The organism is Burkholderia sp. WSM2232 (genome assembly GCF_000472545.1).
Taxonomy (GTDB): Bacteria; Pseudomonadota; Gammaproteobacteria; order Burkholderiales; family Burkholderiaceae; genus Paraburkholderia.
In genome coordinates, this window is sequence record NZ_AWZV01000016.1 from 112,617 (window position 1) to 168,763 (window position 56,147).

At 64.9% G+C, this 56,147-nt stretch carries 48 protein-coding genes, 1 tRNA gene, 1 pseudogene and 1 riboswitch (1 of these 51 only partly in view); of the genes and pseudogenes, 28 read left to right on the plus strand and 22 right to left on the minus strand.

Annotated elements, in window-relative coordinates:
- Nucleotides 1-216: the 5' portion of a hypothetical protein gene (locus tag F757_RS35825; protein WP_156923651.1), read on the minus strand. 72 nt of this gene lie to the left of the window's left edge; the window shows 216 of its 288 coding nt (coding positions 1-216); it begins with the start codon at nucleotides 214-216; its stop codon lies off the left edge, out of view.
- A complete protein-coding gene (locus tag F757_RS0116570; RefSeq protein ID WP_027212361.1) occupies nucleotides 183-437 on the minus strand; it encodes a hypothetical protein in 255 nt (84 codons plus the stop codon). Before F757_RS0116570 ends, F757_RS35825 begins: the two co-directional genes overlap by 34 nt.
- A 426-nt stretch (nucleotides 438-863) precedes the next feature.
- Here F757_RS0116570 and F757_RS0116575 point away from each other — a divergent pair, with 426 nt between their 5' ends.
- Together F757_RS0116575 and F757_RS0116580 are read left to right on the plus strand one after the other, a co-directional pair.
- The gene (locus F757_RS0116575) at nucleotides 864-1,067 is read left to right on the plus strand and encodes a cold-shock protein (RefSeq protein ID WP_027212362.1); all 204 of its coding nucleotides are present in this window, start codon (nucleotides 864-866) and stop codon (nucleotides 1,065-1,067) included.
- A 295-nt stretch (nucleotides 1,068-1,362) separates the two neighbouring features.
- Nucleotides 1,363-2,514: an exonuclease domain-containing protein gene (locus F757_RS0116580; protein ID WP_027212363.1), complete on the plus strand. Its 1,152-nt coding sequence runs from the start codon at nucleotides 1,363-1,365 to the stop codon at nucleotides 2,512-2,514.
- 124 nt (nucleotides 2,515-2,638) lie between these two features.
- On the opposite strand, the gene F757_RS0116585 is transcribed toward F757_RS0116580, so the two are convergent.
- From F757_RS0116585 to pepN, 5 genes are all read right to left on the minus strand, one after another.
- Entirely contained in the window at nucleotides 2,639-3,235 is a 597-nt protein-coding gene (locus F757_RS0116585; protein WP_027212364.1) for a chorismate mutase, read from the minus strand.
- Nucleotides 3,236-3,522: 287 nt separating this feature from the next.
- Nucleotides 3,523-3,672, minus strand: coding sequence for a hypothetical protein (locus F757_RS36235; protein WP_027212365.1), 150 nt, complete (start codon nucleotides 3,670-3,672; stop codon nucleotides 3,523-3,525).
- Nucleotides 3,673-4,656: 984 nt separating this feature from the next.
- Nucleotides 4,657-4,732: transfer RNA gene (locus tag F757_RS0116600), tRNA-Thr, on the minus strand.
- Nucleotides 4,733-4,786: 54 nt separating this feature from the next.
- On the minus strand, nucleotides 4,787-5,803 hold the full coding sequence (locus F757_RS0116605; RefSeq protein WP_027212367.1) for a class 1 fructose-bisphosphatase: 1,017 nt from the start codon (nucleotides 5,801-5,803) through the stop codon (nucleotides 4,787-4,789).
- A 394-nt stretch (nucleotides 5,804-6,197) separates the two neighbouring features.
- The gene (pepN, locus tag F757_RS0116610; RefSeq protein WP_027212368.1) at nucleotides 6,198-8,906 is read right to left on the minus strand and encodes an aminopeptidase N; all 2,709 of its coding nucleotides are present in this window, start codon (nucleotides 8,904-8,906) and stop codon (nucleotides 6,198-6,200) included.
- A 250-nt stretch (nucleotides 8,907-9,156) separates the two neighbouring features.
- Between pepN and F757_RS0116615 the strand changes: the two genes are divergently transcribed.
- Entirely contained in the window at nucleotides 9,157-9,867 is a 711-nt protein-coding gene (locus F757_RS0116615) for a DUF4136 domain-containing protein (RefSeq protein ID WP_027212369.1), read from the plus strand.
- Between the two features lie 153 nt (nucleotides 9,868-10,020).
- Here F757_RS0116615 and F757_RS0116620 read toward each other — a convergent pair whose 3' ends face one another.
- Nucleotides 10,021-10,593: a TMEM165/GDT1 family protein gene (locus F757_RS0116620; protein ID WP_027212370.1), complete on the minus strand. Its 573-nt coding sequence runs from the start codon at nucleotides 10,591-10,593 to the stop codon at nucleotides 10,021-10,023.
- A gap of 8 nt (nucleotides 10,594-10,601) precedes the next feature.
- Nucleotides 10,602-10,821, minus strand: a riboswitch (yybP-ykoY riboswitch).
- A 553-nt stretch (nucleotides 10,822-11,374) separates the two neighbouring features.
- Here F757_RS0116620 and F757_RS0116625 point away from each other — a divergent pair.
- The 18 genes from F757_RS0116625 to F757_RS0116710 all read left to right on the plus strand — a co-directional run bounded on the left by F757_RS0116625 (nucleotide 11,375) and on the right by F757_RS0116710 (nucleotide 28,826).
- A complete protein-coding gene (locus F757_RS0116625) occupies nucleotides 11,375-12,307 on the plus strand; it encodes a beta-ketoacyl synthase chain length factor (RefSeq protein WP_027212371.1) in 933 nt (310 codons plus the stop codon).
- Nucleotides 12,291-13,085, plus strand: a complete 795-nt coding sequence (locus tag F757_RS0116630; RefSeq protein WP_027212372.1) for a lysophospholipid acyltransferase family protein — start codon at nucleotides 12,291-12,293, stop codon at nucleotides 13,083-13,085. The genes F757_RS0116625 and F757_RS0116630 overlap by 17 nt, the downstream gene beginning before the upstream one ends.
- Nucleotides 13,060-13,359 (plus strand): phosphopantetheine-binding protein, encoded by a 300-nt coding sequence (locus F757_RS0116635; protein ID WP_027212373.1) that lies wholly within the window; start codon nucleotides 13,060-13,062, stop codon nucleotides 13,357-13,359. The genes F757_RS0116630 and F757_RS0116635 overlap by 26 nt, the downstream gene beginning before the upstream one ends.
- Nucleotides 13,360-13,361: 2 nt before the next feature.
- The gene (locus F757_RS0116640) at nucleotides 13,362-13,613 is read left to right on the plus strand and encodes an acyl carrier protein (protein WP_027212374.1); all 252 of its coding nucleotides are present in this window, start codon (nucleotides 13,362-13,364) and stop codon (nucleotides 13,611-13,613) included.
- Nucleotides 13,613-14,275: a membrane protein gene (locus F757_RS0116645; RefSeq protein ID WP_027212375.1), complete on the plus strand. Its 663-nt coding sequence runs from the start codon at nucleotides 13,613-13,615 to the stop codon at nucleotides 14,273-14,275. The genes F757_RS0116640 and F757_RS0116645 overlap by 1 nt, the downstream gene beginning before the upstream one ends.
- Nucleotides 14,272-15,993, plus strand: coding sequence for an AMP-binding protein (locus F757_RS0116650; protein ID WP_027212376.1), 1,722 nt, complete (start codon nucleotides 14,272-14,274; stop codon nucleotides 15,991-15,993). The genes F757_RS0116645 and F757_RS0116650 overlap by 4 nt, the downstream gene beginning before the upstream one ends.
- Nucleotides 15,990-17,714, plus strand: coding sequence for a glycosyltransferase family 2 protein (locus F757_RS0116655; RefSeq protein ID WP_027212377.1), 1,725 nt, complete (start codon nucleotides 15,990-15,992; stop codon nucleotides 17,712-17,714). The genes F757_RS0116650 and F757_RS0116655 overlap by 4 nt, the downstream gene beginning before the upstream one ends.
- Nucleotides 17,701-19,311 (plus strand): HAL/PAL/TAL family ammonia-lyase, encoded by a 1,611-nt coding sequence (locus F757_RS0116660; protein WP_027212378.1) that lies wholly within the window; start codon nucleotides 17,701-17,703, stop codon nucleotides 19,309-19,311. The genes F757_RS0116655 and F757_RS0116660 overlap by 14 nt, the downstream gene beginning before the upstream one ends.
- A complete protein-coding gene (locus tag F757_RS0116665; RefSeq protein WP_027212379.1) occupies nucleotides 19,308-19,739 on the plus strand; it encodes an acyl-CoA thioesterase in 432 nt (143 codons plus the stop codon). The genes F757_RS0116660 and F757_RS0116665 overlap by 4 nt, the downstream gene beginning before the upstream one ends.
- Nucleotides 19,727-20,395 carry a LolA family protein gene (locus F757_RS0116670; protein ID WP_027212380.1) on the plus strand — a complete coding sequence of 223 codons (669 nt, stop codon included), beginning with the start codon at nucleotides 19,727-19,729 and terminating at the stop codon, nucleotides 20,393-20,395. Before F757_RS0116665 ends, F757_RS0116670 begins: the two co-directional genes overlap by 13 nt.
- Entirely contained in the window at nucleotides 20,395-22,884 is a 2,490-nt protein-coding gene (locus F757_RS0116675; RefSeq protein WP_027212381.1) for an MMPL family transporter, read from the plus strand. The genes F757_RS0116670 and F757_RS0116675 overlap by 1 nt, the downstream gene beginning before the upstream one ends.
- Nucleotides 22,881-24,065, plus strand: a complete 1,185-nt coding sequence (locus tag F757_RS0116680) for a beta-ketoacyl-[acyl-carrier-protein] synthase family protein (RefSeq protein ID WP_027212382.1) — start codon at nucleotides 22,881-22,883, stop codon at nucleotides 24,063-24,065. The genes F757_RS0116675 and F757_RS0116680 overlap by 4 nt, the downstream gene beginning before the upstream one ends.
- A gap of 5 nt (nucleotides 24,066-24,070) precedes the next feature.
- On the plus strand, nucleotides 24,071-24,556 hold the full coding sequence (locus F757_RS0116685) for a hotdog family protein (protein ID WP_027212383.1): 486 nt from the start codon (nucleotides 24,071-24,073) through the stop codon (nucleotides 24,554-24,556).
- Nucleotides 24,553-25,278 (plus strand): 3-ketoacyl-ACP reductase FabG2, encoded by a 726-nt coding sequence (locus F757_RS0116690; protein ID WP_027212384.1) that lies wholly within the window; start codon nucleotides 24,553-24,555, stop codon nucleotides 25,276-25,278. The genes F757_RS0116685 and F757_RS0116690 overlap by 4 nt, the downstream gene beginning before the upstream one ends.
- Nucleotides 25,278-26,504 carry a beta-ketoacyl-ACP synthase gene (locus F757_RS0116695; protein WP_027212385.1) on the plus strand — a complete coding sequence of 409 codons (1,227 nt, stop codon included), beginning with the start codon at nucleotides 25,278-25,280 and terminating at the stop codon, nucleotides 26,502-26,504. The genes F757_RS0116690 and F757_RS0116695 overlap by 1 nt, the downstream gene beginning before the upstream one ends.
- A complete protein-coding gene (locus F757_RS0116700; protein WP_027212386.1) occupies nucleotides 26,501-27,847 on the plus strand; it encodes a beta-ketoacyl-[acyl-carrier-protein] synthase family protein in 1,347 nt (448 codons plus the stop codon). The genes F757_RS0116695 and F757_RS0116700 overlap by 4 nt, the downstream gene beginning before the upstream one ends.
- A gap of 34 nt (nucleotides 27,848-27,881) precedes the next feature.
- A complete protein-coding gene (locus F757_RS0116705; protein ID WP_035466990.1) occupies nucleotides 27,882-28,316 on the plus strand; it encodes a signal peptidase in 435 nt (144 codons plus the stop codon).
- A 66-nt stretch (nucleotides 28,317-28,382) separates the two neighbouring features.
- Nucleotides 28,383-28,826: an excinuclease ABC subunit A gene (locus tag F757_RS0116710; protein WP_027212388.1), complete on the plus strand. Its 444-nt coding sequence runs from the start codon at nucleotides 28,383-28,385 to the stop codon at nucleotides 28,824-28,826.
- 299 nt (nucleotides 28,827-29,125) lie between these two features.
- Here the strand turns inward: F757_RS0116710 and F757_RS0116715 are convergent, their stop codons facing one another.
- On the minus strand, nucleotides 29,126-29,854 hold the full coding sequence (locus F757_RS0116715) for a class I SAM-dependent methyltransferase (RefSeq protein ID WP_027212389.1): 729 nt from the start codon (nucleotides 29,852-29,854) through the stop codon (nucleotides 29,126-29,128).
- A gap of 120 nt (nucleotides 29,855-29,974) precedes the next feature.
- Between F757_RS0116715 and F757_RS0116720 the strand changes: the two genes are divergently transcribed.
- Nucleotides 29,975-31,207, plus strand: a complete 1,233-nt coding sequence (locus tag F757_RS0116720; protein ID WP_027212390.1) for an NAD(P)/FAD-dependent oxidoreductase — start codon at nucleotides 29,975-29,977, stop codon at nucleotides 31,205-31,207.
- Nucleotides 31,208-31,225: 18 nt separating this feature from the next.
- Here the strand turns inward: F757_RS0116720 and guaD are convergent, their stop codons facing one another.
- From guaD to F757_RS0116770, 10 genes are all read right to left on the minus strand, one after another.
- Nucleotides 31,226-32,611 (minus strand): guanine deaminase, encoded by a 1,386-nt coding sequence (gene guaD, locus F757_RS0116725; protein WP_027212391.1) that lies wholly within the window; start codon nucleotides 32,609-32,611, stop codon nucleotides 31,226-31,228.
- A 102-nt stretch (nucleotides 32,612-32,713) separates the two neighbouring features.
- Nucleotides 32,714-33,721 carry an adenosine deaminase gene (locus tag F757_RS0116730; protein WP_442856647.1) on the minus strand — a complete coding sequence of 336 codons (1,008 nt, stop codon included), beginning with the start codon at nucleotides 33,719-33,721 and terminating at the stop codon, nucleotides 32,714-32,716.
- A 137-nt stretch (nucleotides 33,722-33,858) separates the two neighbouring features.
- Nucleotides 33,859-34,875: a xanthine dehydrogenase accessory protein XdhC gene (gene xdhC / locus F757_RS0116735; RefSeq protein WP_027212393.1), complete on the minus strand. Its 1,017-nt coding sequence runs from the start codon at nucleotides 34,873-34,875 to the stop codon at nucleotides 33,859-33,861.
- A 121-nt stretch (nucleotides 34,876-34,996) separates the two neighbouring features.
- A complete protein-coding gene (xdhB, locus tag F757_RS0116740) occupies nucleotides 34,997-37,471 on the minus strand; it encodes a xanthine dehydrogenase molybdopterin binding subunit (protein WP_027212394.1) in 2,475 nt (824 codons plus the stop codon).
- On the minus strand, nucleotides 37,471-39,015 hold the full coding sequence (gene xdhA / locus F757_RS0116745) for a xanthine dehydrogenase small subunit (protein ID WP_084530933.1): 1,545 nt from the start codon (nucleotides 39,013-39,015) through the stop codon (nucleotides 37,471-37,473). The genes xdhB and xdhA overlap by 1 nt, the downstream gene beginning before the upstream one ends.
- Before the next feature lie 438 nt (nucleotides 39,016-39,453).
- The gene (locus tag F757_RS0116750) at nucleotides 39,454-39,963 is read right to left on the minus strand and encodes a disulfide bond formation protein B (RefSeq protein WP_027212396.1); all 510 of its coding nucleotides are present in this window, start codon (nucleotides 39,961-39,963) and stop codon (nucleotides 39,454-39,456) included.
- 151 nt (nucleotides 39,964-40,114) lie between these two features.
- Nucleotides 40,115-41,494, minus strand: coding sequence for an amidase (locus tag F757_RS0116755; RefSeq protein ID WP_027212397.1), 1,380 nt, complete (start codon nucleotides 41,492-41,494; stop codon nucleotides 40,115-40,117).
- A gap of 145 nt (nucleotides 41,495-41,639) precedes the next feature.
- Nucleotides 41,640-42,320, minus strand: a complete 681-nt coding sequence (locus F757_RS0116760) for a GntR family transcriptional regulator (protein WP_027212398.1) — start codon at nucleotides 42,318-42,320, stop codon at nucleotides 41,640-41,642.
- A gap of 101 nt (nucleotides 42,321-42,421) precedes the next feature.
- Nucleotides 42,422-43,771: an MFS transporter gene (locus F757_RS0116765; protein WP_035467001.1), complete on the minus strand. Its 1,350-nt coding sequence runs from the start codon at nucleotides 43,769-43,771 to the stop codon at nucleotides 42,422-42,424.
- A 22-nt stretch (nucleotides 43,772-43,793) separates the two neighbouring features.
- On the minus strand, nucleotides 43,794-44,480 hold the full coding sequence (locus tag F757_RS0116770) for a DUF2848 domain-containing protein (protein ID WP_027212400.1): 687 nt from the start codon (nucleotides 44,478-44,480) through the stop codon (nucleotides 43,794-43,796).
- Nucleotides 44,481-44,654: 174 nt separating this feature from the next.
- On the opposite strand from F757_RS0116770, the gene F757_RS0116775 reads away from it, so the two are divergent.
- The 3 genes from F757_RS0116775 to F757_RS0116785 all read left to right on the plus strand — a co-directional run bounded on the left by F757_RS0116775 (nucleotide 44,655) and on the right by F757_RS0116785 (nucleotide 49,323).
- The gene (locus F757_RS0116775) at nucleotides 44,655-46,412 is read left to right on the plus strand and encodes a cation:proton antiporter (RefSeq protein WP_027212401.1); all 1,758 of its coding nucleotides are present in this window, start codon (nucleotides 44,655-44,657) and stop codon (nucleotides 46,410-46,412) included.
- Nucleotides 46,413-46,540: 128 nt separating this feature from the next.
- A complete protein-coding gene (locus F757_RS0116780) occupies nucleotides 46,541-48,178 on the plus strand; it encodes a gamma-glutamyl-gamma-aminobutyrate hydrolase family protein (protein ID WP_027212402.1) in 1,638 nt (545 codons plus the stop codon).
- A 392-nt stretch (nucleotides 48,179-48,570) separates the two neighbouring features.
- Nucleotides 48,571-49,323 (plus strand): DUF2968 domain-containing protein, encoded by a 753-nt coding sequence (locus F757_RS0116785; protein ID WP_027212403.1) that lies wholly within the window; start codon nucleotides 48,571-48,573, stop codon nucleotides 49,321-49,323.
- Between the two features lie 125 nt (nucleotides 49,324-49,448).
- Here the strand turns inward: F757_RS0116785 and F757_RS0116790 are convergent, their stop codons facing one another.
- A complete protein-coding gene (locus F757_RS0116790) occupies nucleotides 49,449-50,864 on the minus strand; it encodes a hypothetical protein (protein WP_027212404.1) in 1,416 nt (471 codons plus the stop codon).
- Between the two features lie 283 nt (nucleotides 50,865-51,147).
- Nucleotides 51,148-51,681 (minus strand): GNAT family N-acetyltransferase, encoded by a 534-nt coding sequence (locus F757_RS0116800; RefSeq protein ID WP_027212405.1) that lies wholly within the window; start codon nucleotides 51,679-51,681, stop codon nucleotides 51,148-51,150.
- A 310-nt stretch (nucleotides 51,682-51,991) separates the two neighbouring features.
- Here F757_RS0116800 and F757_RS0116805 point away from each other — a divergent pair, with 310 nt between their 5' ends.
- On the plus strand, nucleotides 51,992-53,293 hold the full coding sequence (locus F757_RS0116805) for an MFS transporter (RefSeq protein ID WP_027212406.1): 1,302 nt from the start codon (nucleotides 51,992-51,994) through the stop codon (nucleotides 53,291-53,293).
- A 23-nt stretch (nucleotides 53,294-53,316) separates the two neighbouring features.
- Here F757_RS0116805 and F757_RS0116810 read toward each other — a convergent pair whose 3' ends face one another.
- Nucleotides 53,317-55,164: a tetratricopeptide repeat protein gene (locus F757_RS0116810; protein ID WP_027212407.1), complete on the minus strand. Its 1,848-nt coding sequence runs from the start codon at nucleotides 55,162-55,164 to the stop codon at nucleotides 53,317-53,319.
- 120 nt (nucleotides 55,165-55,284) lie between these two features.
- On the opposite strand from F757_RS0116810, the gene F757_RS0116815 reads away from it, so the two are divergent.
- Together F757_RS0116815 and F757_RS36625 are read left to right on the plus strand one after the other, a co-directional pair.
- Complete coding sequence (locus tag F757_RS0116815) at nucleotides 55,285-55,644, plus strand: ArsR/SmtB family transcription factor (protein WP_035467002.1); 360 nt, start codon at nucleotides 55,285-55,287, stop codon at nucleotides 55,642-55,644.
- A pseudogene (locus tag F757_RS36625) lies at nucleotides 55,641-56,147 on the plus strand (cation diffusion facilitator family transporter); the annotation flags it as partial. The gene F757_RS0116815 and the pseudogene F757_RS36625, both read left to right, overlap by 4 nt.

The following is a 56,147-nucleotide window of genomic DNA, read 5'->3' on the forward strand; positions in this document are numbered from 1 at the left end:
GAGGATTGTTATTCGTGCAAACAATCGAATTGAGAATCCGGAGTTATACTGACAGTTCTGCTTTCCGAAGCGGACTTTTTCGTTGACGAAAAAGATCTCCAAACCTTTGTCAGCGCGACCTTCCAGTCGCGCTTTTTTTTCGTCCAGGGATTCAAGCGCCCTGCAGCGGGGCAGGGCGAAGATCAGTTGGCCGACGCGGCCCGGTTTGCGTTCCACCACTCGTTCGCGGTGGGGGCGCTCCAGTCTTCTATGACGTAGCGGCGAGCGTCCATGGGCGAGGAAAGCAGATTCTGCCAGTGATCGCCGTGCCAGACGACATCAAATTCGAGGGCGGACGTGTCAGAGCCGGCGCGCAAGGTGCCGGGCGTCTCCGATTGCGTTTGAGCAAAATGAGGAAGGAGGCCGGAGAGCAGGCGGCGGATATGGGGGAACTGCATGTCAATCTCCCGAGGCGCATTAACTGCTAATGCTGGTTCATGATGCGATTCGATAGTCTGGACAGGCAACCCGGATAAACACTTACCAAAGTCACAAACCGTTACAAATGTGCGCGGGTAGCTGGAAGTTTTTCCCGAATTCAATCAATTCTGCTGTTTTAGAAGTAGAATTGACTTGCGCAAAAGCACTGAAACGCCCGCCATTTCCGCCACCCGGCTAATTTTTCGCTTATTCAATTCCGTGCATAAGGCTGATTAAAAATTCACTTGACGGTGATTCGCCGCGCCCCTTATAACGACAAGGCTGATTTCAAGAGCCGCTCCGGGTGCGCAATGCCGAGGGATATTCCTTATGGATAAGCTGGCAAAAGATTGAGGCGTTGAGGGCATTGCCCGATTTGATAATTCGTTGAGGGAAACTGGAAAATGGAAACAGGTATCGTCAAATGGTTTAACGATGCTAAGGGCTTTGGCTTCATTACGTCGGACGCGGGCGGTGAAGATCTCTTTGCGCACTTTTCGGAAATTCGCACTGAAGGATTCAAGTCGCTGAAGGAAAACCAGCGCGTATCCTTCGACGTGAAGGCCGGCCCGAAGGGCAAGCAGGCTGCAAACATTCAGCCGCTCTAAGCTGCACATTGCGCTTGCACCTATGCGGGCGCACATGCGGCCCGAAGCCCTCGCGTTAATCGTGAGGGCTTTTTGTTTATTTCGCCGGATATTGATGCCTCCCGATTCGACACTGAGCCAGCTTTTGACCGTATCAGTGAACTTGCGCATTGGCGCTGCCGTTTGTTTCCCCGCAGACCGGTTGGCAAAAGCACCCGACGGCACATGCCAGTGATGTGGGCGTCGTATATGCGCGGTCCCTGGCCGTTAACTAGTGCATACTTGGCGCAAAGCCACGCGTCCAAGCATCCTCTTCATGTCTGAACTGTTTCTGGCCGAACCGGCCCTCGCTGAACCTATTGTCTTCGTCGATCTCGAGACCACCGGCGGCTCCACCAACGAACACCGCATTACCGAGGTGGGGGTCGTGGAAGTCGGGCCGACCGGCGTCACGCGCTGGAGCAGTCTCGTCGATCCGCAGCAACCTATCCCGTCGTTTATCCAGCAGCTCACCGGAATCACGAACGCCATGGTGCGTGGCGCGCCCACATTCGAGGCCATCGCACCGGAGCTTTTCGCGCGGCTCAACGGCAAGCTGTTCGTCGCGCATAACGCGAGCTTCGACCGGGGCTTTTTGCGCGGCGAATTCCGGCGCGTCGGCATTTCCTTCGACCCGGACGTGCTGTGCACGGTGCGCCTGTCGCGCGCGCTGTTTCCGTCCGAAAAACGCCACGGGCTCGATGCACTGGTCGAACGCCATTCGCTGGTGCCGTCTGACCGCCACCGTGCGCTCGCTGACGCCGATCTCATCTGGCAGTTCTGGCAGCGCCTGCACACTCTCGTGCCGCTGGACACGTTGCGCGCGCAGATCGAACGCATGACGCGCCGCTACCGGCTGGCGGGCGACATCACTGAAGATCTGCTTGAGACAGCGCCTGCCGGCTGCGGTGTTTATGCGTTCTATGGAGAAGGCGACTTACCGCTGTATGTCGGGCGAAGCGTGCGCGTGCGTCAGCGGCTGCGTGCGCATCTGACGGGCGAACGGCGCTCGTCGAAGGATATGCGGCTCGCGCAGCAGGTCAGGCGCGTCGAGTGGCGCGCGACCGGTGGCGAATTGGGTGCGATGCTCGCGGAGGCGCAGTGGATCGCGACGCTGCGCCCGGGGCACAATCGCGTGCCGCGCGTCACGAAGAGCGATCCCGTGGACGCCCCGTGGCCGTTCCAGGGGGCGGTAGTATTTGAAGAGCGCGAGGAAGCGTCGCAGGCGTGCGCTTTTCATGTCGTCGACCGGTGGCGTTACATCGGTCACGCGCCCTCATTGGCGCAGGCCATTGACCTTCATGCCTCGTGTGCGGTCAGCGGCTTCGAGCTGTCGACATATCGAATCCTGCAGAGCCATCTGGCGCGCGGTTTGCGGATGATGCCGCTGACTGTCGCGCGCGCCGAGCCTGTATTGGGCGTTGCCTGATTGCTTCATTCGTTCAGTCTGTTCGATGCGCATTGCCGCGCGCGGTCTGGAACTAGCGCCTTGGGCAAAACTGAACATGCTCTGCGGTTGATATCGTCCCGCTTCTCGCCCTGATTGCCGGCGCTCAGCCGGTCGCGCCGACGCCACCGCTTTCGCACACGTGTCCAAGCGCGCGAGAGAGCGCATTCGACCGCATAGAGTCGTAGCGCGTCAGCGATTTCCAGTTAGCCAGCGATTGCGCCACCCGCGACGGGCAGTCCGGAGCCGTCCGCAACGGCTGCACGCGGGCGAGGCCGGCAATGAGCGATTGCGTCAGGCGGTCCAGTTGAGGGCGCGTGCTCGTTGCCAGGTCCGGGGCCGGCTCTTGCGGCGGTTGGGTCGAACGCCAGTTCGCAAACAGCGCGTTTTGCATTTCCTTGCTCGCGTCTATCTGATCCTGAAAGAAGGCGCGCGCGAAAGCCGGATCCACGTCGGCAGCGGCCGCGCGCTTCTGAACATCGGCGAGTAGGGCTTCTTCGCGCGGCTTGTCAGTGATCGGCTGATGTTTCGCCCATTTCCAGCGGGCGACCGGCTCAGCCAGCGCAAGGCGTTGCGACACAAGGGCGATCAGATTGGTGAGCGCGGTGTCGTCGCCATCGGCAAGGGCAGGAGCGGGCGTGAAAACGGCGTAGGCAGAAAGCGCGAGCGCGCAGCGGGCGGCAAAGCGAAACAGACGAGTCATGGGCTGGGCGAAAGGGCTGGACGATGGCCGGGCGGCCACGCAGAAAGCAGAAGAATAGACGATCTGCAGCGCCGCGGGAGCCTTCGGCGCAGAGAGGATGCTGGAGGATTTCGGCGCAACGCAGTCAGATGCGCGACGTCGAGCACCGCGCACGGGCGCGCGTTGACGTCAGGCGGGGACAGGCCGTCTGGTTGAACCGCTGCAATGGAAGGTGATGTATAGCGCGCGAGCGACCATGCCCCTGCTGACAAACGCCGGGACAGCTACCGCCTTGCGCCACCGCACAATCACTTTGCGTCGCACGACTTACGTTGTTCGTCGAAGAAGGCGCGCACGTGCTCCGGCAGTTCCGCGCTTAAAAATTCGACGCCGACAGGTTCCGGATCCGGGCTAAAGACTTTATCCGGGGTCGGAATCTTCGGTGGTTTGGCATCCATGATCTTTCTCCTTTACAAACTCATTATCGGCCTCGGGCCCCCATTTGCACCAGCGCCCGCGAGGCATTGAAGCGTCTTTGTTGCTTTAACGGCACATCGCAACATTTCAGCAGAGTCTTCTGATTAAATTTATAGGTTCGCTGCTGCCGTCATTGTGTGGGCATGCGTACATTCCGCGCTTCAATTCCTCTTTCGATTCGCCCCGAGCGGCGCCTGGCGGGTCGTCGCGCTCTTGCCGCCGCAAGCAGGGATTCGTTCATTCCGGGTATTCCCCGATTAACTCCCGCTGGTGCGTTGCCGCGTCGGAACGGTTTTGTGGCTAAAAGTCGAACGTTCGTTAATTACCGATCGACTCAAAAGCAGAAGCCGCTTCGCTTATCCCTTTGTAAACGAGCGACGTGTCATGGCGTTGACGGTTAGCCGTAGTTTTTTAAGCGAGGCAAAAGAACCGTCGCCACATGGGCGAATGCGTCGCGCAGTATCGTCGCCGGCTCCGGTGCCAGCACTTTGCGACAAAAGCTCAGTTTTCGAGCCCCTTTTCGAAACCGCGACGGCGACTGCCATGATGCGAAGAGGCATTCACAGGTCTGAGTGCGTTGGCCAACGGACGCACCTCTGCCAATACGGAAGATGGTCATCTTCGCCTTCAGAGAGTTCGTCATGGAAAACGCTGTGTACTGGAATGGACGCCAGGTTGGAATCGAGTGCGACGGTCGGATCTCGTGGTTTTCGTCAGCGCCGCCGGAGGCGGTGGCTGCGTATGGCAACAAGCAACAAACGCAGGCGCAGCAGTGCGGTACCCCCGGCGATGATGTTCTCGCGCGTAACCTTGGCAGGGTTGCGCACTCGCGGTTCTAGGGGAAGAAATTCCCCGGGGTAGGCGGTAGCGGAGAGATGCTTCGAATTGCGATTAGAAAGTATCGATGCATCGATGGAAAGCAAAAAGCCCAGTCACGAGGACTGGGCTTTTTGCTTGATTCTTGATGGTGCCGGAAAGAGGAATCGAACCCCCGACCTTCGCATTACGAATGCGCTGCTCTACCGTCTGAGCTATTCCGGCATCAGGAGAAACGAGATTATAGGGAGTTCTTTATTGGCTTGGCAAGCCCCCAGCTTATTTTTTTATTTCGAGATGGTAGCGGGTCACGCGATCCACTTCGTTCTTGGACCCAAGGAACACCGCGACGCGCTCATGCAGGCTCTTCGGCTGAATGTCGAGAATGCGTTTTTCGCCATTGGTCGCCGCGCCGCCTGCCTGCTCGACAATAAATGCCATCGGGTTCGCTTCGTACATCAGGCGCAGCTTGCCGGGCTTCTCCGGCGTGCGTTTGTCCGCCGGGTACATGAAGATGCCGCCGCGATTCAGAATACGGTGCACGTCCGCCACCATCGAGGCGATCCAGCGCATATTGAAGTCGCTCTGACGCGGGCCTTCCTTACCTTGCTTCAGTTCACCAATGTATTGCTCGACAGGCGGATACCAGTGGCGTTCGTTCGACGCATTGATCGCGTACTCGCGCGTCTCCACAGGAATGCGCATATCGCTTTGCGTGAGCACCCACGAACCAAGTTCGCGATCGAGCGTGAAGCAGTTCACGCCGTTGCCGGTCGTCAACACGAGCACGGTTTGCGGTCCATACACCGCATAACCTGCGGCGACCTGCTGCGTGCCCGGTTGCAGGAACGACTGCTCGGTTGGCTGCTGGCCGTCCGGGCAGCGCAGCACTGAAAAGATCGTGCCGATCGACACGTTCACGTCGATGTTCGACGAGCCGTCGAGCGGATCGAACACGAGCAGATACTCACCCTTCGGATAGTTCGCCGGGATCGGGAAGAACTGCTCCATTTCCTCGGACGCCATGCCCGCGAGATTGCCGCCCCATTCGTTCGCTTCGAGCAGAATCTCGTTGGACAGAATGTCCAGCTTCTTCTGTACCTCGCCCTGAACATTCTCGCTGCCCGCGGTGCCGAGCGCATCGCCCAACGCGCCCTTGCTGACGTGATAGCTGATCGCCTTGCATGCGCGCGCGACGACTTCGATCAAAAGGCGCAGGTCGGCCGGCAGGTTGTTGGTTTCCCGCTGCTGCTCGATCAGGTACTTCGTAAGAGTGGTACGACGTTGCAAGGACATGCTGTACTCCAGGAGGCTTGAGGAATATCCCGATTTTAACCGCTCGGTGTGTCCGCTCCGTGCTTTTACGATCCGCACAGACATGAAACATGAGTGCGGCACGGTGACGAACCGGCGCAGGGCGCAAGCAACGGGCCATTGCCATGGAAATTCTCGCCGTAGCTTTGGCGCCGGATGATGTGACCATGCGAATCACACGACCCGTTGCGTTCAACGCAAACCGGCCAGTGAATCCGGTTACGAATGCGTTTACTTCCCGTCAGCAAACGGCACACGAACAGTCGGCCAAACGGCTGACGTCGACCTCAACAGCGCTGACCCGCCTCATAACCGGCAGGAAAAAAGCCGGCAACGCGTGCCGGCTTTTCCGAATCGAGCACCGCTCAAACCTGCGTCATGCGAGCGCCTTCTCGACGATTTCGCGCACGTCACGCGATTTGACCTGCGACGCCACTTTCTCGAGCGCCGCGCGCATGCCTTCGCGCAGCGTCGGCGTAAAGCGACGCCACAGCTCGAGCGAGCGGGCGAGGCGGGCGGCCACTTGCGGATTGATCGCGTCCAGCGCGATTACCTGGTCCGCCCAGAACGCATACCCCGAGCCGTCCTCGGCGTGGAATTGCGCCGGGTTCGCCGCGCAGAAGCTGAAAATCAGCGAGCGCGCGCGGTTCGGGTTTTTCAGATTGAAGGCCGGGTGCGTCATCAGCTTGCGCACGATGTCGATAACCGGACGCTGCGCACTGCCGCGCTGGGTGGCTTGCAAAGCGAACCACTTGTCGATGACGAGCGGCTCCTTTTCGAAGCGCCGGTAAAAGTCGTCGAGCGCGTGTTGGGCCTCGGCACTGGCTCCGTCGGCGGCCGCCGCTGCGTTCAGCAGCGCGGACAACGCAGCGGCGCGGTCCGTCATGTTGTCCGCGGCATCGTACTGCGCCGACGCAAGCCGCACGGCTTGCGCCGGATCGTCGAGTTCGGTGAGATAGGACAGCGCGAGGTTCTTCAGCGCACGATGGCCGGCTGCCGTCGGTGTGGCTTCGTACGGACCGGGCGTGCGGTGCTGCTCGTAGATGTTGAGCCATTCGCTCCTGAGTGCATTCGCAAGACGCTTGCGCACGAACTGCCGCGCGGCATGCACGGCGGCCGGATTCGATTCCGCCATCTGCTCGGCGAGATACGCTTCGGACGGCAGCATCAACGCAAGTTCGCGGAACGCCGGCGACAGCGATTCGTCCGTGAGCACGCGTGCGAACGCCGCGGTCACGGAGTCGTCCAGTTGCAGGTCGGCGCCGTTCGCGGCGCGTGCCGCGAGCGTCAGCAGCTCGCGCGTGGCAAGCCGTTGACCGGCCTCCCAGCGGTTGAACGGGTCGCTGTCGTGCGCGAGCAGAAAAGCGAGTTGTTCGGCCGAGTAATCGTATTCGACGATCACCGGCGCCGAGAAATTGCGCAGCAACGAGGGCAGCGGCGCCTCTGCTACGTTGACGAACGTGAAGGTCTGCTCAGTCTGCGTCAATTCGAGCACGCGCGTGGTCGAGCCCGACGCCTGTGCCTCGCCCTCCAGTTGCAGCGGCAGATCTTTACCGTCCTTGCCGATCAGGCCGATTGCGAACGGAATCAGCAGCGGTCCCTTCTGCGTTTCGCGCGCGGTGAGCGCGGCTTCGCCGTAGCCCTGCGCGAGCGTCACGCTGTAGCGCTGCGTGCCGGCGTCGTAAGCGGTGCGCACCGAGACGCGTGGCGTGCCCGCCTGGCTATACCAGCGCTCGAATTGCGCGAGATCGCGGCCATTGGCGTCGGCGAGCGCATGGCGAAAATCGTCGCAGGTGACGGCCTGGCCGTCATGACGCTTGAAGTACAGGTCCATGCCTTTGCGGAAACCCTCGCGGCCGAACAGCGTCTGGTACATGCGCACGACTTCGGCGCCTTTCTCGTACACCGTCATCGTGTAGAAGTTGTTGATCTCCACGTAGCTCTCGGGACGCACGGGGTGAGCCATCGGGCCGGCGTCTTCGGCGAACTGCATCTGGCGCAGCACGCGCACGTCTTCGATGCGCTTGGTCGCGCGCGCCGCTTCGTCGCTGCCCTGGGTCTGGCCACCTGCCATGTCGGCCGAAAATTCCTGGTCGCGGAACACGGTCAGGCCTTCCTTCAGGCTCAACTGGAACCAGTCGCGGCAGGTCACGCGGTTGCCGGTCCAGTTATGGAAATACTCGTGGCCGACCACTGCTTCGATGTTGGCGAAGTCCGTGTCGGTGGCCGTCTCGGGGTTGGCCAGCACGTACTTCGTATTGAAGATGTTGAGCCCCTTGTTCTCCATTGCGCCCATGTTGAAGTCGCTCACGGCGACGATCATGAAGCGGTCCAGGTCGAGCTCGAGCCCGAAGCGCTGTTCGTCCCAGCGGATGGAGTTGATCAGCGAGTCCATTGCGTGACGGGTCTTGTCCAGATCGTGCGGCTCGACCCAAACCTGCAGCAGCTTTTCCTTACCCGAGCCGGTTTTCACGCGTTCTTCGAGTGCCACCAGTTTGCCCGCGACCAGCGCGAACAGATAGCTGGGTTTGCGGAACGGGTCTTCCCAGCGCGCGAAATGGCGACCGTCCGGCAGATCGCCTTCCTCGAGCAGATTGCCGTTGGACAGCAGCACCGGATAGTCCGCCTTGCTGGCTCGCAGCGTGACCGTGTAGGTGGACATGACGTCGGGCCGGTCGAGAAAATAAGTGATGCGGCGAAAGCCCTCGGCCTCGCACTGCGTAAAGAAGTTTCCACTCGACACGTACAGGCCCGACAGCGTGGTATTCGCCGCCGGATTGCAGATGCTGGTGAGCGTGAGCTCGAACTGGTCGGGCACATTGTCGAGCACCAGACCGTGTTCGTGCGCATGCACGTTGGCAAAGGGCTGGCCCGCGAGCGTCGCGCCGACGAACTCCAGTTGTTCGCCCATCAGTTCGAGATGCGGCGCGCGCGCGGCATCCGGGTTGCGGCGCACCTGCATCGTGTTCTTGACGACGGTGCGTTCGGGCAGCAGATCGAACTCCAGTGCGACGGTGTCGATCAGGAAGGCGGGCGGCGCATAATCGGCGCGGCGGATCACATTGGGCGTTGCGGTATCGGCCATGGCGTTCTGTAGTGGTGGGACTCGAGCGGCCGGCGCGGGCAGGCAGGTGCGCCGGGCTTGTCGAGCCATTGTACAAAGCCTCGGGCGATCGTGCGGAGTGCCTTGTCCGCGCATAGCCATTCGGCCGATGCTCGCCCCATGCCGACACCGGTCACGCCGCTGCGGCATTGCGGCCCGGAACGGTGAGGCGCCATCGACGGTCTACGTACAATGCAGGAAGGGCCAACACAAACGCTTCACGAGGTAGACCATGACAAGAAACTCCTGGGCGCGCCGCGCCATGCTGCTGTTCGCGGCGCTGACCGTGCTGCTTTCCGGTTGCACGACTTATGTGACCACGCAGGTCACCGCGTTCTCCGACTGGAGCGGCAGCGACGCGACCCGCACGTACGCATTCACACGCGAGCCGGATCAGCAGAACAATCTGGAACTGACCACCTACGAGCGCATCGTCGCGAATGAGCTGGCCACCCACGCGTTCCGCCAGGTCGACACCAATCAGGCGCGCTATCTGGTGGGACTCTCGTATGGAATCCGCTCCGACCTCGTGACGGTCGCCGAGCCGGTGTACTACAACCCCTGGCCCGCGCCTTATTGGGGCTGGGGCCGGCCGTTCGATCCGTGGGGCCCGTGGGGACAGTTTCCCGCCGGCTATGTGAACCAGAGCTACCCGATCTTCACGCACCTGCTGGGTGTGCGGATCACCGAGCGCGCGACGGGCAAGGAGGTCTACAACGTGAGCGCGCGCAACTCGGGCGCCGAGTCGTCGCTGGTCAGGGCCGTGCCGTATCTGGCGCGCAGTGCGCTCGCCGACTTCCCGCTTGGCAACGGCGTAGTGCGTACAGTGAAGATTCCGCTCGACAAGAACGGCGGCGCGTCGAATGAAACTGCTGCCCCCGCCGCCGCGCCAGCCCCGCCTGCCGCGCCGGCCGCCGCCTCCGGAGCGAGAGCAGTGCAGTGACGCAACTGTCGGCCGCATGCAGTCACGCGCGATCCGGCGGGCGCCGGCGTCGCGAACTGTTCGGGTCGGCGGAACGATTCAGAGCGAACAGATCGATCCAAAGCGGCCGCAGCGGTTCAAAACTGCTGCGAGCCGCTCAAAGCCCCCGGCCGCTCAAAGCCCCCGGCCCAACAACGCCATCGTCCCGAGCACCACGAACAGCACGGCGGCGATACCGTGCACCAGCCTGGTCGGCAGACGGTGCGCGAAGCGGCCGCCAAGCAAAATGGCCGGCACGTTTGCGAGCATCATGCCGAGCGTGGTGCCGGCCACCACACCGAAGAAATCGTGAAAGCGCGCCGCAAGCGCAACGGTCGCGATCTGCGTCTTGTCGCCCATCTCCGCGAGGAAAAAGGCCACGACAGTCGCGCCGAACACGCCGAGATGCGTGCGGTTGGTGTTGGCTTCCTCGTCGTCAAGCTTGTCGGGCACGAGAATCCACAACCCCATGCCGATGAACGAAATAGCCAGCGCCCAGCGCATCACGGTCGGCGTGAGCAGCGAGCCGAGCCATGCGCCGAGCGCGCCTGCACCCGCGTGATTGACGAGCGTCGCGGCCAGCACGCCGAGAATGATCGGCACCGGCTTGCGATAGCGGGCGGCCAGAACCAGCGAGAGCAGTTGTGTCTTGTCGCCGATCTCGGCGAGCGCGACCGCTCCCGTTGATATGAGAAAAGCGTGAATCACGTTGTTTGAATCCTCGGGCCGAGAAATGAACGAGCGACGACCCACGACACGCCGGGCCCAGTTGCGACGGGGTGTGGGTCATCGGTCTCGCCAGGCCAGAGGCTGCGGCTGCCATGGCCGCGACGGCCAAGTCTGTTGACAGGCGCCCCCGCGAGCGCGCGTTCTGCGAGCGAGGCCTGATGGCCTGGCGAACGCGCCGCGGGGCGGCTACTCCCCAATGAGGGACGGATTATAGCAGGCGCCGCTGTGTCCACAGCGTTGCCGCCGGGACATCGGGCGGCAACGTGCATAAAACCGCTGCGCGCGCAAGTAACCGCGGCGAAGGTACGAAACGGCAACAGCGTTTGCGGAAAGTTAATTGAAAGTGTTGGAGCGATTTTCCCCTTGGCGACCCCTTTGCGCGTGCCGGCAATCCGCGGAAGCCTTGTCTATAGGGAATTCCCAAGGTGTTACCTGAAACGTCTGAAGATTCGCTATTACATTCAAAGCACCGTCGCGGGGGCGAGACGGATACAGATGGATACGTCTTTAGAAGCTGATTTAATCCAGAATATTCAGTATGATTCCGGCGGCTACGGGAGCCTGAGCCAAACCACAAGGCCAATTGTCAAAAGGTCTAAATAATCGGGCCAAAGTGCCGTTAATTCGCTGAACCCTACAAAAGAAGTCTGGATTGCCCTCCGGCTGGAGATTGCCGGTCCGCTCGGCGCGCATACGCTGTGACGGCTGCTATTCCGTCAGGCGCTTCAGCCTCTCCTTGCTTCTACGCGCGAACACCGATATGCCCGATCCGCACTGGACCATTCCGGTCGCTCGCTGGTCAAGCTGGCCTGCCGCCACATCTGCCGCACCCGACATCGGTTTTATCGAGCCGATCGTGCGGCGGCGTCTCAGCACGCTCTCCCGCGTCGCGCTGAAGGTTGCGCACGACTGTGTCGGCGTGACCGAGGCACGCGTGGTGTTCGCGTCGCGGCACGGCGAACTGCGCCGCACCACGGATATTCTCCGCGCCCTCAGTTCAGGCGAGCCGGTCTCGCCGACCGCCTTCAGCCTGTCCGTGCTCAATGCGATGACGGGCGTGTTCGGCATCGCGCGCGGCGACCGCTCGGCGGCGAGCGCGATCTCGGCCGGCTCGGAAACCCTCGGCTACGCGCTTCTTGAAGCGTATGCGCAACATGCGGCGCAGCCGGCCTCGCCGGTGCTGATGGTGTACGCCGACGAGCCGGCCGACCCGGCCTACGGCACGATCGAAGACGAAGTGCAGGGCGGAGCCATCGCGATTCTGCTTGGCGGCGAAGCCGTGCAGGGGCATCTGGTGTGCACGCGCTCGCCGGCAGCGGGGGAGCAGGAGGGGCAGGAGGGACAGGAGGGACAGGAGGGACAGGAGGGACAGGAGGGACAGGAGGGGCTCGCGTCCAACTCGCTCACCGCAAGGGCCACGAGTGCCACGAGTGCCACGAGCGCCGCGAGTGGCGGGAGCGCCGCAAGTGCCCCGAGCGTCCCGAGCGTCCCGACCGCCGCAAGTGCCCCGACCGCCCCGACCGCCGCGAATGCCGGAACCCCCGTCCCTGCAGCAACCGCCAGCGCAACACCCGCAACCCGCTTCGCCACGCAAAGCCAGGCGCTGCTGCATTGTCTCGAAACCGGCGAGCCCGCCGCCTGGCAAGGCGCCGGCGTCCTATGGCAGTGGGGATGGCATGACCGCGCGGTTTGATTACGCCTGGCGGTTTTTCGCGACCGGCATGGCGTTCGTGGTGTTCGGCATCTGCGGCGTGTTGTTCTCGCTGCTGGTGTTTCCGCTCGCGTGGCTCTGGCCGCATCGCGCGTCGCGGCAGTTCGCGGTGACCAGCGTGATCCACTGGTTTTTCCGCGCGCTCGTAGCCGTATTGCAGCGAATCGGCGTGATGGAACTCGAAGTGACGGGCGCTCACGCATTGCGCGCGCGGCGTCCAGCCATCGTGGTGGCGAATCATCCCACCTACCTCGACGTCATGGTGCTGCTTTCGCTCACGCCGCATGCGTGCTGCGTCGTGAAGAACGCGCATTGGAGCAACCCGTGTTTCTGGGGCATCGTGCGCTCGGCGGAATATGTCAGCAACGCGGACCCGGCTGAGCTCGTCGAAGCGGGCGCGAGGCAGCTTGCGGCAGGCTATACGATGATCATTTTTCCGGAAGGCACGCGCAGCCCGGCGCGCAACCGGCTGCATGCGTTTTCGCGCGGTTTTGCGCATATGGCCCTCAAGGCCGGGGCGCCGATCGTGCCGGTGCTGATGGACTGCGATCCGCCCGCGTTCACCAAAGAAATGCGCTGGTACGACGTGCCCGCGCGAGCGTTCCGCATGCGCGTGAACGTGCTCGAGCCGCTCGCCGCGGACCGGCTTGCGGCAGACGACACTCCACCGGCTCTCGCGGCGCGCAGCGTGACGAGCGCCGTCGAAGCACACATTACCCAGCACCTGTTCGATTATGGATTCTTTAAAACTGGAAATTAAGCAGCTCCTGATCGAAGCACTCGATCTGGAAGACCTGAGCCCCGCCGACATCGACGACGACGCACCGTTGTTCGATACCGACGGCATCGGTCTCGATTCGATCGACGCACTGGAAATCGGCATCGTGCTGCGCAAACAATATCAATTGACCATTGCGGCGAACGACGAACGCACGCGCGAACACTTCCGCTCCATCAACACGCTGGCCGCGTTGGTGGCAAGTCAGCGCGAAGCGGCGCACACCGCGAATGAAACCAACAGCAAAGGGGAATGACCGTGTCCGAGGCAGAGATTCTTGAACGCATCCGCGCCATCTTCAAAGAGAACTTCGCAATCGAGCCCGAGAGCGTGACGCCCGAGGCGCATCTGTTCGAAGACCTCGATCTGGACAGCATCGACGCAGTCGACCTCGCGATCAAACTGCAGGAAATGACGGGACGCCGCATCAAGCCGGAAGAGTTCAAGTCGGTGCGCACGGTCGGCGACGTGATCGGTGCGGTCGAATCGCTGCTGGCGGCCCAAGGCTGATGCGAGCCACGCGCTCGCGAACGCCGGCAGTGGAGCAGCGCGTTGCCGGTGCTTCGTCCACGGGCAGGCGCCATTGGGTCAAGGCCGTCGTGCAGGTGCTCGTGAAGCTGGCGTATCCGGCGCTGATTTTGTGCGCTTGGCGTTGGGACACGCCGCGCTACGTCGGCTGCATGCTGTTTGCAATTCTGTGGCTGCAGCGCTGGGCCGGCAGCGGTCCGGTCGCGACTTCGCTGCGCCGTCTTTCCGCCATCGACTGGACCGTCGTCGGTCTGCTTAGCTGCGCATCCGCGGCCATCGTGTTCACTAACAGCGAGCTGCTGTTGCGCCTTTATCCGTCGCTCGTCAATCTCGGTCTTCTGATCGCGTTCGGCGCTACGCTCGTGCGCGGACCGTCGATGATCGAGAAATTCGCGCGCCTCGGCAAAGCCGATCTGCCGCCGGGCGCCGTGCGTCACACAAGGCGCGTGACCCAGGTGTGGTGCGTGTTCTTTCTGCTGAACGGCGCTTTCTCCGCCTATACCGCGCTCTATTGGAGCCGCGCGAACTGGTCGCTCTATAACGGCGCGCTCGCCTATCTGCTGATCGGCGTGCTGCTGATCGCAGAAGTCGTGTGGCGCTATCTCGTCGTGCTGCCGCGAGCCGCGCGTTCGGAGGCGGCATGATCGCGCTGCACGACCTGTTGGCCGTTCCGCTCGATGCCGCCGGCCGCAACGTTCCGGTTTGCCGCGACCGCGACGCGGTGCTCGACCGCGCAGCATTTCGCGCGCGCGTGGCGGCGCTGGTCGCGCTGGTGCAAGGCGAGCCCGCGCAACGCTACGCGTTGTGCATCGACGATCCGTTCGATTTTGCGTGTGCGTTGTTCGCGCTCTTCGCCTGCGGCAAGGAGCCGGTGATACCTGCGAACGCGACGCCCGGCTATCTCGCCGATCTTGCCGACGCCTACGACGTCGTATTGAGCGACGCCGCGCTGCCGCCGCACCCGCAAGCCGATGCGCGCGCGGCTGCTTCCAACCCGTGCATGGATACGTGCATCGACACGCGCATCGACCCGCAAGCACCGCTTACGCTCTACACATCCGGCAGCAGTGGCCGTCCAAAGCCGATCCGCAAAACGCTCGCGCAGTTCAACGCCGAAGTGCATACGCTCGAGAAGCAGTGGGGCGCGCTCGTCGGCAACGCGACGATGCTGGCGAGTGTCCCGCATCACCACATCTACGGTCTGCTGTTTCGGGTGATGTGGCCGCTTGCCGCCGGCCGCGCATTCGCTCGCGAGATCAGCATCGAGCCGCAGCATCTGCAGGCGCAACTCGCACAATGCGGCGCGGCCGTGATCGTCTCGACGCCGGCGCAGTTGTCGCGCTGGCCCGCGTTACCGGGCTTTGCCGCAATGACGCCCGCGCCGCGCGCGTTTTTTTCGTCGGGCGGTCCGCTCGCGCTCGAAGCCGCCCAGCACTATGCGGCCGCTTACGGCGCCGCGCCGCTGGAAATTTATGGCAGCACCGAGACAGGCGGCATTGCGTGGCGCCGCCAGGACCAGAGCGATGCATGGCAGCCGGTAACCGGCATTGAAGTGCGGTGCGACGAGGACGGCGCACTCAACGTGCGCTCGCCGCATCTCGATCACAGCGGCTGGCATCGTACGGACGACAAGATCGCCTTCGACGCGCAAGGCGGCTTCCGCTTGCAGGGGCGTCTTGACCGCGTGCTCAAGCTCGATGGCAAGCGCGTCTCGCTGCCGGAACTGGAAGCGCGGCTCGCGCTGCATCCGTATGTGATGCAGGCGGCCATCGTGCCGCTCGAAGGCGGCGCGCGCGAGCGCGTCGGCGCTGTCGTCGCGCTGACGGAAGCCGGCAACCAAGCGTTGTGCGACCAGGGCCGCGTGCTTCTCGCAAAGAGCCTGCGGCGTCATCTCGCCGATTATTTCGACGTCGTCGTGTTGCCGCGCCATTGGCGCTTTCGTCTCGCGCTGCCGTTCGACGCGCGCGGCAAGCTGCCGGTGTCGGCGGTGGCCGCGGCGTTCGAGCCGCGCGCGGAGGGCTTCGAGCTGCTCGCCGAGGCGCGCAGTGGCGACACGCTTCACTATGAGCTGCGCGTGCCGCCCACGCTCGCGCATTTCGCGGGCCACTTCCCCGGCTTGCCGATCCTGCCGGGCGTGGTGCAGGTCGACTGGGCGATGCGCCTTGCCGCCGAACAGGTGCCGTGCGTGCGGGCCGCGGCTTCCATCGACCGTCTGAAGTTCATGGCCCCGGTCGCGCCGGGCGCGGTGCTCAAGCTCACGCTCGCGCACGATGCGGCGCGCCGCCGCGTGCAGTTCGCGTACCGGCTGAACGGGCGCGAATGCGCGTCCGGCGCGATTGTCTATCCGGAGAGCGCGTCATGAGCATCGCTGCCTGCATCGTGATTCCGATCTACAACCACAAGGACGCGATCGGCGCCACCGTGGCGAATCTGGCGGTACACGGCTTGCCGATCTTCATCGTCGACGACGGCAGCGACGAGCCGACCCAACAGGTGCTCGCCGAACTCGCGCGCCGATATGCGGCACAAGTGACGCTGCTGCGTCTGCCGGTCAACGGCGGCAAGGGCGCTGCGGTGATGGCGGGGTTGCGCGCCGCGCGCCGCGCGAACTACACGCACGCGTTGCAGATCGACGCCGACGGCCAGCACGACACCGCTGATGTCCCGCGTTTTATCGACGCCGCGCGCGCCGAACCCGGTGCGGTGATTCTTGGTCGACCTGTGTATGACGAGAGCGTGCCGAAGGCGCGCCTCTACGGCCGTTACCTGACGCACGTGTGGGTGTGGATCGAAACGCTCTCGCTGACCATTCGCGATTCGATGTGCGGCTTCCGGCTCTATCCGCTTGCACTCGCGTGCGAGCTGATCGACAACGTGCAGTTGCCCACGCGCATGGACTTCGACATCGAGATTCTGGTGCGCCTTTACTGGCGGCGCGCCGCGTTTCGCGCGATTCCCACGCGCGTGACTTACGCGAGCGACGGCGTTTCGCATTTCGACGTGTTGTGGGACAACGTGCGCATCAGCCGCAGTCACACGCGGCTCGTGTGCGGCATGCTGCTGCGTCTGCCATTGCTCGTCGCGCACAAGTTCATGCCGCGCCACAGCGCAACCGCGAATGTCTCGGGCGGGCCCGAAGCGCAGGACTGGTGGCGCATCGCCGAGCGCGGCAGTCATCTTGGCATGTCCTTGCTCGCGTTGAGCTGTAAGCTGTTCGGCCGCCGCTTCACCGCGCTGTGGCTGCATCCTGTCGTCGCTTATTTTCTGCTGACCGGACGTGCCGCGCGCGCGGCCTCGGCCAATTACTTCACGCGTTTGCGCGAGGCCGCGCCGCATGGCGACACGCCGCGCCCCGGCTGGCTTTCCGCTTATCGCCACATGCTGGCCTTCGCGCAATCGGGCTTCGACAAGCTCGCGGCGTGGTCCGGCCGCGTGAGCGACACCGATGTGAAATTCGAAGATCCTTCGGCGTTCGAAGCATTGGTTGCGAGCGGCAAGGGCGCGCTCGTGATCGGTGCGCATCTCGGCAATCTGGAAATGACCCGTGCGCTCGCCGCGCAAGGCGCGTATGCGAAAGTCACGGCGGTTGTCTACACCGAACATGCGCGGCGCTTCAATAGCGTGCTCGCGTCTGCGAACAGCGAATTCGCGCGGCATCTGCTCGAAGTCGCGGACTTCGGGCCCGAAACCGCAATACTGATGCAGGAGCGCGTCGACGCGGGCGAGTTGCTCGTGATCGTCGGCGATCGCGTGCCCGCGCACGAGGCGGGCCGTACTACGAGTGCGCGTTTTCTCGGCGCCGATGCGCCGTTCGCGCAGGGCCCCTATGTGCTTGCGCATGCGCTCGGCTGCCCCGTGTATCTGTTCTTCTGTCTGAAAGAGCGCGACGGTTATCGTCTCTACTTCGAGCCGTTCGCGCAGCGCATCGAGTTGCCGCGCCGCGAGCGCACCCAGCATCTCGCAGCGTGGGCGCAGCGTTATGCGGAGCGTCTCGAACACTATTGCCGCAAGGCACCTTATCAATGGTTCAATTTCTTCGACTTTTGGGCCAGCCCCAAGCGAGGCGCAAATGGCCGAACATGATCTGATCGACGCGCCGGAGTCCGGCGCTCACCCAACTTCGTCGCGCGGCGCTAATGCGGCGCCCGTGGTGATCGGTGCGCGCAAGCTCAGCATCGAGGACGTCGTCGCCATCGCGCAGCATCGTGCACCGGTCGTGTTGAACACGGACCCGGCCTGGCGCGCGCGCATTCAGCGCGGCGCGGACTTTCTGCGTCGGCATCTCGCCGCGGGCGCCACCGTCTACGGTGTCAACACCGGTTACGGCGACGCCTGCGTGGTCGACGTGCCGATGGAACTCGTCGAAGCGCTGCCGCTGCAACTCACGCGTTATCACGGCTGCGGCATGGGCGAATATCTCGACGACGCGCAGACGCTCGCGGTAATCGCCGCGCGTCTGAATTCGCTTGCATATGGGTTTTCCGGCGTGCGCCCCGTGTTGCTCGAACGTCTCGCCGACCTCGCCAATCATCGCGTGCTGCCGCGCATTCCCGCCGAGGGTTCGGTCGGCGCAAGCGGCGACCTCACGCCGCTCTCGTATGTCGCGGCGGCTCTCGCGGGCGAGCGCGAAGTCATGTTCCAAGGGCGCCTGCGCGACGTGCGCGAGGTGTGGAGCGAACTCGGGCAAACGCCGCTCACGCTCGCGCCGAAAGAGGGCCTTGCACTGATGAACGGCACGGCGGTCATGACAGGCCTTGCGTGTCTCGCGTTCGCCCGCGCCGATCACCTGACGCGCCTCACCGCGCGCCTGACCGCGCTTTCCACCGTGGCGCTCGACGGCCGCGCCGCCCATTTCGACGCGACGCTCTTCGAAGTGAAGCCGCACGCCGGCCAGGCACAAGCCGCCGCATGGATTCGAGCCGATCTCGAAGGCCGCGACGACACGCCCGGCCACCGCCTGCAGGACCGCTACTCGATCCGCTGCGCGCCGCACGTGATCGGCGTGGCGCGCGATGCGCTCAGCTGGGTGCGCCGCGACATCGAAAATGAACTGAACAGCGCGAACGACAACCCGTTGATCGACCCCGACAACGAGCGCGTGCTGCACGGCGGCAACTTCTACGGCGGCCATATTGCCTTCGCCATGGACTCGCTGAAGGTGGCGGTGGCGAACCTCGCGGACCTGATGGACCGGCAACTGGCGCTGCTCGTCGACGTGAATTTCAACAACGGCTTGCCGCGCAACCTCACTGGCGCGGCGCCCGAGCGCGCGGCGATCAATCACGGCTTCAAGGCCGTGCAGATTTCGTCGTCTGCGTGGACAGCGGAAGCGCTGAAAAACACCATGCCCGCCAGCGTGTTCTCGCGCTCCACCGAAGCCCACAACCAGGACAAGGTCAGCATGGGCACTATCGCGGCGCGCGACTGCCTGCGCGTGCTTGAATTGACCGAACAGGTGGCCGCGGCGCATACGCTTGCCACAGTGCAGGCCGCGCGGCTGCGTCTGCGGATGGACAGCTCCACGCCGGTGCCGGCGCCGTTGCAAACGTTCATGGAAAGCGTCGCCGCACAGTCGCCGTTCGTCGCGGAAGACCGCGCGCTCGAACACGATCTGCGCGCGCTGAGCGCACGCATTGCCGCCTGCGAATTGCTGCCTTACTGCGGAGATTCACACGCATGAGCGCCGCCCGCAAGCCACTGAGCGCCAGCGCAACGGTCGAAGTGCCGTTTCACGATGTCGACGCGATGAACGTCTGCTGGCACGGTCATTACCTGAAGTACTTCGAGATTGGCCGCGCTGCGTTGCTGCGCGCGTTCGATTACGACTACCGCGAAATGCAGGCATCGGGTTATCTGTGGCCGATCGTGGAAGCGCACCTGAAGTACGTGCGTCCGGCCACGTATGGTCAGAAGATCGACGTGCGCACGCAGCTGCTCGAACACGAAAACCGCCTGAAAATAGGCTATGAAATTGTCGATTGCGCATCGGGCACGCGGCTCACGAAGGGCTACACGATTCAGGTGGCGGTTCACGCAGCCACTCAGGAATTGCAGTTCGTGTCGCCGCCCGTGGTCTTCGAAAAGCTGGAGCGTGTATGGGGACCATGAATGTTCGCGGGCGGCTCGTCAAGGTGATATGCGTGGTCGCGTTGACGGGCGCGCCAGGCGTGGGCACAGCGCCGGTATCGGCGGCCGCCGCTGACGGCAATCCGGCACTCGTCTCGCAGATCGCATCGCATCTCGCCGCGGCCAGGGGTGTGCGCGCGCAGTTCACGCAAACGCAAACGCTCGCCGCGATGAAGCAGCCGCTAATCAGCACCGGTTCTTTGCTGTTCCTGCGCGAGCGCGGCGTGATCTGGCAGATCGCGACGCCGTACAAGGCCACTTACGTGATTACCGACGCAGGCGTCGCCGAACTCGACGCGCGCGGCCAGCGAGTCACCACACGCGGCGCGCAGGGCACGCGCGGCGTCGCGCAGGTGTCGAAGATGATGCGCGCGATGCTGGGCGGCGATCTGTCCGCACTGTATTCGCAGTTCGACGTGCAGGCCGAGGGCAGCGCCGCGAACTGGCGCATGCGGCTCACGCCGAATCAGCCGCAGATCGCGCAGTCCATCAAGAGCATACAGATGAGCGGCGGCGACTACCTGCAGAACTTGCGCATTGCGCTCGCGAACGGCGACATCACGCAACTCGAATTCAGCAGAAGCGAGACGGTGAGCGAACCTGCGCCGGCCGAACGCAGCCTGCTCGGGGCGCCGTAATGGAATTGCTGCGCAGGTCCGCGAGGCAGACATGGGGCGTGCGCGCCGCCTGGCTCGTGCTCGCGCTCTCGGCGGCGCTGTATTGCGGCTGGCGTTTCGCGGGACCGTCGCCGTTGCAGACCAATTTTCTCGCGTTGTTGCCCGCGACCGAGGCCGACCCGGTTGCGGAGAAAGCCGTCGATACGCTCGCGAGCGCGCTTGGCGACCGTACGGTTTTTCTCGTCACCAGTCGCGACGACGCCCACGCGAAAGCGGCGGCCAAGCAGCTCGGCGCTGCACTGCAAAAGAGCGGCGCGTTCGCTTCGGTGACGGCGCAATTGCCGCCGTTCGATCTGTCGCGTATCGCGGCGCTGTACATGCCGCATCGCTTCGGTTTGCTCACGCCTGCCGACCGCGACGCAATCGCGGCCGCGCAGGCATCCGGCAGCACGTTGCATGACGCACTCGCTCAGCGCATCTACAACCCGTTGCGCGGCGGACTCACCACTTCGCTCGCCGACGATCCGTTCGGCTGGCTCGAACATTGGCTCGGCAATCTGCCGCTTGCCACCTCGAATCTCGAGCTCGAAGACGGCCTGCTCGTCTCCCACGTAGGCAACGCAACCAGCGTGCTGGTTGTAGCGACGCTGCCAGGCTCGGCCTATGAAAGCAGCACGCAACAGGCCGTGATCGCGGCGCTCTCGCAAGCCGAAAGCGAGCTCAAGCACACGTTCCCCGACGTTTCGGTGGCGCGAACCGGCGCAGTGTTCTACGCCGAATCGGCGCGCAGTGCAGCGGAGAGCGAGGTGCATGTGATCGGCATGGCGTCGCTCGTCGGCATTGCGTTGCTGATGATGTGGGTGTTCCGCTCGCCGCGCCTGCTTCTGCTGGGTTTCGTTTCCACCGCGTTCGGCATTGTGTGCGCGCTGGCGGTCACGCTGCTGGTGTTCGACAAGCTGCATCTGCTGACGCTCGTGTTCGGCGCGAGTCTGATCGGCGAAGCGGTCGATTATTCGATCCAGTATTTCGTCGTCTATCTCGGTGCGGGCCGCGACTGGGATGCGCGTCGCGGCGCCCGTGCCGTGCGCCCTGCGTTGAGCGTGGCGCTTGCAACCAGCCTGCTCGGCTACGCGATTCTCATGTGGGTGCCGTTTCCCGCGCTCAAGCAGATTGCGTGCTTTGCGATGGCTGGCATCGTGACTGCGTTCGCCTCGGTAATGTGGCTGTTGCCCGCGCTGCTGCCGTACGCGCCCGAACGCAGTCCGCGGCGCCTCTTCGAGAGCGCCGCGCGCTTGCTCGGCGCGTGGCATCGGGTGATCGGCGGCAGGCGCGCGTGGCTTGTCGCTGCACTGTTGCTGATCGCCGCGCTTCCGGGCTGGCTGCGTCTTACCAGCGACGACGATATCCACCTGCTGACCCAGCGCGACCCGTCGCTCGTCGCCCAGGAAAACAAGGTGCGCGCGGCAGTGGGCGTGGATAACAGCGCGCAGTTTTTCGTCGTGCGCGGCGACACGCCGGAGATGGTGTTGCAGCGCGCCGAGGCGCTCGGCATGAAGCTCGACGCTCTGGACAGTACGGCGGACAGGATAGGCGGTTATCAGTCGGTCGCGCAGTTCGTGCCGTCCGCGCAGCAGCAGAATGAGAATCGCGCGTTGCTCGCGCAACATGTTTTCGCCGACCGTGCCGCATTGCGCGCCACGCTGCTGCAAGCGGGCTTCAAGGACGAAGTGGCCGATGCCTGGATCGCCGCGCAAGCAAGGCCGCAATCCCTTCTCACTGTGGACGAGTGGCTCGCCGCACCGTGGTCGCAACCATACCGGCACCTGTGGCTTGGCCAGGTTGGCCCCGCTGGCCACCTCGACGCGGCGAGTAAAGCGTATGCAGCGGTCGTGATCCCGCAAGGCGTGAGCCCGCGCAACGAGCCTGCGTTGATCGCCACGACGCGCTCTCTGCCGGGTGTCGTGTTCGTCGACAAGGCCGCGAGCGTATCGAAGCTGTTCGGCGCGTATCGCGTGGACAGCGCGTGGTGGCTCGGCGGCGCACTGTCGCTCGTTCTCGCGCTGCTGATCGTGCGGTACGCCGCGCCGCGTTCGGCCTCGCGCAATCCAGCTGACGCACCCGACGCAGCGCCTGTCCTGCAACGTCTGCGCGGCGGCGTCGCAGTGACGTTGCCGGTGCTGCTGGCCATAGGTGTCACGCTCGCCGCATTCGGTTATGCACGCGTGCCGCTCAATCTGTTCAACTGGCTTGCGCTGATGCTCGTGCTGGGTGTCGGCGCGAATTACGCGGTGTTTCTGCGCGAAGGATGCTTGCGCGCGGACGCCGATCTGGGCGCGGTGTGGACCGGCGTGCTGCTGTCCGCGGCCACCACGCTGCTGTCGTTCGGCATGCTCGGCATGAGTGCGATGCCCGCATTGAAGAGCTTCGGCGCGACACTCGCGCTCGGCATTGCGGTGGCGGTGCTGCTCGCGCCGATCGGCATGCCATCGGAAATCAGGAGGGCCGCATGAAAGCGCCATCAGTCTATTTGCACGCGCTCGGCATGATCAATGCGCTCGGCGGCGACCTCGACAGCATCGTGCCGGCCCTCGCGGCGACCGACGCACGCGGCATGACGACCATGCATACGGGAATCGGCGACGCGTTTGTCGGCAGCGTGGTGACGCCGCTCGAACTCGCGCCCCCCGCGGATCTCGCACGCTACGACTGCCGCAACAACCGCCTGCTGCTGGCCGCTCTCGCGCAGATCGCGCCGGCCGTGGACGCGGCGCGCGAGCGTTATGGCGTGGATCGGATCGGCGTGGTGCTCGGAACCAGCACCTCGGGTATCGAAGCCGCCGAGGCCGCGTTCGTCTATCAGGCACAAGCGGGCGAGCTGCCCCCGAACTTCAATTACCGGCAGATGGAGATCGGCACGGCCGCGCCGTTCGCGGCGGCGGCCCTGGGCGTAAAGGGTCCGGCGTATACCATTTCGACCGCGTGCACGTCGAGCGCCAAGGCATTTGCATCGGCACAGCGTTTGTTGCAATTGCAACTATGCGACGCCGTGGTGGTGGGCGGCGTCGATTCGTTATGCGAGCTGACCGTGCAAGGCTTCGCTTCGCTCGAGTCGACGAGCGGCACGCGCAGCAATCCGCTGAGCCGCAATCGTTGCGGCATCAACGTGGGCGAAGGCGCGGCCGTGTTCCTGATGAGCCGCGACGAAGCCGCGGTGCGTCTTGCAGGTGTCGGTGAATCGAGCGACGCTCACCACATTTCGTCGCCGGACCCGCAAGGCGTCGGCGGCGAACTCGCGTTGCGCGCGGCGCTCGCGGATGCGGGTCTCGCGCCGTCGTCTATCGGCTATGTGAACCTGCACGCCACGGCGACGCGCAAGAACGACGAGATGGAAGCGAGGCTCATGTCGCGTGTGTTTCCCGATGGCGTCGCGACGAGCGGCACCAAGCCGTTGACGGGGCATCAACTGGGCGCAGCGGGCGCCACCGAACTCGGCTTCGCATGGCTCACGCTCGCGCGCGAAGACGTACCGCTGCCGCGCCATGTGTGGGACGGTGAGGCAGACGCGGCGCTGCCGCCGCTCGACCTGGTCGAGAGCGAACGGTTCTTGCCGCGCGGCGCCGGCCCGCGTTACGCAATGAGCAACTCGTTTGCGTTCGGCGGCAGCAACGTCAGTCTGATTCTTGCAGGATGAGCGCAATGAATCAGATGCGAAGCACCGAAGAACTGTTGCAGCAGCCGATTGAAGCGATCATCCCGCATCGCGGCACCATGTTGCTGATCGACGGCGTGAACAGTTTCACCGATGAGACGCTGTGCGCGCGCGCCACGGTGCATGGCGATGCGTGGTACGCCGACGCAGAAGGCGCGATGCCCGCGTGGATCGGCATTGAGCTGATGGCGCAGGCCATCGCCGCGCACGTCGCGCTGGTGGCGATGCGCGGCGGCGGGCGGGCGCGGCCCGGCGTGCTGCTCGGTTCGCGCAGCTACAAGGCACTGCAACCGGCGTTTGCGCGCGGCGCGCAGTTGCTGGTTCGCGCGACGGAACTGCTGCGTAGCGACGAAGGCCACGCAGCCTACGAATGCACGATTCACGACGGCGACATGTGTTGCGCCGAGGCTGTGATCAAGGTGTTCCAGCCGTCCGATTTTCAGTCATTCATTGAGGGGAGTTTCAGTTCATGAGCCGGCGTGTTCTCGTTACCGGCGCAAGCCGCGGCATTGGCCGCGCGATTGCGTACCAGTTGGCCGCCGACGGCTTCGAGGTGTCCGTGCATTGCCGCACGGGACGCGCCGAAGCCGAAGCGGTCGCAACGGGCATCGCCGCGAAAGGCGGCACTGCGCGCGTGCTGCAGTTCGACGTGCGCGAACGCGCCGTGTGCCGCGAAGTGCTCGAAGCGGATGTCGCCGCACACGGCCCGTACTACGGCATAGTGTGCAGCGCGGGCGTGACGCGCGACGCCGCGTTTCCCGCGCTCACCGAAGAAGACTGGGACGTGGTGATCGAAACCGGTCTCGACTCGTTCTACAACGTCGTGCATCCGCTGACCATGCCGATGGTGCGCGCACGCAAGGGCGGGCGCATCGTGACCATCGCGTCGGTGTCCGGCGTGATGGGCAATCGCGGCCAGGTGAACTACAGCGCGGCGAAGGCGGGGCTGATCGGCGCGACCAAGGCGCTCGCGGTGGAACTCGCGTCGCGCAACATCACCGTGAATTGCGTGGCGCCGGGGTTGATCGAAACCGGCATGCTCGACGAGATGCCGCTCGAGCACGCACTCAAAACGGTGCCGATGAACCGCGTCGGTCAGCCTGCGGAAGTGGCGTCGGTGGTCGGCTTCCTGATGTCGGACGCGGCCTCGTATGTCACGCGCCAGGTGATCGGCGTCAACGGCGGGATGGTCTGATGAAGCGAGTCGTCATTACCGGCATGGGCGGCGTCACGGCGCTCGGCGACAACTGGGACGCCATCGAAGCTCGCCTGAAGAGCGGCGCGAACGCGGTGCGGCGCATGCCCGAGTGGGACTACTTCGAATCGCTGCATACGCGGCTCGCGTGTCCGTTGCCCGGCTTCGTCACGCCCGCGCATTATCCGCGCAAAAAAACGCGTTCGATGGGGCCCGTCTCGCTCTATTCGGTGCGCGCCAGCGAACTCGCGCTAGCCGACGCGGGCCTTGCCGACGACGCCAGCATCAAGGACGGCCGCATGGGCGTCGCGTATGGTTCGTCGTCGGGTTCCGTGCAGCCGATTCGCGCGTTCGGCACGATGCTCGAAACCGGCTCGATGAGCGACGTCACGTCGAACAGCTACGTGCAGATGATGCCGCACACGGCCGCCGTCAACGTGAGCCTGTTCTGGGACCTGAAGGGGCGCATCATTCCGACCTCGTGCGCGTGCGCGTCGGGCAGCCAGGCGATCGGCTACGCGTATGAAGCGATTCAGAGCGGCAAGCAGACGCTGATGCTCGCAGGCGGCGCCGAAGAACTGTCAGGGCCGGCCGTTGCCGTATTCGACACCTTGTACGCGACCAGCACGCGCAACGACGAGCCGCACCTCACGCCGCGTCCTTTCGATGCCGCGCGCGACGGCCTCGTGGTCGGCGAAGGCGCGGCCACGCTGGTGCTCGAGGAATACGAACACGCGCTCGCGCGCGGTGCGCGGATTCATGCGGAAATCGTGGGCTTTGGCTGCAATTCCGACGGCGCGCATATGACCCAGCCGACCGCCGAAACGATGGCGCTCGCCATGCAGCTTGCGCTCGCGGACGCGCAGCTTCCGCCCGAGGCCATTGCCTACGTGAACGCGCATGGCACCTCCACCGATCGCGGCGATATTGCCGAAAGCCATGCGACCTCGCAGACGTTCGGCGAGCGCATGCCGATCAGTTCGCTCAAGAGCTATGTGGGCCATACGCTCGGCGCCTGCGGCGCGCTCGAAGCGTGGTGGACCATCGAGATGATGAAGCGCAACTGGTACGCGCCTACGTTGAATCTGCACGACGTGGACCCCGCTTGCGCGCCGCTCGACTACATCGTCGGCGCGGGCCGGGAGATCGATGCGCAGTTCGTGATGAGCAACAACTTCGCATTCGGCGGGATCAATACGTCGCTTATCTTCAGGCGCGTTCAATGAGCGTGAAGCTGCAACGCGTGGTGGTGACCGGCATGGGCATCGCGTCGTGCCTCGGCAACACGCTCGACGAAGTGTCCGCCGCATTGCGCGCGGGGACATCGCGTATAGAACGGATCGACGCCTGGCGCGAGCGCGGTTTCGCCTCGCAGGTGGCGGGCGTTGCTTCGCTTGCGAACGAGCCGCCGTTCGAGCGCAAGCTCGAGCGCTTCATGGGCGACACCGCGCGCCTCGCCTGTCATGCCGCGAGGAAGGCCATCGACGATGCAAGGCTCGACGCCGCCATGCTGCGCTCGCCGCTCGCGGGTGCGGTGATCGGCTCGGGCGTCGGCAGCATGGCGAGCTATGACGCGGCGATGACGGTTGCGCGCACGCGCGGCGTCGAGAAAGTGCCGCCCTACACGGTGCCGCACGCGATGAGCAGCACCGCTTCGGCGAATGTTGCCCAGGTGTTCGGGCTAGAGGGCGTCAGCTATTCGCCGTCGTCGGCATGCACGACCTCGGCGCTCGCGATTGGCCAGGCGATGCAGCTGATCCAGACCGGCCGCCAGCAAATCGTGTTGGCGGGCGGCAGCGAGTCGCTGCACGACAACATGACGCTGATGTTCGACGCAATGGGCGCGCTGTCGCGGCGTTTCAACGACACGCCGCAACGCGCGTCGCGTCCTTACGACAGCGCGCGCGACGGTTTCGTGATCGCGTCGGGCGGCGGTGTGCTGGTTCTCGAAGCGCTGGACCACGCGTTGGCGCGCGGCGCGCGCATCTATGCGGAACTAACCGGATTCGGCGATTGCACCGACGCCGGCATGGTCACGCCGCGCGCGGCGGGCATCGCGCGTGCGATGCGCGGGGCGCTGAGCCAGACGTCGCGCGGTAAAACGGGCGGTACAACCAGCGGCATGAGGAGCGGTACAACGAGCGGTACAACGAGCGGCATAACGGGTGGCTTAACGAACGACATAGCCGGAGAAGCCGCCGCGCGCCCCGACTACATCAACACCCACGCGCCCTCCACGCCGCTCGGCGATGTAGAGGAACTGCGCGCGTTGCAGCAGGTGTTCGGCAGCGAACCGGGGCACGGCCTGCCGGCGTTTTCGTCGACCAAGGGCATGACCGGGCATCCCCTTGGCGCATGCGGCGCACACGAGGCGATCTACACGTTGCTGATGATGCGCGACGGCTTCATCGCGGGAACGACGGGAATAGAAACCGCGGAGCCGCAAACGCACGGCATGCCGCTCGTGCGCGAGACGCGCGAGGCGCGCATCCAGACGGCCATGTCGCTGTCATTCGGCTTTGGCGGAAGTTGTGCAAGTCTGATGTTCGAAGCATGGCAGGACGGCTGAACCGGCCGCAATTTAAAACAACGAGGGCAGAACAATGAAAACGACCATTAAACGGGCCGCAATGCTGAGTGCATTGACGATTGCAGCGGCGACACTAGCGGGTTGCGCGACGCAGGTGAAATCGCTGCCGCTCGCAGCGGCGGGTGGCGAGTCGCGCGGCGGCGTGCCGGTGTATTTCGGCGAGCAGAACCATCCCGCAGTGAAGACGGATCTCGGCAACGTGTCGTACTCCGTGCGCATTGCCCGCAAGGTCGCGGCTCCCGACGAAGCATGCCGCGAAGCGCTTGCCGAAGCTGTCGGCAAACTGCGCGCGGCGGCACGCGAGCGCGGCGCGAATGCCGTGATCGACATCGGCACGCGCTTTCACAGCAGCGAGAGCAACTCGTCGCGCGAATTCACCTGCGGCGTGAGCCCGAGCGCGGCGGCCATCGCTGTAAGCGGAAAGCTCGTGCTGCTCGAAGCGAACTGAACCGCTCTCGTGCCTGTGCAGTAAATGTGGAATCGTAAAACTAACAACAACCGTGAAGGAGTATCAATGAAACGCCATCTGATGTTCGTTACACTCGCCGCTTCGTTCAGCATGCTAGGCACCGCACCGGCGTTCGCGCGCGACACCGTGGCCAACTATCCGATCGAACAGGCATTGCACAGCGAGCCGGGCAAGGTGAGCGACGATATCGCGCTGTATTTCGCGGGCCAGCGTCATCCGGCCGTGGTGAAGAGCATCGGCGAATTCGCGACGAACAAGAAGACGAACGCGTTCGGCAAGAGCGATGAGGCGGCTTGCCAGCACGTGTTCCTGTCGGCGGTGATCGAGTTGCAGGAACGCGCGCGCAAGGAGGGCGGCAACGCGGTGATCAACATCAAGAGCAACTACAAGAACGAAGTGCGCGAGAGCGCGACCGAGTTCACGTGCGGCGCGGGCGCCGTGATTGCCGGCGTCGCGCTGAAGGGTGATGTGGTGACGCTGCGCAAGTAAGCGGGCAGGCGCGTGGCCGTGGGATCGGCGGGATGCGATTGGTCTGAGTTCAGGCGGCCGCAACTGGAGCCGCCTGAATTCAGCCGTGGATTCAGGCGGCTTGAGCGAACGGCCCGAACCGAAGCGGCTTGGATCGACGCTGCGCGAACCGAAGCGGCATGGATCGAGGCGGCCCGAACCGAAGCGGCATGGGTCGAAGCAGCCCAAACCGCAGCTGCACAGATCGATGTGGCCTGAACCGAAGCGGCCCCAACCGGAGCGACCCCAACCGGAGCGACCTCCCTGTCATACACGGCGCTTCAGTCAGTCTTTATCGCCGCGACATTGACGAGCGTCTCCCGACGTTTGCCGGGTTGCGGACGATACAGGCCGAGCCGTTCCAGCAGGCCGAAGTCTTTCGCGCGGCTCCACCAGAGGTAGGGGAACGAAACATTGCGCGTTGTAAAGCTGAAGCCGCCGCGACGGATCATGTCGAGGTAGCCCTCCGCGCTTTTTTGCACGTGCATGGGATGGCGAAACAGCAGCCGGATCACCCACGATTTGATATACGCGTCGGTGGATTCGGCAAAGAGAAGCACGCCGCCTGGCTTCAGTACGCGGCGAAACTCGGCGAGCGCGCGCTCCTGCTCGACGAGATGATGGAAAGTCTGGTGGCAGAACACGATGTCGGCGCTTGCATCGGGCAGCGGCAGGTCCCCGCAGTCTCCGTGCAGCAATTCGATGTCGGCGACCCGATCGCGGCAGGCACGCGCGGCGTTGGCGGCAAGCGCGAGCGAAGGCTCGTGATAGTCGATGCCGACAATGCGGCGCGGTTCGAACGCGTGGGCGAGCAGACGGAACGAGATGCCCTGTCCGCAGCCCGCGTCGACGATCACCGGGGCGGTGGGCAACGGCGTGTCGATCAGACGCTTGAGGTCGTTAATGGCGACGCGCAACACATGGTGTTCCCACGTGTGGGTGCGCAGGAACCAGATTCCGAATGCGGTTTCCGGCACGAACGGCACGGTGGATGTGTGAGACGGCGACACGCTGGGCTCCCCGGGAAAATGGTCTGTTCTGTTAGAGATGCAATGTAACAAGGCGTAAGGATGCAGCGGAATGCTGCGCCGGGCAAGCAAACGATTGAGGCAAACTTGGGTACACATGTCATGAAGCACACGGCGGTCGACGTCGTCATCATCGGTGCAGGACCGGCCGGGGCGGTTGCGGCCGCGTTGTTGCGCAAGGCGGGCCGCTCGGTGCTCGTGCTGGAGCGTCAGCACTTTCCGCGTTTTTCGATTGGCGAGAGCCTGTTGCCGCAAAGCATGGCTTACCTCGAAGAGGCCGGCATGCTGCAGGCGGTGGTCGAAGCGGGCTTCCAGTACAAGAACGGCGCGCAATTCGTGTATCGCGACCAGTCGTCGTCGTTCGACTTTCGCGACAAGCATTCGGCGGGCTGGGGCACGACGTATCAGGTCGAGCGCGCCGTGTTCGACGAAATCCTGATTCGTTGCGCGGCCGAACAGGGCGCCGAGGTGCGCTTCGGCCATACCGTGCAGGCAGTCCACACCGAAGGCGCCGCGCCGCTCGTCGACGTGAGCGACGAGGCGGGCCATGCGTACCGGATCGAAGCGCGCTTCGTGTTCGACGCCAGTGGTTTTGGCCGAGTGCTGCCGCGACTGTTGAATCTCGAGGCGCCCACGCGCATGCCGACCCGAGCCGCGCTCTTCTCACATGTGTACGACGGCCTCGCGGCCGGCGCGAGCGATCGCAACAAGATCTGCGTGGCCACGCATCCCGAGCGCCGCGACGTGTGGTTCTGGATGATCCCGCTTGCGGGCGGACGGTCGTCGGTGGGTTGCGTCGCCGAGTCGAGCTTTCTCGACGTGCCGGAAAGCGAGCGTGAGGCGAAGCTGCGCGCACTCATCCGCAAGGAGCCGACGCTTAACCGCCTGATCGGCGACGCGCCGTTCCTGATGCCGGTGCGTCACATTGGCGGCTATTCGGCCAATGTCGAACGTCTGCATGGGCCCGGTTATGCGCTGCTCGGCAACGCGGGCGAGTTTCTGGACCCGGTGTTCTCATCCGGCGTGACGATTGCGCTGCGCTCCGCGCATCTGGCGGTGCAAACGTTGAACCGTCAACTCGACGGCGAGCCGGTCGACTGGACGGCGCAATACGACGTGCCTTTGCGCAAGGGCATCGACACATTCCGCGCGTTCGTGGAGCGCTGGTACACGGGCGAATTGCAGGACATCATTTTCTATCCGGACCAGACGCCATCCATTCGCCGCATGATCAGCGCCGTGCTCGCCGGGTATGCGTGGGACGAATCGAACCCGTATGTCGCCGATCCGGTGCGCAGGCTCAATGCACTGCACGAGGTGTGCACGCAGCGCTAGGCGCGCTGCGGCACAGCCTCAGGCGGGAACCTGTGCGAGATGCGCGAGATGCGCGATGCCGGGCGCACGCTCGCGCACGGCGTCGCGGCGATGCACGCGTTTGCCGGCCGCATACGTCTCGTAGACCGCGCGGTCGTCGCCGAGCAGCGCGAATGCGAACAGCAGTTCTTCGAGCGATTCGGTGCGCGCGGTGCGGCGCGCGAGCAGCGGCGTTGCTTGCGGATCGAGCACCACGAAGTCCGCTTCGGAGTCGGGCCTCAGCGTGCCGACCTTGTCCGCGAGGTCGAGTGCCTCGGCGGCGCCCGCCGTCGCCAGATAAAACATGCGCGTGGCCGTCAGATGATGGCCGGTCAAACGCGCGACCTTGTGCGCCTCGTTCATGGTTTGCAGCATCGAAAACGAGGTGCCCCCGCCCACATCCGTTGCGAGCGCAACCGGCATGCCGGCTTCGTCGGCCTTGTCGAAGTCGAACAGGCCGCTGCCGAGAAACAGGTTCGACGTCGGGCAATGCGACGCGACGGTGCCAGTTTGCGCCATGCGTTCGCGGTCTTGCGCGTCGAAATGAATGCAGTGGCCGTACACCGCACGGCGGCGCAGCAGGCCGTAGTGATCGTAAATGTCCAGATAACTGCGGTGGCCTGGAAACAGGCTGTTGACCCACTTCACCTCGTCCAGGTTTTCCGCGACGTGGCTCTGCACGAACACGTCGGCATGCTGGCGCGCCAGCACGCCGCATGCTTCCAGTTGCGCTTCTGTCGAAGTCGGCGCGAAACGCGGCGTGAGCGCATACATCTGGCGCCCGCGGTTGTGCCAACGGCCGATCAGCTCCGCGCTGTCGTCATAGCCAGATTGCGCGGTGTCGCGCAGGAACTCCGGGCAATTGCGATCCATCAGGACCTTGCCCGCGACCATGCGTAGATTGCGCGCTTCGCTTTCGCTGAAGAGCGCGTCGGCGGATTGCTTGTGGACCGTGCAATAGACGAGCGCGGTCGTCGTGCCGCACGCCAGCAGTTCGTCGAGAAAGAAGCTCGCTGTGTCGCGCGCATAGGCCTCGTCGGTGAAGCGGCGCTCGGTCGGAAAGGTGTACGTGTCGAGCCACGGCAACAGACCCGGCGCGGGCGACGCGATCATGTCGGTCTGCGGATAGTGGATATGCGTGTCGATGAAACCCGGCACGATCAGCTTGTCGCGCATGTCCTGCACTGGCGTGCCCGGCGTCAGTTGCGGCGCGAGCGCGGCATAGGCGCCGGCCGCGACCACGTGGCCGTCTGCGACGATCAACAGGCCGTCTTCATGGAAGACGGCCCCCTCGGGCGAGCGCGACGGATCGCCGTCGAAAGTCAGCAGTTGCGCGCGAAATGCGGATTGGGCCGCCTGGGTGGATGCCTGTGCCGAGTGATTCATGAATAAAGCGTCTCCGAACTTAAAAACGAGGCAGCGCGGCGAGTGGTTCCGTTCTGCGGTTCGTGAGGAAACCGCCGCATGCGCTGCGATACGACGGCGCCGTCAATGCGGGCCGCTTTGATTCCAGTAGGCGTCCAGCTTTGCGATCAACTGCCCGCGCTGCTCAGGCGTCACGAACGAAGCTTCGAAGCCGTTGCGGATGATCGTGTAGACCTCGGCGTCGTCGAGCTTCAATGCGTCGATGGTGGCCGCATAATTCGCGTTCACGTAGCCGCCGAAATACGCGGGATCGTCGGAATTCACCGTGACGGCCACGCCGCGATCGAGCAGGTCCTTCAGCGTGTGCTTCGTCATGTCGTCGAACACGCACAGCTTCAGGTTCGACAGTGGACACACGGTCAATGCCACGCGCGTGTCGGCCAGACGCGTGACGAGCGCGGGGTCTTCCACGCTGCGCACGCCGTGATCCACGCGATCCACCTTGAGTACGTCGAGCGCTTCGTACACGTACGAGGGCGGCCCTTCCTCGCCCGCATGCGCGACCAGCTTCAGGCCGAGCGCGCGCGCCTGCGCGAACACGCGCTCGAACTTCGAAGGCGGATGGCCGCGCTCCGACGAATCGAGCCCGACGCCGATCAGACGATGCCTGTACTGCTCGAACAAGGGCCGCGCTTCTTCGAAGGTGGCGAGCGCATCTTCCTCGGACAGATGGCGCAGGAAGCATAGGATCAGCTTGCTTGTCATGCCGCGTTGTTCGGCCTCGGCAAGGGCACGCTCGATGCCGGCCACCGCCGTTGCAATCGGCACGCCGCGTTCGGTGTGCGTCTGCGGGTCGAAGAAGATCTCGCTATGAATCACGTTGTCGGCGAGACAGCGCTCCACGTACGCCATCGTCATGTCGTAGAAGTCCTGCTCGTGCAGCAGCACGCTTGCGCCGGCGTAGTAAATGTCGAGGAACGATTGCAGATCGGTGAACGCATAGGCGGCGCGCAAAGCGTCGATGGAGTCGTACGCGAGCTTCACGCCGTTGCGCCTCGCGAGCGCAAAAATCAGTTCGGGCTCAAGCGAGCCTTCAATGTGAATGTGCAGCTCGGCCTTCGGCGCGAGCATCGCTTTTTCAATGAGTGAAGCAGAGGTTGTTCGATTCATGGTCGGTCAGGAGATATAGGTTTTTCGCGCCGCTCTGTGTGATGCCGGGCCGCCGCTCGTCAAGCCTCATCAATTTTGATCAAGCCCGTCATGCCCGATCACGCGGTTTGCGCCGCGCGATGCTGGCTCGCGTTTGCTTGCACCGCTTGCAGCAACTGCGCCGCCGCGGAGATCGCAATGATCTCCGGCGACTTGTCGAGAATGCCGTCCACGCCGAGCGGACACTTCATTCGTGCAATCCGCGTCGGGTCGATGCCGCGCGCGGCGAGCCGGTGCTCAAACTGCTTGCGCTTGCTGTGCGAGCCGATCATGCCGAAGAACGCGAAGTCGCCGCGCCGCAAGATGCGCTCGGCGAGTTCGAGATCGCGCGTATGGTTGTGCGTCATCACGATGAAGTACGTGTTCGGCGCGGCCTCGTCGACGGCTTGGTCCGGTGCGTCGTTGGCATCGATCTTCACGTTATGCGCGTGCAGCGATTCGACGGCCGGGAACTGCGCGTCGCGTTCGTCGACCCAGCGGACCGTGCACGGCAACGTGGCCAGCACGCGAACCAGCGCCGCGCCCACGTGCCCCGCGCCGAACAGCACGACGGGAAACTCGCCAGGCGCAATGGTTTCGGTGAGCAACGCGCCGCTGTCGTCGAAACCGGCGCCGTCCCACAGCAGGCAGTCGGCGGCATCCACGCCGGGTTCGGGGTCGGACAGCATCACCGCGTCCGGCGCGGGGCCGAATGATACGCTACGCACCGTCGATTGACCCGCGGCCACGCGTTTCGCGAGCGACGTGACCCAGCCGAGGTCGCCCACGTCGAGCCGCTCGAACGCGAGTATCACCGCGCCGCCGCAGCATTGCCCGAGGCTCGGGCCGAGCGCGAAACGCTCGAGCCGGCGCATATGCGGCGAGCGCGTGCCGTCGCGCAACACCTGGCGCGCGGTCTCAATCGCTTTCCATTCCAGATGGCCGCCGCCGATCGTATGCTTCGCTGAGTCGCGTGTGACGATCATCTTGGTGCCGGCCTCGCGCGGCGCCGAACCTTCGACGCGCGCGACCGTCACCAGCACGGCAGCGTCGCCGTGCGCGAGCAGTTGTTGCAGGTCAGGTAGCCAGGCTTGCATCCGGCGGTTCTCCATGCAGGGCCGCGCACGGTGTCCGCGCGGCCGGTTGGGTGTGGCGCAATGCGTCGGCATGGCGGCGGGTGTTCATGGCGGCGACTTTCATGATGCGGTTCTCCATGCGTCAGCCCGGCGCCGTTTCAGTGCTGCCCTGAGTCGCGGCTTGCGACGAAAACGCGTGCTCATCGCCTGCGTTGCCTGCGCGCAGCGCGTGGAGCGCATCGAGCGCGTCGAGAATGGCTTCCGGCGTCGCAGGCGCGCGCAACGGCGGCGCAGGAAGCGGCGATAAGCCAGCCGACGGTACTGCTGCGGCAATCGCATCGCGGATCGCGAGAAACACCGAGAACGGCAGCAGCAGCGGCGGCTCGCCCACCGCCTTCGAGCGGAACACGGTGGGCTCCGCGTTCTGATTGCGATAGAGCCGCACGTTGAAGGCGGCGGGCGTGTCGCTTACCGCGGGAATCTTGTAGGTGGACGGCGCATGCGTCATCAGGCGGCCCTCGCGGTTCCACCAGAGTTCCTCGGTGGTGAGCCAGCCCATGCCCTGAATGAAGCCGCCTTCCACCTGGCCGAGATCGATGGCCGGATTGATCGACTGTCCGGCGTCGTGCAGCACGTCGGCGCGCAGTAGTTTCCATTCGCCGGTCAATGTATCGACCACCACTTCGGAGACGGCCGCGCCGTAGGCGAAGTAATAAAACGGATGACCGGTCAGCGTTTTCGCGTCCCAATGCACTTTCGGCGTCGCGTAGAAACCGTCCGACCACAACTGCACACGCGCGAGATACGCGGCGCCGACCAGTTGCTCGAAGGGCATCGCGCCGCCGTTCACCGACACCTCGCCGTTGGCGAAGCGCACGTCGTCGGCGTTGCCGCCGAGCTGTTGCGCCGCGAGTTCGGCGAGTCTGGCGCGGATGGTGCGCGCGGCGTCTTCGGCGGCCTTGCCGTTCAGATCGCTGCCGGTGGAGGCCGCGGTCGCGGACGTGTTCGCGATCTTCGACGTATCGGTCGCGCTCACGCGCACGCGCGAAAGCGGCAAGCCGAATTCGTTGGCGACGACCTGTGCGACCTTCGTGTTGAGCCCCTGGCCCATCTCCGTGCCGCCATGATTGACGAGCACGGAGCCGTCCTTGTAGACGTGCACGAGCGCGCCGGCCTGATTCAGGAACGGCACGTTGAACGAAATGCCGAACTTGACCGGCGAAAACGCCAGGCCGCGCTTGAGTACCGGGCTCTTCGCGTTGAATGCGGCGAGCGCTTCGCGGCGCGCGCGGTAGTCGCTGGAGTCGAGCAGTTGCTCGGTGAGCGGCGCAAGCACGTTGTCTTCCACGCGCTGACCGTAGGGCGTCGTGTCGCGTTCGCCGCTGCCGTAGTAGTTGGCCACGCGCACGTCGAGCGGATCGCGATTCAATTGACGGGCGATGCTGTCGAGCATCACTTCCATCACGAGCGCGCCCTGCGGTCCGCCGAAGCCGCGAAACGCGGTGTTCGACTGCGTGTTGGTCTTGCAGCACAGCGCGACGATGTCCACATCCGACAGGTAATACGCGTTGTCGAAGTGGCACACGGCGCGCGTCGCGACGGCGCCCGAAAGGTCCGCGGAATAGCCGGCGCGCAATGCAATTTCCACGCGTGCGCCGAGAATGCGGCCGGTTTCGTCGAAGCCGGCTTCGTATTCGTAGATCGCATCGTGCCGCTTGCCGGTGATCATGAAGTCGTCGTCGCGGTCGGCGCGCAGCTTCACCGGCCGGCGCAGCACCCTGGCCGCGAGCGCGGCCACGCACGCAAACAGCGCCGATTGCGATTCCTTGCCGCCAAAGCCGCCGCCCATCCGCCGGCATTCGCACACCACGTTGTGCGCGGGCCAGCCGAGCATATGCGCGACCACCTGTTGCATCTCGCTTGGATGCTGCGTCGAACTGTAGACGAGCATGCCGTCCATCTCTTTCGGCACTGCGTATGCCACCTGGCCTTCCAGATAGAACTGCTCCTGGCCGCCCACTTCGAACGTGCCGCTGATTCTATGCGGCGCGGCGGCGATCTTCGCCGCCGGCTCGCCGCGCGTCAGATGCAGCGGCGGCAGCACGAACTGTCTGGCGGCCTTGGCCTGCGCGGGCGTGAGGATCGCTTCGAGCGGTTCGTAGCGGATCACGTCGTCGCTTCGGGCGAGCGCCGCTGCGCGACGTGCCAGCTCGTGACTTTGCGCGATCACCGCGAACACGGGCTGGCCTAGATACAGCACTTCGTCCACGGCCAGAATCGGATCGTCGTGCAGCACGGGGCCGCAATTGTTTTCGCCGGGGATGTCCTCCGCGGTGAGCACGGCGACCACCCCAGGCGCGCGTCGGACCGCGTCCAGGTCCATCGACACGATGCGCGCATGCGCGTGGCGCGACAGACCGAGCGCCGCGTGCAACGTGCCGTGGAGTTCGGCGATGTCGTCGGTATAGGCGGCTTCGCCGCTCACGTGCAGCGCGGCCGATTCGTGCGGCAGCGCGACGCCGAGCGCGGCGTCGCTTGCACGTGCGGCGGCCTCGCTTGCCGCCTGAGCCGCTGGCGGCTCTTCGGCGCGTTCGACAAAAGCATCGGTGCGGTTCATCACGACGGCTCCTTCGCGATCGCCTCGGGCGCGCCGGCTTCGAATGCGAACACGTTTACGTCGAAGAGCGCGAGCGGCGCGTCGTCGCGCGTTTCCAGGTAGAAGCGCCACAGCAGGTTGCGCGCCACCTTCAGCCGATACGCGCTCGATGCGCGCATGTCGGTGAGCGGCTGGTAGTCGGCGGCGAGCGCATTCATGGCCTGCCGCGCGGTGGTTTCGTTCCACGGCGCGCCAGTGAGCACGGCTTCAGTCTGCGCGGCGCGTTTCGGCGTTGCCGCCATGCCGCCGAACGCGACGCGCGCTGTGTCGATCCCGCCGTCGCCGCGAACATGCAGCGCAAAGGCCGCGCAGACCGCCGAGATGTCCTGGTCGTAGCGCTTGGACACCTTGTATGTGCGAAAGCGCAGATGGCCCACTGGCCGCGGCACGCGCAGCGCGGCGACGAATTCGCCCGGTGCCAGCGCGGTTTTCTGATAGCCGAGGTAAAACGCGTCGAGCGGCAGCGTGCGCGTTCTGGTGCCTTGACGCAGCACGACTTCGGCGCCGAGCGCAAGCAGCGCGGGCATGGAATCGCCGATCGGCGAACCGTTCGCGACGTTGCCGCCGAGCGTGCCGGCATTGCGGATGGGCAGCGACGCGAAACGCGTCCACAGTTCCGCGAGTTCGGGATAGTCGGCGGCGAGCGCGGCATAGGCGTCTTCGAGCGTGACGGCCGCGCCGATGGTGAGCGTCTGCGCGTCGCGCTCGATGCTTTTCAGCTCGCGCACGTTGCCGATGTACAGCATGTCGCCGAGCTCGCGGAACTGCTTGGTGACCCATAAACCGACGTCGGTGCTGCCGGCGACGAGCCAGGCTTGCGGATGTTCGTCGCGAAGCCGCGCGAAGGCTTCGAGCGTGACCGGCGCGTAGAATGCCGGCGCGCCGAACGCGGCGCCGCGCGCGTCGGGCGCGCGGTACTCGAAGGTGTCGTTGCGTTGCAGTTCGCGCAGCGCGGCCACTACGGCCTGACGCTCGAGCGTCACGCGCGGGTATTGCGTGTAGTCGAACATTTTCTGCGCCGCGTCGACGATGGGCCGGTAGCCCGTGCACCGGCACAGGTTGCCCGACAGCGCAGTGTTGATTTCGTCGCGTGTCGGCAGGCCGGCGGCAGCCGGCTGGTCCTCGTACAGCGCCCACATCGACATGACAAAGCCGGGCGTGCAGAAGCCGCACTGCGAGCCGTGACAGTCCACCATGGCCTGTTGCACGGGATGCAGCGTGCCGTCGGCGGCGCGCAGGTCTTCCACGGTGAAGAGCGCCTTGCCGTCGAGCGTGGGCAGGAACTGGATGCAGGCGTTGACCGCCTTCAGCGCGAGCGCGCCGTGTGCGTCGAGTTCGCCGATCACCACGGTGCAGGCGCCGCAGTCGCCTTCAGCGCAGCCTTCCTTGGTGCCGGTGCAATGCAGGTCTTCGCGCAGATGCTGCAGCACCGTGCGCGTCGCGGGTACGCCCGCGACCTCGTGGACGGACCCCTGGCGATAAAAGCGGATGGTTTGCGTTGTCATGGCGAATCCGAAAGACAGTGCGGACCGGGCGCGCGTTACGCATGGGGTCGCACCAAAGCCGGCCTCGCGCACGTAGATCGCCATCCAGATCCGAAGATAGCATTCCCGCGCCCCAAAAATATTTCCGATGTCCAATGAAGCTTATGCGGAACTAGCAATGAGATAAGTCCGATTTGTGTCGGATTCGCGCGAGGCGGAGAAGTTGCGTCGGGGAGGGGCGCTGCTGCCGCGGTGGCGCCAAGAGGGGAGATGGGGCAGGCAGCAGACGGGGCAAAGGCGGGACAGGTGCGACAGGTGCGACAGGTGGGACAGGCGGAAGAAGCGGAAGAAGCGGAAGGGCAGAAGCGGCGTCCGTGCGACCCAGCAAAGCCCGCGACGGCTGCGCCGTCGCGGCGGCTCAGGGCGGCGATGAAAGCGCCCCAAGCCGCAAAAAACCGCTTACGACGCGCGCCCGCGATTGCGCACGAGACTCAGCACCAGCGGCACGAAAGCCAGCACGAAGCCGACCAGCGCCCACATCGGCAACGTCAGGCCGAGAATCGGCGGATAGGCGGTTTCGCACAACCCTGCGACCTTGAACACGCCGGGCAGCCAGTGCGCAGGCGGCAGGCTGTCTACCACCGGCTGGAGCGCGTCGAAGCCGCAGCTAAAACCCGGATTCGCCTGCACATACACGTGCCGCGCCGCCGTCACGATGCCGGCGAGCGCCGACAAGGCCGCCATGACTTCGAGCAGACGCACGCCGCGCCAGCTGTTAAAGCGCGCGCCGAGAAACGCGAAGATTGCGATCAGAAGAAAGAAATAACGCTGGATGATGCACAGCGGGCACGGGTCTTCGTGCTTGAAATACTGCAGGTACAGGGCGCCGGCCACCAGGCCGACACAGATCAGGCCCAGCAGGACCAGCAGGGAGCGCTCGCGGCGCAGCATCGCATTGTCGTTGTTCATGGATCGTGTCGCTGTCGAATAGCTGTCGTGTAGCTGTTGTGTGGCTAGGGTGTTCCTGCCGGTAAGCAACAGGGCGGTGCCCGCGATTCTAGCGCGAACCCCCGCCGCCACGACGCCATGCGCGCACGCGCGCCTCCATGCCGCAGGGCCGTCAGCGGATCGCGTTGAGCACCGCTTCGGCGCCGCGGCCGATGGCGAGCAACGCGTCGTCGGCGTGGGGCGCGCCCGCCAGCATCAGGCCCACCGGCGCGTCGCCGCGCAGATGGCAGGGCAGCGACAGCGCGCAGGCGTCGAGGAAATTGAACACACCCGGATTGCGCAGGATGAGCGCATTGGTGCGACCGAACAGGTCGTCGTCCGCAACCAGTTCGGCGACGCGCGGCGGCACCACCGGCACGGTGGGCGCGACCACGGCGTCAAAGCGCTGCCACAGTGTGCGCGCGGCTTCGGCGAGCATCGCCTCGCGTTCGGCGAGCAGGTCCAGATAATCGGCGGCACTGGCGGGCTGCCCCTTGAGAATGCGCACCAGCACGCGCGGGTCGTATTGCTCGCGATGCTTGTCCAGCAACGGCCTGTGCCATGCATACGCCTCGATCGGCGAAAAGCCGAAGCGGTTGATGTCCTGCAGACGGTCGAGCGGCGCAAAGCGCACCTCGCTGACAATCGCGCCCGCCGCTTCCAGGTGTTTGAGCGCGGTGTCGACGGCGGCCGCGACCGCGGGCTCGACGCCGTCGGTGACGTAGTTGGTCAGCACCCCCAGACGCACGCCTTCGAGCGGGCGGGTGGCCGGCACGCGCGGCTCGAGGCCGGCCAGCATGCGGTCGACCAGTGCGCAGCACGCGACCGAAACGCCGATCGGGCCGAACGAATCGAGCGTTGGCGAAAGCGGCACGCCGCCTTGCTTCGGAATGCGCGCGGCGGTCGGCTTGAAGCCGGTCAGGCCGCAAAGCGCGGCCGGAATGCGGATGGAGCCGCCGGTGTCGGTGCCGAGCGCGACGGCGGCCATGCCGTCCGCGACGGAAGCCGCCGCGCCCGACGACGAGCCGCCCGAAATCCGCTCGTCGCCCTTGACGTCGCGCCGGTACGGCGACAGCGGGTTGCCGTAGTGCGGATTCAGGCCCAGCCCGGAAAACGCGAACTCGCTCATGTTGGTTCGTCCGACGATCACCGCGCCCGCGCGTTTCAGGCGCGCGACCGCGACCGCGTCCTGGGTGGCGGGCGGCGCGTCGGCGAGTACCGTCGAGCCGGCGCGCGTGCGCTGGCCCTGGATGTCGAACAGGTCTTTCACCGACACGGGAATGCCCGCGAGCGGCGAGAGCACCGTGCCGGCCGCGCGCAGGCGGTCGTGCGCGTCGGCGGCCTGGCGCGCGCCGTCGGCGTCGACGTGCATGAAGGCGAGCGCGCCCTGGCCGGCCGGATCGGCGATGCGCGCGAGCGCGGTCTCGACGAGCGCGCGGCTGGTGGTGCGGCCCGCGGCGAGGTCGGCGGCGAGTTGGGCAAGCGGCGGAAAGGGCGTGAATTCGGTGGCCATGGTGTCGTTCGTCCGTTTGACTGGGTGAAGCCGCCCGGGTGTCGTTACCGAAGCGCAGCGAAGCGGGCGGATTCGATGCGTGATACTCAGATGCGGCTTAGATGCGGCTCAAGTGCGGCTCAGATGCGACTCAAATGCGTGCGGGTCAAATGCGACTGAAGAGCGTCGCGCGGAATGCCTCGATGTGTTTCTGCACCGAGCGCCGTGCGCCTTCGGCGTCGCGCTCGCGCAGCAGGCGGAACAGTTCGAGGTGTTCCTCGTGCACGTCTTCGAGATGATGTGGCTCGGAAAGCGAAATGAACCAGAAGCGCAGCGAGCGCTCGTGCAGCCCGCGCAAAATGTCGGCGAGCACAGCGTTGCGCGAGGCGGCCGAAATGGCCAGATGAAACTCGCGGTCGATATCCATCATGCCTTCTATGTCGTGCGCGGCGACGCAAACGGCGGAGCGTTCGAGCAGTGCCTGCATCGCGTCGTAGTCGTGCTGTTGCGCGTGGCGCGCGGCGAGCTCGACGCAGTAGCTTTCGTTGACGAGGCGCACGTCGATGATCGCCAGCACGTCGTCGAGCGAAACCGGGCGAACCATGATGCCCTTGCGCGGCATGATGGTCAGCATGCCTTCGTGCACCAGCCGGTGCAGCGCCTGATGCACCGGCGTTCTGCCGATGCCGGTCAGCGCCATCAGCTCCGCTTCGTTGAGCACCTCGCTCGGCCGCAGGCGCATCGTGATGATCTCGCGCTTGACGAACGCATAAGCCTGTTCGGCCAGGCTCGCATTGGCGGTCGCGCGGGTGGGCTTCGATGGGCGGGCGGTCTGCAAAAGCGTCATGTGAAAAAGGAGCGGACGGGGTTCGTCCGCGCATTGTAGAGCAAGGTAGAACGGGTTCCGGTGCGATCAGCGTGGACTGGCGGCAGGCTTTGCAGCGGTGCTTACGCTCTCTCCGGCAGGCCCGTCGTTGCGTGCTGCACTTTCACGCGCGGCATCATCAGCGTGACGAGGCCGCCCACGATCAGCGCGCCCGCGATCAGCACCAGTCCGAACGTCACGCTGTGCGTCGCGTCCTTGACGATGCCGAGCACATACGGGCTCACATAACCGGCAAGATTGGCGATCGAGTTGATCACGGCGATGCCCGCGACGGCGGCGGTGCCTTGCAGGAAACTCGTCGACATCGACCAGAAAATACCGAAGCCCGCCAGAATCCCGACATACGCAATCGACAAACCGGTCACGGCAAGCGGAATCGAATTCGTGACCGAGGCGCTGCCGAGCAGCCCCACGGCGCCGATAAAGCAGCACACCGCATAGTGCCAGCGTCGCTCGCCCGTCACATCCGAAGAGCGGCCGATCAGAATCATGCCGATGCCCGCCGCCAGATACGGAATCGCGGTCACGAATCCGTTGGTGACGAGGTTCGTCACGCCGAGGTCCTTGACGATCTGCGGCAGCCAGAACGAGAAGCCCGCGTTGCCGGTGACGAGGCAGAAATAGATCAGCGTGAGCAGCCAGAAGCGGCCGGAGCGCAGCGCCGCCGCGAGACTGTGTTCAGCGCCTTGCGCGGCGGCTGCTGCGTTTTCGCGTGAGAGGCGGGCGAGGATCACGCGTTTCTCGTCGTCGCTCAGCCATGCCGCTTCGGCGGGCGTGTTGCGCAAGACCGCAAGCGCCCAGAAGCCGGCGAGTATCGACGGAATGCCTTCGATCAGGAACATCCACTGCCAGCCGCGCAAGCCATGCGCTTCGTGCAGCGCCGACATCAGGAAGCCCGACAGCGGCGCGCCGATAATGCCCGCCACCGGAATCGCCGCCATGAACACCGCAACCATGCGCGCGCGGCGATCGGACGGAAACCAGAAGGTCAGATACAGCACCACGCCCGGCACCAGTCCCGCTTCGGCGACGCCGAGCAGAAAGCGCAGCACGTAAAACATGGTCTCGCTGCGCACGAACATCATCAGACAGGACAGCAGGCCCCACAGCATCGTGATGCGCGCAATCGTGGCGCGCGCGCCGAACTTCTTCAGAAGCAGATTGCTCGGCACCTCGAACACGAAATAGCCGAAGAAGAAAATCCCTGCGCCGAGCCCGTATGCCGCGTTGGACAGACCCAGGTCGCCGGTGAACTGCAGCTTCGCATACCCGATGTTGACGCGATCCAGATACGAGAGCACGTAGACGAGAAACAGGAACGGCATGATGCGCCACGTGATCTTGCGGATGGCGGCGGCTTCCAGCGAGGCGTCGAGGGACGCGTCGGCGGCGAAGGGCGAAGGGTTGCTCATGAATGCCTCGTTCGACAATGGCTCATTCCACAATGGATAAGGCGCGCACGCGATACGCGTGGCGCAGCGTGCGCTGCAAAACGGGGTCGTGCAATTCGAGTTCGAGCGCGTCGCCGTCGGCCATGCCGACAATGCCGCCTTGCACCGCGAGCGTGCCGCAGAACATGGCCGCGCCCGCTGTGAGCGGCGCGCGCGCGAGCAGGTCGGCGGCAGACAGCAGCGACGCGACGCTGCCCTGCTGATAGACGCGCCGCTCGCCGTTCGCCACGGCACAGGCGCGCAACTGCAGTTGGTCCCAGTGCTCGCGGACGTCGTCGAACAACCAGGCGTCGCGCGCCACGGGTTTTGGGCACACCTGTTTGGAGACGGTCACGCCGTAGGCTTCCACTTCGCGGTCCGTGTGGTCCGAGCCGACGGTGACGAGCAGCCCGGCGTCCGACTGAAGCAGCACGCATTCGGCCTCGCCGCTCGACTTCGTACCGACCACGTCGATCTGTTGCGCTTGCGTGAGCAGTTCGGAGCCGAGGCGATAGAAGCACGGGGTCGTGGAGGGCCGCTTCACGCCGAGTTCGGCAAGCTCCGCAATGTGATGTTCGATGGCCGCCTGGTCGCGGCCGGCCCAGCCGGCAATGGTCAGACGCTGTACCTCGATAACTGCGGCGCGCGTGGCGCCAGAACGTTCCGCGACGTTGAAAGACAGTTGCTGCATCCAGTGACTCCCTAAAATATGCGGCAAATATTATTGTGATATTTCACAGGCGTCCAGCGTGTCAAAAAAGAATCGCGGGCTTCTCCGCCCCAAAGCGCGGTCGCTGCGGGCAGGGCTGCGGCCGGCGGCTGTTACACTCTTCGCGGACATTACTTTTTTGTAAGGAAGGAGTGCATGCACGAAGGAATCGGCTTCATTCAGGATCTGGCGGTCGTGATGGCGCTCGCCGGCGTCGTCACCGTGCTGTTCCATCGCCTGAAGCAGCCGGTGGTGCTCGGCTACATCGCGGCGGGCGTGATCATCGGGCCTTACACCCCGCCGTTCCAGCTGATTCACGACGAACAGACCATCAAGACGCTCGGCGAACTGGGCGTGGTGTTCCTGATGTTTTCGCTCGGTCTGGAATTCAGCTTGCGCAAGCTTTTCAAGGTGGGCGCGACGGCGGTGGTCGCGGCGCTGTCCGAAATCGTGCTGATGCTGTGGCTCGGCTACGAGATCGGCAGCGCGTTCGGCTGGAGCCCGATGGATGCGCTGTTCCTCGGCGCGATCCTCGCCATTTCGTCGACCACGATCATCGTCAAGGCGCTGTCCGAACTCGGACTGAAGCGCGAGAGCTTTGCGCAGCTCGTGTTCGGCATTCTGATCGTCGAGGACATTCTCGCCATCGCGATGCTCGTGCTGCTCTCCGGCATTGCGCAGACGGGGCAATTGAGCGCGGGCGTCGCGGTCGTCACGCTCGGCAAGCTGCTGCTGTTCATGACGGTGTCGCTCGTGGTCGGCATTCTGCTGGTGCCGCGCGCGCTCAATTACGTCGCGCGCGCCCGCAGCGACGAAATGCTGCTCGTCGCGGTGCTCGGCTTCTGCTTTGGCTTCTGTCTGCTCGTCGTGAAGCTCGATTACAGCATTGCGCTTGGCGCGTTTCTGATCGGCGCGATCATGGCCGAGTCGCGGCATCTGCATCGTATCGAGCATCTGATTGCGCCGCTGCGCGACGCGTTTTCCGCGATCTTCTTCGTGACCATCGGCCTGATGCTGAACCCGGCCGTGCTGGTCGACTATGCGTGGCCGATCGCGGTCATCACGGCGGCGGTGATCGTCGGCAAGATCGTGTCGTGCGGGCTCGGCACCTTTCTCGCGGGCAAGGACGGACGCACGGCCATGCGCGTGGGCATGACTGTTTCCCAGATCGGCGAGTTCTCGTTCATCATTGCGTCGCTCGGCTTGACGCTGAAGGTGACGAGCGCGTTTCTCTATCCCATCGCGGTCGCCGTTTCGGCGTTGACGACGCTCTTCACGCCCTACCTGATCCGCGCCGCCGATCCGCTCACGCGGCGTGTCGCCAATGCGCTGCCGCGCACGCTCGTCAACGTGTTCGGCATGTATAGCCAGTGGCTCGGCAACCTGACCACCGCCAGCGGCGAGCCGACCCTTTTCAGCATGACCCGCCGAATCATCCTGCAGATTGCGGTGAATCTGGCTCTGGTAGCCGCGATCTTTCTGATGGTGTCGTATGGTGCGCCCTTTATCAGTGGCTTTCTGAGCCGTTGGATCAGTGCGGAGCCGCTGCAGCGCGCGGTGCTGTGGAGCGCTGCGTTGCTCGTTTCGATGCCGTTTCTGGTGGCGGTCTATCGCAAGACGAAGTCGCTCGCGTTGCTGCTTGCCGAGGTGAGCGTGCAGCCGGCGACGGCGGGGCGGCTGACGCGCGCGCTGCGCTACGCGATAGCTGATCTGGTGCCGGTGGTCTGCATGGTCGGGGTGTTTCTGCTGGTGGCCGCGCTTTCGGGCGGCATTCTGCCGCCGACCGGGCTGCTCGCAGTGGTGCTGATCTGCGCCGCGCTGCTGCTCGCACTCGTGTGGCGCTGGTGCGTGAAGATTCATGCGGCCATGCAGATCGCGCTGCGCGAAACTTTCGACGAACAACCCGATCCCTAAGTTTGACGGGATTGGGCGGCGCGGCCGGACAATGTGAGCAATTGTGTGCGCGTTTGCCCGCCCCGGCACGCTGGCGGATAATCAGGGCATATTCATTCGTTCGCGTGAAAGGCGCCCGTCCGACAGTCATGAGCGAAAACAAACCCGAAAACGCCGGTCAACCCGGCAGTCCAACGCCGCCTTCGGCAGCGCCGGCAACGTTGCCAACGCCCTCTACCTCTTCCACGTCGCTGACGTCCGGTACACCGCCCGTCGAACCCGCAGTTTCGTCACCGCTCTCGCATGAGGATGCCGTCCAGTCGCCGCTAAAAGACCCGCTAGACCCGCTGGCCTCGAGCGCGGCCCCGTCGACTGGCGCTGCAGGCGTGACAGTCACCGGCGGGTCTGTCGACGCGGCGCCGGGTGCGTCCGAGGCGGCAGCGAGATCGTCTACTGACCTACCCGGGAGCGCGTCGACGGTGACGCCCGCCGACCGGCGCACGGCCCAGCAACGCGATGCGGCGGAAGCGCGGAGTTCCGCCGCCGCTTCGGTCGCGAAGCAGGAAGCGGCCGTTCATGAGCGCGATGCGCGCGCGGCGCGCGGCGGCGCAGCGGCGGCTTCTACGCCGCCCGCGCCTACTGTGGCACCCGCGGTGGCACCCGCGGTGGCACCCCCCGCGGCACCCGCCGTAGCACCCGCGCAGTCTTCGCCGGCCCACAGCGCGACGCCGCTCACGAGCGAGCCGATTGAAGGCGAACTGGTCGCCTCGACCGACGAAGTGCTCGCCGCCGAGGACGTTGCGGCCACCGCCGCGCGTCCCGCCGGCGCGCCGCCGCCGGGTTTCGGCGCCGCGCCGGATTTCAGCGCGAGCAACCCGCCGCCGCCGAACGCGTTGCCGCCCTCGCCACCGCGCTATCTGAAGCAGACCGATTCGGCGTGGTCGGTGTTTGGCCGCATCATCGCGGCGCGTGCGCGTCAGCTCTTCGACCGCGCGGGTCAGCGCATTACCCAGCGCACATTGCGCATCGGCGTATCGGCGCGCATCTTTCATCCCGAGCCCGGCGCCAAGGGGCTGCGCGGCAAGACGCTGCAGTATCTCGAGGAGTCCATCGCCCATTGGGTCATGTCGCGCGACGTGCTGGTGTTCATGATTCCGACGGTCGGCCATCAAGGCATGCTGCATCCGAGCAACATCCGTTTGCGCGATTACGCGAAACATCTTGACGGACTGCTGCTGCAAGGCGGCGCGGACGTCTCGCCGCAGTCGTATGCGGAAACCGCGTCACGTCCCGAATGGCCCGGCGACCGCGTACGCGATATGTACGAACTCGAGCTGCTGCATGAATTCATCGAGTCGGGCAAGCCGGTGCTCGGCGTGTGCCGCGGCTGCCAGTTGATCAACGTGGCGTTCGGCGGCACTTTGTATCAGGACATTGCGACCGACGTACCGACCGCCGGCGCGCACGTCAACGAAGACTACGATCAGCACCGCCACGCAATCCATTTTCCTGACGGCTCGACGCTCGCCAACATGTTTCCGGCACGGCGCGATGCGATCGTCAACTCGATCCACCACCAGGCGGTCAAGACGCTGGGCCGCGATCTGAATATCGAGGCGGTGTCCGCATCCGACGGCATCATCGAAGCCGTGCGCTACCGGCGCGCGCCGTTCGTGATGGGCGTGCAATGGCACCCGGAGTTTCATCGCGCCGGCGGGCCGGAGCTGCTCGATTGCACGCCGCTTCTCGACACGTTCTTGCGCGTGGCGCGCGAAACGCGGTTTTAGAAGAGCGCGGGAGCTTGCGCGGGCGTCGAGGTTGGCGGTTGGCGGTTGGACCTAGCGCCGGGTTGAGTTGCCTTGGGCCTTCGGGTTGTGGTTGCTTTCGGGTTGAGTTCACTCTGAAGCTGCGGTCTGCCCGAGGGTTTGAATTTACGTGGACGACACTACGCAGGTCATAGAATGCGATTCGTCGAGGCGCCGCTGTGCAAGCGGCGCATTTTTTTTGCGCTATCAAAAAATGCTTTTATTTCAGGACAAGCTCGCGTGTCGTGTGATTCGGACACCGTAGCTTTATCTCGATTTAAAGTCTGTTTTTGCGACGCTTCCATGCTTCGCTTAAGTACTAATCCGCGCGATAATCCAAGGCTGTTTTATGGATCCGCACGGAGCATGCAGGTATGAAGCACCCCTTATCTTTACGGCGCGCCGTGCTGCTCGCGACTTCGTGTGCGCTGTTGCAGCACGGTGCTTTCGTGCTGGCCGCGCAAGGCGAAGAGGCCGCGCCGATTGCCGGCACCAGGCCCGCCATGAACACGCTGACGCCGCAGCCTGTCGCCGACGCGCTGCGCGACGCGGCAATGGGGGCGGCTGTGCCATCGTCCGCGGCTTCGTCGGCGTCTGCCCCGGAAACCGCTTCGGAAGCGCAAGGCAACGTGGCCGAGTTGATGCAGATGATCCAGGACGCGAAGCTGAGCGAACTGCGCACCACCTATAACGGCAGCTACGGCGCGAGCCTGTTCTTCTATCCGCGCGAAGTGACTTACTACATTGCGTTGTTCCAGGACAAGCATTTCTGGCGGGTGATCAAATCGGCGGATGCGGGCCGGGCCGAGGCCATCTACGCGGGCTTCGTCCAGCAAACCGCGCAACTGTCCGAGGTGGAGATTCAGCGTACGTTGCTACAGGCGCAGAAATCCTACATTGAGGACGTTATTGCACTGTCGGAAGAGCGGGCGAAGCGCTTGCAGGCCGACCTGGAAGTCGCCCGCTCGCAGCAGGCCAAGGTCAACGACTACCAGCGTCAGACTCAGAGCGAAGCGGCGGCATTGCGCGAAGAGAAGGAGCGCGCGCAGGCGCAACTGAGGCAGGTGCAGGGGCAGGTAATTCAGTTGCAGCGGCAGACGGAAATGGGTCTGCCGGGCCTGAAATAACAGTGTTCGACGCATGATGAAAGCCCGGTTCCTGGCCGGGCTTTTTTTGCGCGGGTTCGCGGCCGGGCGTCAGGCGCGAGCGCTCTGTCGCGCGGTGCGCGCGACTAACCGACCCGTGAGCACGGCTACCTGATGAACTGGTCGGGGGCTTCCGTTACGCGGCGTTGCGAGAGCCGGCTCATCCACTGCTGGCCGCTGTCCGGCGCCGAAGGCGCCAATGACGGCGGCTGCGCCTGCGCCTGTTGGGGGCGGCCGATGCTTCGAGTATTGGCGCTCAGGTCGACGGAAGCGTAGTCGTCGATGCCGAGCGGCGACGGCGCGAGCGGAGAGTAAGAGCCCGCGACCGACGGTTTGACGAACCGCCGCGATGCATGCGAGGCCGCGGTGAGATTCGCAGCGAGATTCGCGGCGTGGCCGGCTGGTTCGTGCGTACGGCTCAGTGCTGTGGTGCTTGCCGCAGCTCTGTGCGCGCTGCGGCGATGGTTGTCGTTGCGCGCGACTGCTTGCTTCGGGATACGTACGGTCGGCGCCGTGTGCGGCGTGTGTACGGCGATCTGCGTGGTTGTCTCTCTGTTTGGTGTGGCTTCCTCGAGCACCATCGTGCGGGCGCGGGCTGGGGCGGGTGCTGCTCCTGTTGCTGTTGCCCCTGCAATTGCCGTTGCCGTTACTGTTGCCGGAGCCGGAGCCGGAGCCGGAGCCGGAGCCGGAGCCGGAGCTGGAGTTGGAGCCGCGGCTGCGTGCTCAGACTGTGCTGTCGGAGTTGCGGTCATTACCGTCACGTGCGTGGCTTCGCCGCTGTATTGTGCGGCCCCTGCGCCCGCGAGATACGGCGCTTGTGCCGTTGTCATGTTACGTACGGCGCCATGTTGGACTGACTTCATGTCCTTACCGTCGGCCTGATGCGAGGCGCCGTCATGACGAGGCGCCAGCCACGCGACCAGGGCCACGCCGCTCAGCGCGCAGGCAGCGCCCGCGAGCATCCGCCACGGCAGGAGCGGCGCGCGGGGCGCATGCCGCTCAGCTTCGGACGTATGCCTTGCCACTGGCGCAAACATTTCGGACGAACCGGGCGCTTTGGCGCGAGGCAAAGTCTCCGCTGACGGCGGCGCATCCGCGGAAATGGAGTCGGCGAAAGCCGCTGCGGTCGCCGAACCCGCCGAGCCCGCCGAGCCCGCCGAACCCGCCGAACCCGCCAAACCTGTCAAACCCACACCGTCGGCAGACCCCAACACCGCCTCTCGCCCTGCAGCACCGCTATCTACCACTCGCTGGCCAATCACCGCGGCCACGCCCGCAGCCGCCGCTGCCGCGGCACGCCGATTCTCCGGCGCGACCCAGCGACAGAACGAGCGAATCGGCTGTTCATTCAGGTTGAACGTCTTGAGAACGGCGCCATACAGCCCGTGCAGCCGCGCGTCCAGGCAGTAGCCTGGCGCGAGCAATTCCCACCCGCGGCCAAAGGGCGCCGGTACGTCGTTCAACGGACGGGAGCGCGGCAACGCCATCGCGCCTTCGACTACGGTTAACGGGGTGGTGGCCATCGCTCTTTTCCAGCGCCTCGGCATAAGACGCCGCATGGCATTCGTGGGTCGGCGACGAAGGCCTCTGAGTGCAACGCAAAAAACGCTTCTCACATGCGCGCGAGCGCTACGGCGCAGGAGCAACAAAGCTCGCGCGCACGTGCGCGAGCGGACGCATCAGCGCCCAGGCCGCAAAGCCGTCGTCGGGAAAAGCAGATGATGCGACGGAACCGAAGATGAAAGGCCCTGACACTTCCCAAAGTGCATGACGAAACGTCCGAGATGCAAGCGGCCCAGACTCAGATCAATCGCCCGACTGGTCCAGTCGATAAACATAGCGCAGCGCGGTGATGTCCACGCCGCCCATACGGTCCGGCTCCGCGCCGACGAACCGCCAGCCTTGCCGTTCATAGAAGCCCATTGCGGGGAGGTTGCCTTCCAGCACGTAGAGATACAGCTGCGTTTCGCCTTGCGCGTGAGCCCAGTCTGTGGCGGCGCGCATCAGCAGCTTGCCGGCGCCTATGCCCTGATACCCCGGTAATGCGTGCAGGTTGTCGAGCAGCGCGCCCCACGCGGAATCGGGCTGACGCTCCACGCACACGAAGCCGATCGGCTCGTCGCCCAGCAGCGCAATCTGCACCATGCGGCGCTCGCCGCCGGGCGCTGCCATGCGCGCTTTCCAATACGCGTCGCGTTCCCCGGTGACCTCGCCGTCCAGAAAGGCGTCGGGCAACAGGCCACGGTAAGTGGCGCGCCAGCTTGTGCTGTGAATGGAGGCGAGCAGCGCGGCATCGTCGACGGTGGCGTGGCGCAGCGACAGGGCGGGAATGGTCTGCATCGGAAAGTGAACAACTGAAATGGCCTGGTCGCCATTCTAGCGGTCGCGTGCGGAGGTGTTGGCTGTAATGAAAATGTAGGGAATACGCAACACTCTCATCGACGGTAACATGGCTTGGCGCGGCTTTGCGGGGACGTCAACGTTTACCCTGATACCGCGTAAATCGGTTCGCCTGCAGAATGCGGCGCCCCCGGCGCGGCCTCGTCTGCAGACTCAGCTCACCTGTGGCATCCGCCAGTTCGACCAGGCGGACCGTTTCATCGCCAGATCGCCGCGGGCCGCGCGGCGTTGGACTCATCAGGAAATGTCAATGTCAACAGCGTCACACGCCATTTCTTCGGCGGAAGAATCCAAGGTCAAGACAGTGTTCCGCGTGGTCAGCGGCAACTTTCTCGAAATGTACGACTTCATGGTCTACGGCTACTACGCGTCCGCGATCGCCAGGACCTACTTTCCGAGCGGCAGCGAATTCGCCTCGCTAATGCTCTCGCTCTCCGTGTTCGGCGCGGGCTTCCTGATGCGGCCGCTGGGCGCGATCGTGCTGGGCGCCTACATCGACCATCACGGCCGGCGCAAGGGCCTCATCCTCACGCTCGGCCTGATGGCGCTCGGCACGCTCACGGTGGCGTCCATTCCGGGATACGCGACCATCGGCCTGCTCGCGCCGGTGCTGGTGCTGTTCGGTCGCCTGCTGCAAGGTTTCTCGGCAGGGGTGGAACTGGGCGGCGTGTCGGTGTATCTGTCCGAGATCGCCACCAAGGGGCACAAGGGCTTTTATTGCGCGTGGCAGTCGGGCAGCCAGCAGGTCGCGGTGGTGTTCGCGGCACTGCTCGGCGTGATGCTCAACAAGACGCTGCCCGCTGATCAGATGAGCGCATGGGGCTGGCGCGTGCCGTTCCTGATCGGCTGCCTGATCGTGCCGTTCCTGTTTCTGATTCGCCGGTCGTTGAAGGAAACCGAGGAATTCTCCGCGCGCAAGCATCGTCCGGGCATGGGCGAGATCATGAAGAGCATGGCCGCGAACTGGGTCACGGTGCTGGGCGGCATGGGCATGGTGATCATGACGACGGTGTCGTTCTACATGATCACCGCCTACACGCCGACTTTCGGCAAGGAAGTGCTGAAGCTCTCGGCCATCGACACGCTCGTCGTCACCGTGTGCATCGGCTTGTCGAACCTGATCTGGCTGCCGCTCGCGGGCGCGCTGTCGGATCGCGTCGGCCGTCGTCCGGTGCTGCTGGCCTTCACCGCGCTCACCTTGGTCAGCGCCTATCCGGCGCTGCAATGGCTGGTCGCGGAGCCGTCGTTCGCGCGTCTGCTCACCGTCGAGCTGTGGCTGTCGTTCCTGTACGGCAGCTATAACGGCGCGATGGTCGTCGCACTTACCGAAGTGATGCCGGTGGAGGTGCGCACCGCGGGCTTCTCGCTCGCCTACAGCCTCGCGACGACCATCGGCGGCTTCACGCCGGCCATCTCCACGCTGCTGATCCATTCGACCGGCAACAAGGCCGCGCCGGGCCTGTTCCTCGGCGTGGCGGCAATCTGCGGACTGATTGCTACGCTCGTGCTGTACCGCACGCGTGAATCGCGCGATCAATACAAGAGCGCGTGAAGCGCGGCATCGGCGGACGGCGCCTATCCATCGCGCAGCCCTTGCGCCACGGCTTCCACCACCTCACGCCACGCACCGGGCCGCGGCTGGCGCAGCAGCTTGGCGCTGGCGTACCAGGCGCTGCGCGTGTCGTCGGGATACCAACGCCAATCCGGCGCGAACGGCAGCATGAGCCACAGCGGCTTGCCTAGCGCGCCGGCGAGGTGAGCGATCGACGTATCGATCGAAACGACTGCATCCAGCCGCTCGACGATCGCCGCCGTATCCGCGAAATCGCTAATGCGCCCGTCGAAGCGGTGAATCCGCCCGGCGCGCGGATGCGCGTCCAGCGCCGCGCGTTCGTCGTCGCGCAGATCGGGCTGAAGCACGATCCAGTCTATGCCTTCGAGCGCGAAGAGCGGTTCGAGCGCCGCGAGCGGCATCGAACGCGTTTCGTTCTGCTGGATGCGCCCAGACCATGCGAGCCCGATCTTGCGCCTCGCCTGACCGCCCAGCGAGCCGCGCCATTTGCGCCGCCAGGCGGGTGGCGCGCTCAGGTAGGACGTGCGCCCGGGAATCGTAGCGGGCGTCGTACCGAGCGCGAGCGGCAAGCTCAGCAACGGGCATTGCAGATCGGCAGCAGGGCGGGGCGTGCCGCGGGCCACCAGCGTTACCCGCCACGCCTTTGCCGCCGGTTCGAGGAGCGGCAGGAGCGGCGGCTGAACTTCGAGCACCACGCGCGCGGCCCGTTGCGCGGCGAGCGGCACGAAGCGCACGAACTGCAGGGTATCGCCGAATCCCTGTTCGGCATGGATCAGCAGCGTGTGCTGCCCGATGGGCTCGCCGTGCCAGCGCGGCAACGTCTCGATAGCCGGTTCGGCGACAGTCTGCAGTCGCCACTCATACTCGGGGAGCCCGCGCGCGAAATCGCCCAGCGCGAGCCATGCCAGCGCGCGGTTCATATGCGCGGCCGCGAGATCGGGCTGCAGGCGCAACGCCTGATCGAAGGCGCGCACGGCGGTCGCGTGTGCGCCTAGCCCTTGGTGCGCGGTGCCGAGGCTCAGCCAGGCAAGCGCGAATTGCGGATCGAGACCGACCGAGCGTTCCAGGTACGGAATCGCCTCCGCGTGACGCCCGAGCGCGGCGAGTGCGTTGCCTATGCCGAAGATGGCGGGTGGCAGGTTCGGCTGCAAGGCAAGCGTGGCCTCGAACGACGCCACCGCTTGCTCGTGACGGCCGGTGGCGTCGAACGTATTGGCGAGATTGAAGTGCGCGGCGACAAAGCGCGGCTCCGCGGCCAGAGCGGCCTTGAAGCAGGGGATGGCTTCGTCCGCCCGGCCGAGCGCGTTGAGCGACATGCCCATGTTGTTGAGTGCGCCGGCGTGGCCGGGGCGCAGCTCCAGCGTGCGCCGGAACGACGCGATGGCTTCCTCGTGACGCCCGAGCGCATGCAGCGCGTTGCCGAGATTGTTGTGCGACGAGGCGTCTTCCGGTTGCAGGCGCAGCGAACGGCGGAATGCGTCGGCGGCGTCCTCGTGACGGCCCGCCGCCGCATACGCATTGCCGAGGTTGTAGTGCGCCATGGGAAACGACGGCGCGAGCGTCAGCGCGTTGCGGAACTGCTCGATGGCTTCGTCGATCTGGCCGAGCGCCTTCAGCGCATTGCCGAGGTTCAGCTGCAGCGCGGCGTCTTGCGGACGCAGGTTGACCGCGCGCCGCACCAGGTCGGCGGCTTCGGCGTGCTGGCCCTGCTGATGGCGCAGCACGCCCAGCAGATGCAGTGCGTCGACGTGCGCGGGATTGCCGTCGAGCGTCGCGCGGTAGCCGCGTTCGGCGTCGTCGAGGCGGCCGTCACGATGCGCCGCAAAAGCGCGGTCAAAAACAGGTTGCATGACGGGGAGGGTAGCGGTGAGGCAAAGGCCGCATTTTCCCACACTCGCGGGAGGCGCCCCGATTTGACCAGGTTCCGGGTCTCGCTTAACATGTGAACACCTATTCACATGTCGGCCGCCATGATTCCCGTTACCGCTTCCGGCCCGCCGCCGACGGGCTTCGACCCGCGTTCGGCGGACACTATCGTGCCGCTTGCCGACCTCTTCCGGCTACTCGGCGATCCGACGCGCTTGCGCATCGTGCTCGCCTGCGTCGACGTACGTCGTCCGGTGGGGGCGATTGCGGAAGAGCTGGGGCTGTCGCCGTCGCTCGTCAGCCATCATTTGCGGCTGCTGCGCGCGGCGCGAATCGTGCGGGCGCAGCGGCAAGGCAAACAGGTGTTCTATCTCGCCGCCGACCGCCATATCAGCGCGATGCTGGCCGGCATGCTCGAGCACGTCGCCGAGCCTACCCGCGACGACGCATTGGATCTGCCATGAAGGAAATCGAAACACGAGAAGAGGAGCACGCGCCGGCGCGGCTCGCGGCATCGGATGCCGGCGGGCAATGCCACGGGCATGGTCACGGCGATGGTGCGGGACAGGGGCACGACGATCGTAGCCACGACCACACCCACGACCAAAACTATGGTCACAGCCACGGCCAAAGCCACGACCAAAGCCATGATCACAGCCACGGCCACGGGCGTGATCATAGTCACGACCAAAGCCACGGCCATGGTCCTGATCACAGTCACAGTCACAGTCACAGTCACAGTCACAGTCACAGTCACAGTCACAGTCACAGTCACAGTCACAGTCACAGTCACGGCCACCACCATGCCCATGCCCCCGTGGCCGGCCACGGTTTGGCATTTGCGCTCGCAGTCGTGCTGAATGTCGCGATCGTCGCCATGCAGGCCGTGTACGGCGTGCTCGCGCATTCCACCGCGCTGCTCGCCGACGCCGGCCACAATCTCTCAGACGTCCTCGGGCTGCTGCTT

Bases quoted from the DNA above. Each gene is read 5' to 3' on its own strand.
- F757_RS0116675 (WP_027212381.1), top strand. From the start codon at position 20,395: ATGGAATTGCTGCGCAGGTCCGCGAGGCAGACATGGGGCGTGCGCGCC.
- F757_RS0116775 (WP_027212401.1), top strand. From the start codon at position 44,655: ATGCACGAAGGAATCGGCTTCATTCAGGATCTGGCGGTCGTGATGGCG.
- F757_RS0116785 (WP_027212403.1), top strand. From the start codon at position 48,571: ATGAAGCACCCCTTATCTTTACGGCGCGCCGTGCTGCTCGCGACTTCG.
- F757_RS0116665 (WP_027212379.1), top strand. From the start codon at position 19,308: ATGAGCGCCGCCCGCAAGCCACTGAGCGCCAGCGCAACGGTCGAAGTG.
- F757_RS0116780 (WP_027212402.1), top strand. From the start codon at position 46,541: ATGAGCGAAAACAAACCCGAAAACGCCGGTCAACCCGGCAGTCCAACG.
- F757_RS0116670 (WP_027212380.1), top strand. From the start codon at position 19,727: ATGGGGACCATGAATGTTCGCGGGCGGCTCGTCAAGGTGATATGCGTG.
- F757_RS0116645 (WP_027212375.1), top strand. From the start codon at position 13,613: ATGCGAGCCACGCGCTCGCGAACGCCGGCAGTGGAGCAGCGCGTTGCC.
- F757_RS0116695 (WP_027212385.1), top strand. From the start codon at position 25,278: ATGAAGCGAGTCGTCATTACCGGCATGGGCGGCGTCACGGCGCTCGGC.
- F757_RS0116700 (WP_027212386.1), top strand. From the start codon at position 26,501: ATGAGCGTGAAGCTGCAACGCGTGGTGGTGACCGGCATGGGCATCGCG.
- F757_RS0116810 (WP_027212407.1), bottom strand. From the start codon at position 55,164: ATGCAACCTGTTTTTGACCGCGCTTTTGCGGCGCATCGTGACGGCCGC.
- F757_RS0116685 (WP_027212383.1), top strand. From the start codon at position 24,071: ATGAATCAGATGCGAAGCACCGAAGAACTGTTGCAGCAGCCGATTGAA.
- F757_RS0116755 (WP_027212397.1), bottom strand. From the start codon at position 41,494: ATGGCCACCGAATTCACGCCCTTTCCGCCGCTTGCCCAACTCGCCGCC.
- F757_RS0116680 (WP_027212382.1), top strand. From the start codon at position 22,881: ATGAAAGCGCCATCAGTCTATTTGCACGCGCTCGGCATGATCAATGCG.
- F757_RS0116750 (WP_027212396.1), bottom strand. From the start codon at position 39,963: ATGAACAACGACAATGCGATGCTGCGCCGCGAGCGCTCCCTGCTGGTC.
- F757_RS0116690 (WP_027212384.1), top strand. From the start codon at position 24,553: ATGAGCCGGCGTGTTCTCGTTACCGGCGCAAGCCGCGGCATTGGCCGC.
- F757_RS0116570 (WP_027212361.1), bottom strand. From the start codon at position 437: ATGCAGTTCCCCCATATCCGCCGCCTGCTCTCCGGCCTCCTTCCTCAT.
- F757_RS0116635 (WP_027212373.1), top strand. From the start codon at position 13,060: ATGGATTCTTTAAAACTGGAAATTAAGCAGCTCCTGATCGAAGCACTC.
- F757_RS0116815 (WP_035467002.1), top strand. From the start codon at position 55,285: ATGATTCCCGTTACCGCTTCCGGCCCGCCGCCGACGGGCTTCGACCCG.
- F757_RS0116615 (WP_027212369.1), top strand. From the start codon at position 9,157: ATGACAAGAAACTCCTGGGCGCGCCGCGCCATGCTGCTGTTCGCGGCG.
- F757_RS0116710 (WP_027212388.1), top strand. From the start codon at position 28,383: ATGAAACGCCATCTGATGTTCGTTACACTCGCCGCTTCGTTCAGCATG.
- F757_RS0116790 (WP_027212404.1), bottom strand. From the start codon at position 50,864: ATGGCCACCACCCCGTTAACCGTAGTCGAAGGCGCGATGGCGTTGCCG.
- F757_RS0116800 (WP_027212405.1), bottom strand. From the start codon at position 51,681: ATGCAGACCATTCCCGCCCTGTCGCTGCGCCACGCCACCGTCGACGAT.
- F757_RS0116765 (WP_035467001.1), bottom strand. From the start codon at position 43,771: ATGAGCAACCCTTCGCCCTTCGCCGCCGACGCGTCCCTCGACGCCTCG.
- F757_RS0116625 (WP_027212371.1), top strand. From the start codon at position 11,375: ATGCCCGATCCGCACTGGACCATTCCGGTCGCTCGCTGGTCAAGCTGG.
- F757_RS0116720 (WP_027212390.1), top strand. From the start codon at position 29,975: ATGAAGCACACGGCGGTCGACGTCGTCATCATCGGTGCAGGACCGGCC.
- F757_RS0116805 (WP_027212406.1), top strand. From the start codon at position 51,992: ATGTCAACAGCGTCACACGCCATTTCTTCGGCGGAAGAATCCAAGGTC.
- F757_RS36235 (WP_027212365.1), bottom strand. From the start codon at position 3,672: ATGGATGCCAAACCACCGAAGATTCCGACCCCGGATAAAGTCTTTAGC.
- F757_RS0116760 (WP_027212398.1), bottom strand. From the start codon at position 42,320: ATGACGCTTTTGCAGACCGCCCGCCCATCGAAGCCCACCCGCGCGACC.
- F757_RS0116575 (WP_027212362.1), top strand. From the start codon at position 864: ATGGAAACAGGTATCGTCAAATGGTTTAACGATGCTAAGGGCTTTGGC.
- F757_RS0116660 (WP_027212378.1), top strand. From the start codon at position 17,701: ATGGCCGAACATGATCTGATCGACGCGCCGGAGTCCGGCGCTCACCCA.
- guaD (WP_027212391.1), bottom strand. From the start codon at position 32,611: ATGAATCACTCGGCACAGGCATCCACCCAGGCGGCCCAATCCGCATTT.
- xdhA (WP_084530933.1), bottom strand. From the start codon at position 39,015: ATGACAACGCAAACCATCCGCTTTTATCGCCAGGGGTCCGTCCACGAG.
- xdhB (WP_027212394.1), bottom strand. From the start codon at position 37,471: ATGAACCGCACCGATGCTTTTGTCGAACGCGCCGAAGAGCCGCCAGCG.
- F757_RS0116630 (WP_027212372.1), top strand. From the start codon at position 12,291: ATGACCGCGCGGTTTGATTACGCCTGGCGGTTTTTCGCGACCGGCATG.
- F757_RS0116705 (WP_035466990.1), top strand. From the start codon at position 27,882: ATGAAAACGACCATTAAACGGGCCGCAATGCTGAGTGCATTGACGATT.
- pepN (WP_027212368.1), bottom strand. From the start codon at position 8,906: ATGGCCGATACCGCAACGCCCAATGTGATCCGCCGCGCCGATTATGCG.
- F757_RS0116730 (WP_442856647.1), bottom strand. From the start codon at position 33,721: ATGCTCGCGCCGAAGGCCGAGCTGCACATTCACATTGAAGGCTCGCTT.
- F757_RS0116770 (WP_027212400.1), bottom strand. From the start codon at position 44,480: ATGCAGCAACTGTCTTTCAACGTCGCGGAACGTTCTGGCGCCACGCGC.
- F757_RS0116580 (WP_027212363.1), top strand. From the start codon at position 1,363: ATGTCTGAACTGTTTCTGGCCGAACCGGCCCTCGCTGAACCTATTGTC.
- xdhC (WP_027212393.1), bottom strand. From the start codon at position 34,875: ATGCAAGCCTGGCTACCTGACCTGCAACAACTGCTCGCGCACGGCGAC.
- F757_RS0116585 (WP_027212364.1), bottom strand. From the start codon at position 3,235: ATGACTCGTCTGTTTCGCTTTGCCGCCCGCTGCGCGCTCGCGCTTTCT.
- F757_RS0116655 (WP_027212377.1), top strand. From the start codon at position 15,990: ATGAGCATCGCTGCCTGCATCGTGATTCCGATCTACAACCACAAGGAC.
- F757_RS0116605 (WP_027212367.1), bottom strand. From the start codon at position 5,803: ATGTCCTTGCAACGTCGTACCACTCTTACGAAGTACCTGATCGAGCAG.
- F757_RS0116650 (WP_027212376.1), top strand. From the start codon at position 14,272: ATGATCGCGCTGCACGACCTGTTGGCCGTTCCGCTCGATGCCGCCGGC.